General features: G+C 51.6%; 47 protein-coding genes and 3 pseudogenes. 20 read left to right on the top strand and 30 right to left on the bottom strand.

The genetic code is table 11. The features are described 5' to 3' along the window. The 10 genes from KQJ19_RS09740 to KQJ19_RS09695 all read left to right on the top strand — a co-directional run. On the top strand, positions 1-196 hold a 196-nt coding region (locus KQJ19_RS09740), incomplete at its 5' end, for a hypothetical protein (RefSeq protein ID WP_216403600.1). Positions 197-424: 228 nt separating this feature from the next. Beyond that, entirely contained in the window at positions 425-565 is a 141-nt protein-coding gene (gene rpmH, locus KQJ19_RS09735) for a 50S ribosomal protein L34 (protein ID WP_003023858.1), read from the top strand. 17 nt (positions 566-582) lie between these two features. Then, a complete protein-coding gene (gene rnpA / locus KQJ19_RS09730; RefSeq protein WP_003844432.1) occupies positions 583-942 on the top strand; it encodes a ribonuclease P protein component in 360 nt (119 codons plus the stop codon). Further along, on the top strand, positions 906-1163 hold the full coding sequence (yidD, locus tag KQJ19_RS09725; protein WP_003023846.1) for a membrane protein insertion efficiency factor YidD: 258 nt from the start codon (positions 906-908) through the stop codon (positions 1161-1163). The genes rnpA and yidD overlap by 37 nt, the downstream gene beginning before the upstream one ends. Before the next feature lie 2 nt (positions 1164-1165). Beyond that, positions 1166-2812 carry a membrane protein insertase YidC gene (gene yidC / locus KQJ19_RS09720; protein WP_216403599.1) on the top strand — a complete coding sequence of 549 codons (1647 nt, stop codon included), beginning with the start codon at positions 1166-1168 and terminating at the stop codon, positions 2810-2812. A gap of 135 nt (positions 2813-2947) precedes the next feature. Next, the gene (gene mnmE, locus KQJ19_RS09715) at positions 2948-4312 is read left to right on the top strand and encodes a tRNA uridine-5-carboxymethylaminomethyl(34) synthesis GTPase MnmE (protein WP_016155071.1); all 1365 of its coding nucleotides are present in this window, start codon (positions 2948-2950) and stop codon (positions 4310-4312) included. A gap of 180 nt (positions 4313-4492) precedes the next feature. Continuing rightward, complete coding sequence (locus KQJ19_RS09710; RefSeq protein WP_019078000.1) at positions 4493-5674, top strand: MFS transporter; 1182 nt, start codon at positions 4493-4495, stop codon at positions 5672-5674. After that, complete coding sequence (gene yidZ / locus KQJ19_RS09705) at positions 5643-6602, top strand: HTH-type transcriptional regulator YidZ (RefSeq protein WP_016155073.1); 960 nt, start codon at positions 5643-5645, stop codon at positions 6600-6602. The genes KQJ19_RS09710 and yidZ overlap by 32 nt, the downstream gene beginning before the upstream one ends. Before the next feature lie 166 nt (positions 6603-6768). Then, entirely contained in the window at positions 6769-7515 is a 747-nt protein-coding gene (locus KQJ19_RS09700; protein WP_016157819.1) for a 4'-phosphopantetheinyl transferase superfamily protein, read from the top strand. A gap of 30 nt (positions 7516-7545) precedes the next feature. Continuing rightward, a complete protein-coding gene (locus KQJ19_RS09695) occupies positions 7546-8112 on the top strand; it encodes an NADPH-dependent FMN reductase (protein ID WP_003827046.1) in 567 nt (188 codons plus the stop codon). A gap of 115 nt (positions 8113-8227) precedes the next feature. On the opposite strand, the gene adeP is transcribed toward KQJ19_RS09695, so the two are convergent. Then, positions 8228-9565: an adenine permease AdeP gene (adeP, locus tag KQJ19_RS09690; RefSeq protein ID WP_016155075.1), complete on the bottom strand. Its 1338-nt coding sequence runs from the start codon at positions 9563-9565 to the stop codon at positions 8228-8230. A gap of 167 nt (positions 9566-9732) precedes the next feature. Between adeP and yieH the strand changes: the two genes are divergently transcribed. Then, positions 9733-10398 (top strand): 6-phosphogluconate phosphatase, encoded by a 666-nt coding sequence (yieH, locus tag KQJ19_RS09685; protein ID WP_047358455.1) that lies wholly within the window; start codon positions 9733-9735, stop codon positions 10396-10398. 87 nt (positions 10399-10485) lie between these two features. Here the strand turns inward: yieH and KQJ19_RS09680 are convergent, their stop codons facing one another. After that, positions 10486-11394, bottom strand: coding sequence for a chitinase (locus KQJ19_RS09680; protein WP_216403598.1), 909 nt, complete (start codon positions 11392-11394; stop codon positions 10486-10488). Between the two features lie 221 nt (positions 11395-11615). Here KQJ19_RS09680 and KQJ19_RS24005 point away from each other — a divergent pair. After that, positions 11616-11924 (top strand): annotated as a pseudogene (locus KQJ19_RS24005) (hypothetical protein); the annotation flags it as partial. Here the strand turns inward: KQJ19_RS24005 and KQJ19_RS09670 are convergent. The 24 genes and pseudogenes from KQJ19_RS09670 to asnC all read right to left on the bottom strand — a co-directional run bounded on the left by KQJ19_RS09670 (position 11921) and on the right by asnC (position 35960). Beyond that, positions 11921-14005, bottom strand: coding sequence for a metallophosphoesterase (locus KQJ19_RS09670; RefSeq protein ID WP_200108507.1), 2085 nt, complete (start codon positions 14003-14005; stop codon positions 11921-11923). The pseudogene KQJ19_RS24005 and the gene KQJ19_RS09670 overlap by 4 nt on opposite strands. 113 nt (positions 14006-14118) lie before the next feature. Continuing rightward, the gene (locus KQJ19_RS24000) at positions 14119-14736 is read right to left on the bottom strand and encodes an oligogalacturonate-specific porin KdgM family protein (protein ID WP_249415043.1); all 618 of its coding nucleotides are present in this window, start codon (positions 14734-14736) and stop codon (positions 14119-14121) included. Positions 14737-14879: 143 nt separating this feature from the next. Beyond that, positions 14880-15102, bottom strand: a pseudogene (locus tag KQJ19_RS23995) (AraC family transcriptional regulator); the annotation flags it as partial. A 44-nt stretch (positions 15103-15146) separates the two neighbouring features. Beyond that, positions 15147-15280, bottom strand: a pseudogene (locus KQJ19_RS23990) (VRR-NUC domain-containing protein); the annotation flags it as partial. 63 nt (positions 15281-15343) lie between these two features. Next, positions 15344-16069: a phosphate signaling complex protein PhoU gene (phoU, locus tag KQJ19_RS09660; protein WP_047498806.1), complete on the bottom strand. Its 726-nt coding sequence runs from the start codon at positions 16067-16069 to the stop codon at positions 15344-15346. Positions 16070-16083: 14 nt separating this feature from the next. Further along, complete coding sequence (gene pstB, locus KQJ19_RS09655; RefSeq protein WP_003023821.1) at positions 16084-16857, bottom strand: phosphate ABC transporter ATP-binding protein PstB; 774 nt, start codon at positions 16855-16857, stop codon at positions 16084-16086. A 106-nt stretch (positions 16858-16963) separates the two neighbouring features. Beyond that, positions 16964-17854: a phosphate ABC transporter permease PstA gene (gene pstA, locus KQJ19_RS09650; RefSeq protein ID WP_016155077.1), complete on the bottom strand. Its 891-nt coding sequence runs from the start codon at positions 17852-17854 to the stop codon at positions 16964-16966. Continuing rightward, positions 17854-18813 (bottom strand): phosphate ABC transporter permease PstC, encoded by a 960-nt coding sequence (gene pstC, locus KQJ19_RS09645; RefSeq protein WP_016155078.1) that lies wholly within the window; start codon positions 18811-18813, stop codon positions 17854-17856. Before pstC ends, pstA begins: the two co-directional genes overlap by 1 nt. A 192-nt stretch (positions 18814-19005) precedes the next feature. Beyond that, a complete protein-coding gene (gene pstS, locus KQJ19_RS09640) occupies positions 19006-20046 on the bottom strand; it encodes a phosphate ABC transporter substrate-binding protein PstS (RefSeq protein WP_216403597.1) in 1041 nt (346 codons plus the stop codon). Between the two features lie 333 nt (positions 20047-20379). Next, on the bottom strand, positions 20380-22209 hold the full coding sequence (gene glmS / locus KQJ19_RS09635) for a glutamine--fructose-6-phosphate transaminase (isomerizing) (RefSeq protein WP_049282853.1): 1830 nt from the start codon (positions 22207-22209) through the stop codon (positions 20380-20382). 223 nt (positions 22210-22432) lie between these two features. After that, positions 22433-23803, bottom strand: a complete 1371-nt coding sequence (glmU, locus tag KQJ19_RS09630; protein WP_019077996.1) for a bifunctional UDP-N-acetylglucosamine diphosphorylase/glucosamine-1-phosphate N-acetyltransferase GlmU — start codon at positions 23801-23803, stop codon at positions 22433-22435. Between the two features lie 672 nt (positions 23804-24475). After that, the gene (locus tag KQJ19_RS09625; protein ID WP_003023809.1) at positions 24476-24895 is read right to left on the bottom strand and encodes a F0F1 ATP synthase subunit epsilon; all 420 of its coding nucleotides are present in this window, start codon (positions 24893-24895) and stop codon (positions 24476-24478) included. 20 nt (positions 24896-24915) lie between these two features. Beyond that, positions 24916-26298 (bottom strand): F0F1 ATP synthase subunit beta, encoded by a 1383-nt coding sequence (atpD, locus tag KQJ19_RS09620; RefSeq protein ID WP_003023806.1) that lies wholly within the window; start codon positions 26296-26298, stop codon positions 24916-24918. A gap of 26 nt (positions 26299-26324) precedes the next feature. After that, positions 26325-27188, bottom strand: a complete 864-nt coding sequence (gene atpG, locus KQJ19_RS09615; protein ID WP_016155083.1) for a F0F1 ATP synthase subunit gamma — start codon at positions 27186-27188, stop codon at positions 26325-26327. A 50-nt stretch (positions 27189-27238) separates the two neighbouring features. Further along, entirely contained in the window at positions 27239-28780 is a 1542-nt protein-coding gene (gene atpA / locus KQJ19_RS09610; RefSeq protein ID WP_003023802.1) for a F0F1 ATP synthase subunit alpha, read from the bottom strand. Between the two features lie 12 nt (positions 28781-28792). Further along, positions 28793-29326 (bottom strand): F0F1 ATP synthase subunit delta, encoded by a 534-nt coding sequence (gene atpH / locus KQJ19_RS09605; RefSeq protein ID WP_006687767.1) that lies wholly within the window; start codon positions 29324-29326, stop codon positions 28793-28795. Positions 29327-29340: 14 nt separating this feature from the next. Continuing rightward, positions 29341-29811: a F0F1 ATP synthase subunit B gene (gene atpF, locus KQJ19_RS09600; RefSeq protein ID WP_003827022.1), complete on the bottom strand. Its 471-nt coding sequence runs from the start codon at positions 29809-29811 to the stop codon at positions 29341-29343. Positions 29812-29870: 59 nt separating this feature from the next. Further along, positions 29871-30110 (bottom strand): F0F1 ATP synthase subunit C, encoded by a 240-nt coding sequence (gene atpE / locus KQJ19_RS09595; RefSeq protein ID WP_003023794.1) that lies wholly within the window; start codon positions 30108-30110, stop codon positions 29871-29873. 46 nt (positions 30111-30156) lie between these two features. Further along, entirely contained in the window at positions 30157-30972 is an 816-nt protein-coding gene (gene atpB, locus KQJ19_RS09590; RefSeq protein ID WP_003023792.1) for a F0F1 ATP synthase subunit A, read from the bottom strand. 7 nt (positions 30973-30979) lie between these two features. Next, positions 30980-31360 (bottom strand): F0F1 ATP synthase subunit I, encoded by a 381-nt coding sequence (gene atpI / locus KQJ19_RS09585; RefSeq protein ID WP_003023790.1) that lies wholly within the window; start codon positions 31358-31360, stop codon positions 30980-30982. A 614-nt stretch (positions 31361-31974) separates the two neighbouring features. After that, positions 31975-32598 (bottom strand): 16S rRNA (guanine(527)-N(7))-methyltransferase RsmG, encoded by a 624-nt coding sequence (gene rsmG / locus KQJ19_RS09580; protein WP_016155084.1) that lies wholly within the window; start codon positions 32596-32598, stop codon positions 31975-31977. A gap of 103 nt (positions 32599-32701) precedes the next feature. Next, positions 32702-34591 (bottom strand): tRNA uridine-5-carboxymethylaminomethyl(34) synthesis enzyme MnmG, encoded by a 1890-nt coding sequence (gene mnmG / locus KQJ19_RS09575; RefSeq protein ID WP_016155085.1) that lies wholly within the window; start codon positions 34589-34591, stop codon positions 32702-32704. 372 nt (positions 34592-34963) lie between these two features. Continuing rightward, positions 34964-35413, bottom strand: a complete 450-nt coding sequence (gene mioC, locus KQJ19_RS09570) for an FMN-binding protein MioC (protein WP_016155086.1) — start codon at positions 35411-35413, stop codon at positions 34964-34966. Between the two features lie 88 nt (positions 35414-35501). Continuing rightward, positions 35502-35960, bottom strand: coding sequence for a transcriptional regulator AsnC (gene asnC, locus KQJ19_RS09565; RefSeq protein ID WP_216403596.1), 459 nt, complete (start codon positions 35958-35960; stop codon positions 35502-35504). A 151-nt stretch (positions 35961-36111) separates the two neighbouring features. Here asnC and asnA point away from each other — a divergent pair, with 151 nt between their 5' ends. After that, complete coding sequence (gene asnA, locus KQJ19_RS09560) at positions 36112-37104, top strand: aspartate--ammonia ligase (protein WP_016155087.1); 993 nt, start codon at positions 36112-36114, stop codon at positions 37102-37104. A gap of 3 nt (positions 37105-37107) precedes the next feature. On the opposite strand, the gene viaA is transcribed toward asnA, so the two are convergent. Together viaA and ravA are read right to left on the bottom strand one after the other, a co-directional pair. Next, positions 37108-38559 carry an ATPase RavA stimulator ViaA gene (viaA, locus tag KQJ19_RS09555; RefSeq protein WP_016155088.1) on the bottom strand — a complete coding sequence of 484 codons (1452 nt, stop codon included), beginning with the start codon at positions 38557-38559 and terminating at the stop codon, positions 37108-37110. After that, positions 38553-40049, bottom strand: a complete 1497-nt coding sequence (ravA, locus tag KQJ19_RS09550) for an ATPase RavA (protein ID WP_047358450.1) — start codon at positions 40047-40049, stop codon at positions 38553-38555. Before ravA ends, viaA begins: the two co-directional genes overlap by 7 nt. 330 nt (positions 40050-40379) lie before the next feature. Here ravA and kup point away from each other — a divergent pair, with 330 nt between their 5' ends. The 7 genes from kup to rbsR all read left to right on the top strand — a co-directional run bounded on the left by kup (position 40380) and on the right by rbsR (position 48326). Further along, the gene (kup, locus tag KQJ19_RS09545; RefSeq protein ID WP_003023768.1) at positions 40380-42248 is read left to right on the top strand and encodes a low affinity potassium transporter Kup; all 1869 of its coding nucleotides are present in this window, start codon (positions 40380-40382) and stop codon (positions 42246-42248) included. 192 nt (positions 42249-42440) lie between these two features. After that, a complete protein-coding gene (gene rbsD, locus KQJ19_RS09540) occupies positions 42441-42860 on the top strand; it encodes a D-ribose pyranase (RefSeq protein ID WP_016155090.1) in 420 nt (139 codons plus the stop codon). A gap of 7 nt (positions 42861-42867) precedes the next feature. Continuing rightward, positions 42868-44373 (top strand): ribose ABC transporter ATP-binding protein RbsA, encoded by a 1506-nt coding sequence (gene rbsA, locus KQJ19_RS09535; RefSeq protein ID WP_216403595.1) that lies wholly within the window; start codon positions 42868-42870, stop codon positions 44371-44373. A 5-nt stretch (positions 44374-44378) separates the two neighbouring features. Then, positions 44379-45344, top strand: a complete 966-nt coding sequence (gene rbsC, locus KQJ19_RS09530) for a ribose ABC transporter permease (protein ID WP_003023762.1) — start codon at positions 44379-44381, stop codon at positions 45342-45344. Positions 45345-45368: 24 nt separating this feature from the next. After that, a complete protein-coding gene (gene rbsB, locus KQJ19_RS09525) occupies positions 45369-46259 on the top strand; it encodes a ribose ABC transporter substrate-binding protein RbsB (RefSeq protein WP_016155091.1) in 891 nt (296 codons plus the stop codon). Between the two features lie 141 nt (positions 46260-46400). Beyond that, entirely contained in the window at positions 46401-47330 is a 930-nt protein-coding gene (gene rbsK / locus KQJ19_RS09520; protein WP_047498819.1) for a ribokinase, read from the top strand. Between the two features lie 3 nt (positions 47331-47333). Then, on the top strand, positions 47334-48326 hold the full coding sequence (gene rbsR / locus KQJ19_RS09515) for a ribose operon transcriptional repressor RbsR (RefSeq protein ID WP_016155093.1): 993 nt from the start codon (positions 47334-47336) through the stop codon (positions 48324-48326). On the opposite strand, the gene mdtD is transcribed toward rbsR, so the two are convergent. Together mdtD and KQJ19_RS09505 are read right to left on the bottom strand one after the other, a co-directional pair. Next, on the bottom strand, positions 48292-49719 hold the full coding sequence (mdtD, locus tag KQJ19_RS09510; protein ID WP_046276279.1) for a multidrug transporter subunit MdtD: 1428 nt from the start codon (positions 49717-49719) through the stop codon (positions 48292-48294). The two genes, rbsR and mdtD, sit on opposite strands and share 35 nt — an antisense overlap. 1 nt (position 49720) lies before the next feature. After that, on the bottom strand, positions 49721-50425 hold the full coding sequence (locus KQJ19_RS09505; RefSeq protein ID WP_016157828.1) for a FadR/GntR family transcriptional regulator: 705 nt from the start codon (positions 50423-50425) through the stop codon (positions 49721-49723). Between the last annotated feature and the right edge of the window lie 212 nt (positions 50426-50637).

The following is a 50637-nucleotide window of genomic DNA, read 5'->3' as shown; positions in this document are numbered from 1 at the left end:
TCTTCTGTTTCTCACAGATTCTTCCCGATTTATCCACAGGATGATCCAGAATCGGCTAAGTGTAAACGATCCTGGAGAAGTGCTGCAGGTTTTAGCGCGCATATTGAAAAAATTAATGAGTAAAGATGCTTTACTGCTTAAACGATCTAATAAAGATCCCGAGCGATCCTTGCGCTTTATCCGCCAGCCCGTATAATTCTTACCCCCAGCGAGTAACGGTCGCCTTACGGCGTCAACGCTGCCTGTTTTATACGCGAAACCATGCGGAAAAAAGCGGGAAATAAGGAAAGAGAATTGACTCCGGAGTGTACAATTATTACAATCCGGCCTCTTTAATCACCCACACTGTGGCGTAAGTCGTTCGAAATTCGTTCGGGTATACGCAAAAGTCAGTGAATTTATTCAAGTTTAGGTAGAAATCGCCATGAAACGCACTTTTCAACCGTCTGTACTGAAGCGCAACCGTTCTCACGGCTTCCGTGCTCGTATGGCTAATAAAAATGGTCGTCAGGTTCTGGCACGTCGTCGTGCTAAAGGCCGTTCTCGTCTGACCGTTTCTAAGTAATAAAAGCTAGCCCCTGAGTGGTTAAGCTCGCATTTCCCAGGGAGTTACGTTTGTTAACTCCCACTCATTTCACATTCGTCTTCCAGCAGCCACAACGGGCTGGCACGCCGCAAATCACCATCCTCGGCCGCCTGAATTCGCTGGGGCATCCCCGTATCGGTCTTACCGTCGCCAAGAAAAACGTTAAACGCGCGCATGAACGCAATCGGATTAAACGTCTGACACGTGAAAGCTTTCGTTTACGTCAGCACGAACTTCCAGCAATGGATTTCGTGGTGGTGGCGAAAAAAGGGGTTGCTGACCTCGATAACCGTGCTCTCTCGGAAGCGTTGGAAAAATTATGGCGTCGCCATTGTCGCCTGGCTCGCGGGTCCTGATAGCCCTTATTCGGGTCTATCAACGCCTGATCAGTCCGCTGCTTGGGCCGCATTGCCGTTTCACTCCAACCTGTTCGAGCTACGGAATTGAGGCATTGCGCAGGTTTGGAGTGATAAAAGGCAGTTGGTTGACGGTGAAACGCGTATTAAAATGCCACCCTTTACACCCTGGTGGTGACGATCCCGTCCCGCCCGGACCATTTGATACCAGAGAACACTAACGATGGATTCGCAACGCAATCTTTTAGTCATCGCTTTGCTGTTCGTGTCTTTCATGATCTGGCAAGCCTGGGAGCAGGATAAAAACCCGCAACCTCAGGCCCAACAGACCACGCAGACAACGACCACCGCAGCGGGTAGCGCCGCAGACCAGGGCGTACCGGCCAGTGGCCAGGGGAAACTGATTACGGTTAAAACTGACGTGCTTGATCTGACCATCAACACCCGTGGTGGTGATGTGGAACAGGCTTCACTGCCAGCTTACCCGAAAGAACTCGGTTCTACCGAACCGTTCCAGTTACTGGAAACCACGCCACAGTTCATCTACCAGGCACAGAGTGGCCTGACAGGTCGTGACGGCCCGGATAACCCGGCTAACGGCCCGCGTCCGCTGTACAACGTCGAAAAAGACGCGTTTGTACTGGCTGACGGTCAGAACGAACTGCAGATCCCGATGACCTATACTGACGCAGCGGGTAACATATTCACTAAAACGTTTGTACTCAAGCGCGGTGAATATGCTGTCAACGTTAACTACAGCGTGCAGAACGCCGGCGAAAAACCGCTGGAAGTCTCCACCTTTGGTCAGCTGAAGCAATCCATCAATCTGCCATCTCATCGCGACACCGGTAGCAGCAACTTTGCGCTGCACACCTTCCGTGGCGCGGCGTACTCCACGCCGGATGAGAAGTATGAGAAATACAAATTCGACACCATTGCTGAAAACGAAAACCTGAACGTCAATGCTAAAGACGGCTGGGTCGCAATGCTGCAACAGTATTTCGCAACGGCATGGGTTCCGCGTAACGACGGCACCAACAACTTCTATACCGCTAATCTGGGTAACGGCATTGCCGCTATCGGCTATAAATCACAGCCGGTACTGGTTCAGCCTGGCCAGACTGGCGCGATGACCAGCACCCTGTGGGTCGGCCCGGAAATTCAGGATAAAATGGCGGCAGTTGCACCGCACCTGGATCTGACCGTGGATTACGGCTGGTTGTGGTTCATCTCTCAGCCGCTGTTCAAACTGCTGAAGTGGATCCATAGCTTCCTGGGTAACTGGGGCTTCTCCATCATCGTTATCACCTTTATCGTTCGTGGCATCATGTACCCGCTGACTAAAGCGCAGTACACCTCCATGGCGAAGATGCGTATGCTGCAGCCGAAGATTCAGGCTATGCGTGAGCGTCTGGGCGATGACAAACAGCGTCAGAGCCAGGAAATGATGGCCCTGTACAAAGCTGAGAAGGTTAACCCGCTGGGCGGCTGCTTCCCGCTGATCATCCAGATGCCAATCTTCCTGGCGTTGTACTATATGCTGATGGGCTCCATTGAACTGCGTCATGCGCCGTTCGCTCTGTGGATCCATGACCTGTCTGCACAGGACCCGTACTACATCCTGCCGATCCTGATGGGCGTGACGATGTTCTTCATTCAGAAGATGTCTCCGACCACCGTGACCGACCCGATGCAGCAGAAGATCATGACCTTCATGCCGGTCATCTTCACCGTGTTCTTCCTGTGGTTCCCATCAGGTCTGGTGCTGTACTATATCGTCAGCAACCTGGTAACCATTATTCAGCAGCAGCTGATTTACCGTGGTCTGGAGAAACGTGGCCTGCATAGCCGCGAGAAGAAAAACTCCTGATACTAGTCGTAGGGGCGTTGGCTGAATTTGCTTGCCGCCTTCCTGCACTTGAATTATTTCGAGTATTCACGGTAAAGTTAATGCCAGAGAAGGCGGTCATTAGACCGCCTTTTTTACATTTACAAGAGAGCTATCATGAACCATAACGACACCATCGTCGCTCAGGCCACCCCACCGGGACGTGGTGGCGTGGGTATCCTGCGCATCTCCGGCCTGAAGGCGCGCGAGGTTGCAGAAACCGTACTGGGGAAACTACCAAAACCGCGCTATGCCGACTATCTGCCGTTTAAAGACGCGGATGGCAGCACGCTGGATCAGGGAATTGCCCTGTGGTTCCCCGGCCCGAACTCCTTTACCGGTGAAGATGTTTTAGAGCTTCAGGGCCACGGCGGTCCGGTGATTCTCGATCTGCTGCTCAAACGTATTCTGACCATTCCCGGGCTGCGCATTGCCAGACCGGGTGAATTCTCCGAGCGTGCGTTTCTCAATGATAAGCTTGATCTGGCCCAGGCAGAGGCAATTGCCGACCTGATCGATGCCAGCTCAGAGCAAGCCGCTCGCTCGGCGCTGAACTCGTTGCAGGGCGCATTTTCTGCACGGGTAAATCATCTTGTGGAAGCGCTCACTCACCTGCGCATCTACGTGGAAGCGGCGATCGACTTTCCGGATGAAGAAATCGACTTCCTGTCTGATGGTAAGATTGAAGCGCAGCTCAACAACGTTATCAGCGATCTCGATGCTGTTCGTGCCGAAGCGCGTCAGGGCAGCCTGCTGCGCGAAGGGATGAAGGTGGTCATTGCCGGTCGCCCAAATGCCGGGAAATCAAGCCTACTGAACGCGCTGGCAGGTCGTGAGGCGGCCATTGTGACCGACATTGCGGGTACGACTCGCGACGTACTGCGTGAGCATATTCATATCGACGGTATGCCGCTGCACATCATCGACACTGCCGGTCTGCGCGATGCCAGCGATGAAGTTGAACGCATTGGTATCGAACGCGCGTGGCAGGAAATTGAACAGGCCGACCGCGTTCTGTTTATGGTTGATGGCACCACCACCGACGCCGTGGACCCGGCTGACATCTGGCCAGACTTTATTGCCCGTCTGCCAGCCAAACTGCCGATTACCGTGGTGCGTAACAAAGCGGATATTACCGGTGAGACGCTGGGCCTTAGCGAAGTAAATGGCCACTCACTAGTTCGCCTATCCGCGCGTACCGGTGAAGGCGTTGACGTGCTGCGTAACCATCTCAAACAGAGCATGGGCTTTGAAACCAATATGGAAGGCGGCTTCCTGGCGCGCCGTCGTCACCTGCAGGCGCTGGCAGAAGCGGCGGAGCATCTCGAGCAGGGTAAAGCCCAACTGCTCGGAGCATGGGCCGGAGAATTGCTGGCAGAGGAACTACGTCTGGCGCAGCAGAACCTCAGTGAGATCACCGGGGAATTTACCTCCGACGATCTGCTGGGAAGGATTTTCTCCAGCTTCTGTATTGGCAAATAACGTTGTGTTGCCCGGTGGCGCGATGCCTACCGGGCCTACAGTACCCGTAGGTCGGATAAAGCAAAGCGGCTATCCGGCTACAAGTGATTTCCCATGTGGAAATCACTGTTGTCCAAATGGCAACTCGTGCAGTTGACTCTCTGCCCGTATGCTTAGCGCCACATTCCTCATGAGGTCGCTATGACACGCTTTCTAATCTGCAGTTTCGCCCTGGTGTTACTCTATCCCGCGGGTATTGATATGTATCTGGTGGGGCTGCCCCGTATTGCTGCCGATTTACAGGCCAGCGAGGCGCAACTGCATATCGCGTTTTCGGTTTATCTGGCGGGAATGGCGACGGCGATGCTGTTTGCCGGGAAAATTGCCGACCAGTCAGGACGCAAACCCGTCGCTATTGTCGGCGCCCTCATCTTTATTTTCGCCTCTGCGCTGTGTTCATTCGCCGAAAGCGGTACGCCGTTTCTCACAGGCCGCTTTATTCAGGGTGTAGGCGCAGGCTGCTGCTATGTGGTGGCGTTCGCCATCCTGCGCGATACGCTCGACGATCGCCGCCGGGCGAAGGTACTGTCGCTGTTGAACGGTATCACCTGTATCGTGCCGGTACTGGCACCGGTGATGGGGCATCTGATTATGCTCAAATACCCGTGGCAGAGCCTGTTCTACACGATGATCGGTATGGGGGTGGCCGTTTGCTTGCTGTCAGTGTTTATCCTGCGAGAATCGCGCCCAGCGACGCTCCCGGCATCTGCAGAGAAGAACCACCTATCTGAATCGCTGGTGAACCGTTTTTTCTTAAGCCGCCTGGCCATCACCACTCTCAGCGTGTCGGTGATCCTGACCTTCGTGAATACTTCGCCGGTGCTGTTGATGGAAGTGATGGGCTTTGACCGTGGTGAGTACGCCACCACGATGGCCATGACCGCAGGCATCAGTATGGCGGTCTCGTTCTCTACGCCATTCGCCCTGAGCGTGTTTAAACCTCGCGTTCTGATGCTGACCTCACAAGTGCTGTTTCTGTCTGCTGGTGTGGTGTTAACCCTGGCCAGTACGCACATGGTGACGCTGTTTGGGCTGACCTTAATCTGTGCCGGGTTCTCGGTCGGCTTCGGTGTCGCGATGAGCCAGGCGTTGGGACCTTTCTCGCTGCGTGCGGGCGTTGCCAGCTCGGCGTTAGGTATTGCGCAGGTTTGCGGTTCCTCGCTGTGGATATGGCTGGCGGCGGTGCTCGGTCTTGATGCGCTGAATATGCTGATCGGGATTCTGATTGGCTGTAGCATAGTGAGTATCATGCTGATTATCACAGTAGCACCTAACCGGTCCACGCCAACTCATGAAGAAATCCCTCAGCAGTCTCGATCTTAATTTATTGCTCTGCCTACAGCTGTTGATGCAGGAACGCAGTGTTACCAAAACTGCCAAACGGATGAACGTCACACCGTCGGCGGTCAGCAAGTCGCTGTCTAAACTGCGGGCCTGGTTTGACGATCCACTGTTTGTAAACACCCCGCTGGGGCTAACGCCAACACCGCTGATGGTCAGCATGGAACAGAACCTGGCAGAGTGGATGCAGATGAGCAACCAGTTGCTGGATAAGCCGCACCATGAAGCGCCGCGCGGGCTGAAGTTTGATCTGGTGGCCGAAACGCCGCTGGTGATGATCATGTTTAACGCGCTCTCCCGACAGATCTATCAGCGTTATCCCCAGGCGACGATAAAAATACGCAACTGGGACTATGATTCGCTGGATGCAATTATTCGCGGCGAGGTGGATATCGGCTTTACTGGCCGGGAAAGCCATCCGCGTTCGCGTGAACTGTTGAGTTTGCTGCCGTTGTCGATCGACCATGAAGTGCTGTTTTCCGATCTCCCCTGCGTCTGGCTACGTGAAGATCATCCGGCATTGCAGGAAGAGTGGAATCTGGACACATTTCTGCGCTATCCGCACATCAGCATTAGCTGGGAGCAAAGCGATACCTGGGCACTGGATGAAGTCCTGCAAGAGATGGGGCGCGCACGCAATATTGCGTTATGTCTGCCCGGTTTTGAGCAGTCGCTGTTTATGGCCGCCCAGCCGGATCACGCGCTAATAGCCACAGCTCCGGTTTATTGCCAGCGTTATAACCAACTCCACCAGCTTCCGCTCGTGGCGCGTCCTATGCCTTTTGATGCCGCGCAGCTGGAAAAAATGCGCGTACCGTTCACCCTTCTTTGGCACAAACGTAACAGTCATAATCCTAAGATCGTCTGGTTGAAAGACACCATCAAGGCGCTTTATCGCGATATGTCCTGACGTTGCACCGCCACTTTGTTGCTAAATCGACTATTCTGGCAACAGAAATGTAAATATCGCGTAATGTATTCTATTTCAGCTTACTTTTTGGGCAGCAAAGCCTGCCTGGATGCCGCGTAAATGTTACTCTGGTAATTATCACGGACCATTAATCACGGAGCGAAAAATGGCGACACATTTTGCCAGAGGGATTCTTACGGAGGGACACCTGGTTTCAGCTCGCCTCCCTTCTCCATGTCATATCGAAGCAAGAGATCTCCCCGCACATCGCCGAACACGTTTCCTGGCTTCCCGAAGTTTACTCGCTGAACTGATGTTTATGCTTTACGGCACCAGTACGCTGCCCGAGATTGTTACTCAGGCCAAAGGTAAGCCCGTTTTTCGCGATAAGAACCTGCCGGGATTTTCGATTTCCTATGCCGGGAATATCGTTGGCGTTGCGCTAACAACTGAAGGAACGTGCGGGCTGGATATGGAACTGCAGCGAGCTACCCGCAGCTTTCACCATCCGCATTCAACGGAAACATGGCGCTTCTCCAGCAACGAAAATCTGTGGATCAATAACCAAAACGACCCCAACGAAGCACGCGCGCAGCTCATTACGTTGCGCCAGAGCGTACTCAAACTCACCGGCGATGTAAGCAATGATGATCCGCACGAACTCCAGCTTTTACCCGGCGCAGGACGTCTGAAATGTGCCCATGTTGCGCAGGTTGAAGCCATTTGCGATGCGGAAGATGTACTGGTGTGGTCGGTTGCGGTTACGCCAACCATTGAAAAACTCAAGGTTTGGGAGTTTGATGGTAAACAGGACTGGAAAAGTTTGCCTGATATCCAGACCCGCGCCAATGAGCCTACGGGTCGTCTGATCCGGTTCTCTCAATTATGCGCAGCGAAGAGCCATACGCTTTGATTTAACCTTTATGATGAAACAGGAGTCACCATGTCAGAAACATTGAATGTTGTTACGTTACTGGGAAGTCTACGCAAAGGTTCGTTTAATGGAATGGTTGCCCGTACGCTGCCCAAGATTGCTCCAGCAGGAATGGAAGTCAACGCGTTGCCATCAATTGGTGATATCCCACTGTACGATGCCGACCTCCAGCAGGAAGAAGGTTTTCCGGCAAGCGTAGAAGCGCTGGCAGAGCAAATCAGGAAGGCTGACGGTGTCGTCATCGTGACACCGGAATATAACTATTCCGTGCCTGGCGGACTGAAGAACGCCATCGACTGGCTGTCCCGCCTGCCGGATCAGCCATTATCGGGTAAGCCGGTGCTGATCCAGACCAGCTCCATGGGCGCCATTGGCGGCGCGCGCTGCCAGTATCATCTGCGTCAGATCCTGGTGTTCCTCGACGCCATGGTAATGAATAAGCCGGAATTTATGGGCGGCGTGATTCAGAACAAAGTGGACCCGCAAACAGGTGAAGTGATCGACCAAAGTACGCTGGACCATCTAACCGGCCAGTTGACCGCATTTGGCGACTACATCCAGCGTGTGAAAGCCTAAAAGAAAAAGCCCGCTGGCTGCAATGCCTGGCGGGCCGTATCCGGTTATCAAATTTGCCTGATGGCGCTGCGCTTATCAGGTCTACACGCCTCGCGCAGCACCGTCTCAGCGGCAATTAATGCGCGTCGATAAACACAATCTTCAACACAAACAGCAGTGCGACAACGATGACGCATGGGCTGAGATCGCGGAAACGTCCGGTACCGATTTTCATCACACAGTAGGAAATAAAGCCCAGCGCGATACCTTCGGTAATCGAGAAGCTAAACGGCATCATCACGGCGGTAATAAACGCCGGAACGGCTTCAGTCAGGTCATCCCACTTCACGCGTGACAGGCTTGATGTCATCAGGACGCCAACGTAAATCAGCGCACCCGCGGCCGCATATCCCGGTACCATTCCCGCCAGCGGCGACAGGAAGATAACCAACAGGAACAGCAGGCCGACAACTACCGCGGTCAGGCCAGTACGTCCACCGACAGAAACCCCGGAAGAAGACTCGATATACGCGGTAACGGAAGAAGTACCGATAAACGCACCAGCAACTGATGACACGCTATCCACATACAGCGCCTGCTTCATACGCGGAAACTTACCCTTCGCATCCGCCAGACCGGCTTTATCCGTGACGCCAATCAGCGTACCGGAGGAGTCGAACAGGTTGACCAGCATGAACGAGAAAATTACGCCCGCAAGACCAATGTTAAACGAACCAGCCAGATCAACATGCCCGATAACGGACATTACGCTCGGCGGCGCGGAGACGATCCCGTTGTAATGGACATCGCCCAGCATCCAACCCAGCAGCGTGGTCACAATGATAGAGATCAGTACCGCCGCATGGATGTTACGTGAAGCCAGAATCGCGATGATAAAGAAACCCAGAATACCGAGCAGTACGCTGTGGGACGTCAGGTTGCCAATAGACACCAGGGTGTCTTGGTTGGCGACGATAACACCAGCGTTTTTCAGCCCCATCATACCGATGAACAGACCAATACCGCTGGTGATCCCCACGCGCAAGCTAACCGGGATGTTGGCAATCATCCAGTAACGTACGCGGAAAATCGTCAGTAGCAGCAGACCTACCGCGCCCCAGAAGATTGCGCCCATACCGATCTGCCATGACAGGCCCATCGCGCCAACGACCACGAAGGCGAAGAACGCATTCAGACCCATAGCAGGCGCAAGTGCGACCGGCAGGTTGGCAAACAGGCCCATCAGGATGCTACCAAATGCAGCAATCAGGCAGGTGGTCACAAAGACGGCGCTGGTATCCATGCCAGCCACGCCAAGAATTTGCGGGTTAACAAAAACGATATACACCATCGTCAGGAAGGTGGTTAAACCGGCGATCACTTCGGTCCGTGCCGTCGTGCCATGTTCGCGCAGTTTGAACACGCGTTCCAGCATCCCCTGGCCAGAAGCCTGGGTTGTGTGTTGTTGACTCATTATCAATTTCCGAACAAGGAGGGAAAATTCGTCGCTATCCTATACCAAAATGCGACAATAGGGTTGGGTTATGAGCAACTTTTTTCATTGATTTTGCTTATACGGCAACGATTGCGTCGCCCAATAATGCATTACGAAAACGTTAAACTTGTTAAAACGGAAATGACATGTCCCAGATAGAAGCCGTATTTTTTGACTGTGACGGTACCCTTGTCGACAGTGAAGTGATTTGTTCTCGCGCGTATGTCAGCATGTTCCAGGCGTTCGGCATTACGCTCGATCTTGAAGAAACTTTTAAACGCTTCAAGGGGGTAAAGCTGTACGAGATCATCGACATTATCAACGAAGAGCACGGTGTCGAACTGGCAAAAGCCGAATTAGAACCGGTTTACCGCGCAGAGGTCGCACGTCTGTTCGATACGGAACTGGAGGTGATTGCCGGTGCCAATGCGCTGCTGGACAGCATGACCGTCCCTATGTGCGTGGTATCTAACGGTCCGGTCAGCAAGATGCAGCACTCGCTGGGTAAGCTGGGTATGTTGCACCATTTCCCTGATTTGCTGTTCAGCGGCTACGATATTCAACGCTGGAAACCCGATCCGGCCCTGATGTTCCATGCGGCGAAAGCGATGGACGTTAACGTTGAGAACTGCATTCTGGTTGATGACTCCAGCGCAGGTGCGCAGGCGGGGATTGCTGCAGGGATGGAAGTGTTTTACTTCTGCGCCGATCCGCATAACAAACCAATCGATCATCCAAAAGTGACGACGTTTACCGATCTGGCGCAGTTGCCAGCATTGTGGAAAGCGCGGGGTTGGAATATTACGCGTTAAATAAGCAACCATCACACAATCTGCGTTCGCGGGAAAAGATAACCCCACCGAAAACAGCGGGGTTATCGTTCTTTTTCAAGTCAGCGCTTATTTGGTGAGGCCATTAACAAAATGGCTGCAATATTCCCCGGCCACACGCTGTTCCGGGTTGCTGCTGGTTGTCAGGTCAACATAGGTGTAAGACGAAGGATTGTCGCGGTTAAAATCCCAGATACCGATAAAATTCATGCCATTCTGTTTGGCAAAGGTGGCCAGCGTATCGGCATCATGAAGTTTAAACATGCTACCATCGTCATTCATACCTATCATCGGTGTAACCGCCACCGCCGAGTAGCCGCCGCTCACTGACAGAGAGGCTAACTGACTGGCGATGCTGCGGGCTGCGTCAACCGCAGATTTACCCATATCAGCACGATACTGCGCGCTGTAATAATCCATTGCCATACCGTTTACCACAAACGTTAATCCGGTATTATGCGCTTGTTTTACAATATTCACCCCAGTACTAGTTAAACCGGTTGGCATGGTGGGCAAAGTAAAGGAAATAGCGACTTCTGGATTATTTTTAGTTACCACTTTCAGCGCTTCACAAATATTACTGATATTATACTGACCATTTTCCAGATCAAAATCCAGGCCATATGCAGAATAATCATCAATAAAAGACTGGTAAATTTCAACCAATTCGGAAGTGCTAAAATAGGTTGATATATCGCTATTCACCGCGCCGCCAAAAGAAATAATAACCTTTTTACCGGCCGCATTGAGATCGTTTGCTAACGGCAATGCCCAGTCCATCGGCATGGTGTCCTGGGCAGCCCAGCAGGCTTTTTTGTTCTCTGATAAAGTAATAAAACCAAATACCAGACCGTCTACCTCCCACGCTTTAGCTTCCTGAGAATAAAGCGGATTTGGACGGCCATTGGGATAATCTTGCCAGTCAGACCATTCTGCATTTACGGTGACATCTATAAACGGGGTATAAAGCGTCTTCATATTTCACCTCATTATTTTTTCATATTAATCAATAATGCCAGAAAACTATTTATCTGGTCTCTGGCTGAGGTGATGCTATATTTTCAGAAACGGATAATTTATGACGATAGTCACACCCAAATGGTTCATGATAAAAACAAATATTTAATGATAGATATTATCATAGCAATGATGATTATCTGATAAATCTGGTCAGAAGCAGATGCCGTATAAGGGGTTTGAGGGTCAATGGGCAATTCGTGGAAGTTGTCGATCTCCATACGCTGAGGATTGGCATCCGGGAGCAGCAGTTGCGCGACTGCCAGCGCAATGCGCCGTTTAGGTCGGGTTGGTGATCGGGTTGACATCAATATGCCTGGTGAGCAGTTAAAGATTACCTTTAGGTTTGATTTCAAGTCTGTATGCGTGGCCCGGTACATAAAATCGCCAGCCTTCGCCATGTGTGGTGCTTATCGCCGTGCCCATATCGTCGGTCTGGGAATGGCGTGCTAATTCTCGCCCCTGCCGATGTGGCAGGGGCGAGGTTTTAACGCGCGGAGATTTCCCCCGTTTCGCTATTCAGGTGGAAATTTCGTGAAGGGCCGCCCCGCAGGTATTTATCGATAACGCTAAAAATACTGCCAAAACGCAGGCGGAAAATAGTCTCGAAATCGCTATCCGCCATCACCGCAGAAGCCTCATCTGGTAAGGAATGCGCCAACGTGCGGGTTAGCAAATGATATTCGCGTAAGCGTTGCGCGGAAATATCGCGCAGCGCCAGCTCATCGGCATTGCGCAGACGATAAAAATCCACCGCCAAATCAAAGCCGTTCCAGGATGCAAACTGCTCCAGCGTCATTCCGGCATCCCGAGCTAAAGTTAGCGCTTTTTGCCGCGCCAACTGCCATGCTCCAGCATTTTTTTGCAGGTAAATTTGCCCGATAGACCTGACAGGAGGCACGTCTCCTTTAGCGCACACGGCACGATCGCTGCTCATAGGTACAGTCAGAACATCTTGCCAAGAGTTATGACTGCTCAACTGACTCAGCGTCAGCATTTCCGCACCATTCAGGCTAAAAAGCATCTGCCGAATTTCACACGGCCACTCTTCGGGAATAAAGCGCAGCCGGGTGAGCTCGGTAATATGCCAGTTAGTAAAGTCATAATAATCCTTCGCACTCAGCACCGCCTTGTTCCATAAATGCGCAGAGCCCGTCGCTTTCAGATGCTCCCACTCTTGCTGATAATGTTCAAAAAGCTCATTAAAGCGCGGGACGCTGTCCAGGGTAACGGTCTGAACATCGATTTCGCTACGGTTAGCGAAATTGAGGATTTTATACGCTGGGACGTAGGCCGCCATGGAAGGTGCCTGAATATTAAATAGCAGGCTGCCGTCAGGATATTTACGCACGCCGGTATCGTTAAAGTGCATATGTCCGCCAACGTGTACGCCAATACCTGTTTTCGCTAACGCATGGCTGGTATCCTCCTTCGGAGCCCGCTTCAACTGAAATTTACCTTTGCCAAAGATGGATTCCAGATCGCTGGCAGCGCCGTTATCAAACTCCACCATAGGGAAATGGCTAAAGGTAATCAGCGTCTTTTTCTGCTCTTTTGCTCGCATGGCAACGGACGTCATCCACGCCACGACCTGCTGCTTGTGAGTGAGCATTTTGTTGTAGCCTGCGTCACCTGAACCCGCGAAGTTTTTAGCAGACTGCGGATTCGTCAGGTCCGCATCCTCGCGCGGCACGTAAACATTCGCATCAACGGCCAGCAGCCATAGGCCTGGTATCGGCTCAACGAGATAGCTGCTGTCAGCGACGGTAAAACAGGGGCCATAATCTGGTTGTCGATATGAACCGCCTGTTCCCTGAGCACAGATTTCATACTGCCGCTGGCGGAAGTCGCTGGCTTGCTTTGCTTTGGCAAACGTATAATCCTGCTGCCCATAGGATGAATAAGGCGTTTCCCAGTAAATATCTTCAGGCTGCGGATCGATACCGAATGGGGACATCATTTTCATGATGTACTCATAACCACGGCTTACCATCTCTTCGCTACAGATGGTCGGCAGTTCCGCACCTGTTGAGATAAGCGCAGTTTTTCCCTGATAACCCGTACACTCTTTGGCGCCAAAACTAAAAATACGTTGAGTTTTCCCTCCCTGACCTAAGAAATCCTCTTCCCCATCGGGTAAATCAAAGGGTCGGTTTGGGTCATGATTACCCGGCGTTGCAAAGAATCGCATTGCATACTTTTGCTCATACTCCTTCAGCAGGGTTACTAACCCGCGAATATGCACAGACTGCCCGTCATCGCTAAAATCACCGGGAAGCGCGATCAGTTTGATCCCCTTTTTCCCGGCGTCATCCAGTGCTGCACGCAGGGCAAAGTAGTTTTCATTAAATAATCGCGTTGACGTGAGCTGAGCATACATGGTGCGAATCATCGCACGCTGCCCACTTTTGCGATTCTTTAGCCCGCTAAATGCGCCATCCTGAAATTCGCCGTACACATCATGAAAATGGATATCCGGCATAAATGCGACGCGATATTGATAATTTTCAGTAGCAGCAGCATGGCTACAGAGTAAAAACGCCGTTATTCCGGCTATGGAAATTACTCTCATTGAATATCCTTATTTTTATCAAAAAAAATAATTAGAGTTTGTAGGTAATACCTACGCGATAACGCATCTCCCAGGCATCACGATAAGTTTTGCCATCTTTCACATATGAACCATCATCCCAATTCGACGTAAGGCACCCAGGTTTTATTTCCTCTCCAGGCCACAGTCATATTATGCACACAATCTTTTTCTTTACCGCGCAATGCCGGGTAGTCAGGGCTAAGACCGTTGGGCAAGCAGCAACACAAACAATGTACATAGCGCATCCTTCTGGTCGATTCAGGCAATAAAAAAAGCACAATAGCGAGAGCGCGCATTGTGCTTTGAGAAAGGCAGATTTGGTTATTCACTACGCCGTCGCTATCGGCACCACTGGCGTGGCGACAAACCACGAGCTGATGCAGGCTGGAAATACGGAAGCTGAAAGTTAGCTCATCGCGCTTACGCGAGCACAGCAACACCTGCGGAAACTGACGATGAGCATATCTTTTCATTTCGCACGACTGTCTAAAACCAGAACAGAGAGCCTGACCTGCACAATCCCAAAGCAAGGACCATTTCTGGGTTATCAGGTTTTCGGCACAAGAGGTAGGAGTAATATCAATTTCAACCAAATCGTTGACGGAATTAAACCAGCATGAATCAGCAAGTATGACTTTAATTTTGCTGTCGATGGAGAGCAAAATTAAAGTCATGCTTTTTAATAATCGCAATATGAATGACATTAACATAAGCTCCCACGAAATAATAAAGCGAGTGTAGCGCAAAAAAAATGGCAATAACTGTGACTTATTGCACAGAGCATTAAATGTTTATTTTATTTTTCATCAAAAATCAGAACAAAAAATTCAGATATTAAATAAGAAAATATAATCTATTCTACTGCTATATGACCGCGCGACTGTCGCTGTTCCGGCGTCATGCCAATCTCACGGTTAGACATCAACGAAAAGTCGTAACTGCCTTCAAACCCATACTGCATCGCCAATCAGCCGTTCGGTATGTTGCAAGTATTGTGCGTGGCAGAGGTACAGCTGTCACAGGTAATTGTTGATGGTCATACCTATATGCTGATGAAACTGCTTGCGTAGCGCTCGCTAAACCGAGCCAGAAAAAAGGGACGATTACGACTGAACCGACCCCAGACCCCGCTTCCCTGCAGGTAAACCCATTCCTCTTCGTCGTTAAGCCAGCGGCTGAGTTCAGGATCTGTTGCGTCTCTTTTGACAGTGCGTTCCAGCCTTCGGCTACGCTACGCACCCCGCCCTCACTGAGGGCGGGGTGCGCCGGGTAACAAAGCCAACACACCCGCAACGTGACGGATGACGAGTATCTTTCTCACTCTTTCGGATCTTTGCCCGCCAGCAGCTTATCCAGCTCATCACCACCCACGTGACGGAAGTCTTGTCCCTTCACGAAGTAGAAGATGTATTCGCAGATATTCTGGCAACGGTCACCGATACGCTCGATGGAGCGCGCGCAGAGCAGCGCGGTCAGCACGCTTGGAATGGTACGCGGATCTTCCATCATGTAGGTCATCAGCTGACGCACGATACCTTCATACTCCTGGTCGACTTTCTTATCTTCGCGATAAATACGTACCGCTTCGTCAAGATCCATACGCGCAAACGCATCCAGCACGTCATGCAGCATTTGTACAGTGTGGCGCCCCAGTGATTCCAGGCTTACCAGCAGCGGCTGATGCTGTTGAGAAAATTTCTCCAGCGCGGTGCGGCAAATTTTATCCGCAACGTCGCCAATACGTTCCAGCTCAGCGATCGTTTTGATAATCGCCATCACCAGACGCAAGTCACTGGCGGTCGGCTGACGCTTGGCAATGATACGCACGCAGGCCTCGTCGATCGCCACTTCCATCATATTGACGTTCTTATCGCCCTCAATGACGCGCTTCGCCAGCTCACTGTCCTGATTGTGCATGGCGGTAATCGCATCAGAAAGCTGCTGCTCGACCATGCCGCCCATGGTCATCACCTGGGTACGGATGCTTTCCAGCTCTGCATTGAACTGGCCGGAAATATGTTTATTAAGGTTAAGATTATCCACAACAAGCTCCTGAATCAGCCGTAACGACCGGTGATGTAGTCTTCAGTTTGTTTCTTCGCGGGCTTGGTGAACAGATCGTCCGTGTTACTGAACTCAATCAACTCGCCCAGGTACATAAATGCCGTGTGATCGGAACAACGCGCAGCCTGCTGCATGTTGTGGGTAACGATAACGACGGTGTAATCCTCTTTCAGCTCAGTGATCAGCTCTTCGATACGCCCGGTAGAAATAGGGTCGAGCGCTGAACACGGCTCATCAAGCAGAAGCACTTCCGGGCGAATGGCGATCCCACGCGCAATACACAGACGCTGCTGCTGACCACCAGAGAGAGAGTACCCGCTCTGGTGTAATTTATCTTTGGTTTCGTTCCACAGTGCGGCCTTGGTCAATGCCCACTGCACACGCTCGTCCATATCCGCACGAGAGAGTTTCTCAAACAGACGCACGCCAAAAGCGATGTTGTCGTAGATGGACATCGGGAACGGCGTCGGCTTCTGGAATACCATGCCCACTTTGGCACGCAGCAGAGCGATATCCTGAGTGTTGGTGAGAATATTGTCGCCATCCAGCAGGATTTCGCCTTCCGCACGCTGTTCCGGGTACAGTTCAAACATTTTATTGAACGTACGCAGCAACGTCGATTTACCACAGCCTGACGGCCCGATAAACGCCGTTACCTGGTTTTTGGCAATATCCAGGTTGATGTTCTTCAGGGCATGGAACTTGCCATAGTAGAAGTTCAAATCACGAACCTGAATCTTACCCGGGGCAGTATCAACCATACTCATTTCTATCTTTTCCTCATCATGCCTGATGGCGCGCAGCTTTCAGGCCTACAAATGTCTTCAATCGTAGGCCGGATAAGGCGTTTACGCCGCCATCCGGCACTTCGTCTTAACCGTGTTTCTTCTTCGCGAAAATGACGCGCGCCAGAATGTTCAGCAGCAGTACGCACAGGGTAATAATCAGTACCCCGGCCCAGGCCAGTTGCTGCCACTCAGCAAACGGGCTCATCGCAAACTTAAAGATAGTGACCGGCAGGTTGGCGATAGGCTGCATCATGTCGGTGCTCCAGAACTGATTGGAGAGCGACGTAAACAGCAGCGGAGCCGTTTCACCTGCGATACGTGCAATAGCCAGTAAAACGCCTGTAATGATGCCTGAGACAGAGGCCTTCAGGGTGATCGCAGAAATCATCTTCCATTTCGGCGTACCCAGCGCATAGGCGGCTTCACGCAGGCTATCCGGTACCAGCTTGAGCATGTTCTCCGTGGTACGAATAACAATGGGCACCTGCAACAGCGCCAGCGCGATAACGCCCGCCCAGCCGGAGAAGTGCTCCATTTTTGCTACCACGATGGTGTAAACGAACAGACCGACCACGATTGATGGCGCAGAAAGCAGGATGTCGTTGATAAAGCGGATCACCTCAGCCAGCCAGGACTTACGTCCGTACTCTGCCAGGTAGATGCCCGCCATAATACCAAGCGGTGTACCAAACACGGTCGCCCACAGAATTAACAGTCCGCTACCGGCCAGGGCATTCGCCAGACCACCACCAGCCGTATTCGGCGGAGGTGTCATTTCGGTGAACAGCGCCAGTGACATACCGTCAATACCGCGGGTGATCGTGGACATCAGGATCCAGATAAGCCAGAACAGACCGAATGCCATGGTCGCCATAGAGAGCGTCAGCGCGATGCGGTTCTTCAGACGACGACGCGCCTGCATTTTACGGCGGGATTCCGCAAGCGCAGCGGTGTTTTGCATTTCAAGCGTAGCCATTAGCGTGCCCCCTCGTTCTTCGCAAGGCGCATGATCATGAACTTAGACGCCGCCAGCACGATGAAGGTAATCACAAACAGAATCAGGCCCAGTTCCATCAACGCGGCAACGTGCAGTCCTGATTCCGCTTCGGCAAATTCATTCGCCAGCGCAGAAGTAATACTGTTGCCCGGCATGTACAGCGAGGCACTATCGAGCTGGTAGGTGTTACCGATGATAAACGTCACCGCCATGGTTTCACCCAGCGCGCGGCCCAGACCGAGCATCACGCCGCCGATCACACCGTTTTTGGTGAACGGCAGGACGATGCGCCAGATAACTTCCCAGGTAGTACAACCGATGCCGTAGGCTGACTCTTTCATCAGCACCGGCGTTTGTTCGAACACATCGCGCATAACCGCCGCAATGTACGGGATGATCATGATGGCGAGGATCACGCCAGCGGCCAGAATACCGATACCAAACGCCGGACCCGCAAACAGCGCGCCAACAAACGGAATGTTGGAAAGGATGTTCCCGACCGGCTCCTGGAAGTAAGTCGCAAACAGCGGGGCAAAGATAAACAGGCCCCACATGCCGTACACGATACTCGGAATTGCCGCCAGCAATTCAATAGCGATACCCAGCGGGCGACGCAGCCAACCAGGAGCAAGTTCAGTCAGGAATAAGGCAATGCCAAAACTCACCGGAACGGCGATCAGCAGTGCGATAAGCGAGGTGACCAGCGTACCGTAAATCGGTACTAATGCACCGTAGATATCGTTTGGCGCATCCCATTCTTTAGTCCACAGAAAGGAGAAGCCAAATTTCTGAATGCTTGGCCAGGAGGAGATAACCAGAGAGACAATAATGCCACCCAACATCAATAGCACAATCAGCGCAGCCAGTTTTACCAGCGCGCTGAATATCATGTCACCTTTTTTACCCGGTGGGTTCAAAGCAGGCTTGGTTGCAGCCATAAATCACTCTTTAAGTTTGGGCCAGGAAGCACGCATTTTATCGTGCTTCCCGGCTAACGTAATGCCATACCCTAAATAATTCGAGTTGCAGCAAGGCGGCAAGCTTGTGAATACCCAGGAGCATAGATTCACTATGTGACTGGGGTGAACAAGCACAGCCAACACAGCTGCGGCTCGAAGTATGACGGGTATTTAGTACAGCGCTTTACCGCTGCTGTCCTTCACGTTGGTCTTCCATGCAGCACGAATCTGCTCAACCACGTTGTCCGGCAGGCTGGCGTAATCCAGGTCATTAGCCTGTTTGCCGCCATTTTTGTACGCCCAATCGAAGAACTTCAGCACTTCAGCGCCCTGCTCAGGTTTCTTCTGCTCTTTATGCACCAGGATGAAGGTGGTGGAAGTGATCGGCCACGCATCGTCACCTTTCTGGTTAGTCAGATCCTGAGCGAAGGTTTTGCTCCATTCAGCGCCTTTTGCAGCGTTGGCAAAGTTTTCTTCGGTCGGACTTACCGGTTTGCCATCAGCAGAGACCAGCTTGGTGTACGCCAGGTTGTTCTGCTTAGCATAAGCGTACTCAACGTAGCCGATAGAACCCGGCAGACGCTGTACGAACGCAGCGATACCGTCGTTACCTTTACCGCCCAGACCGGTCGGCCAGTTAACGGTAGAGCCGGAACCAATTTTAGATTTCCACTCTTCGTTCACTTTCGCCAGGTAGCTGGTGAAAACGAAGGAAGTACCGGAACCGTCAGCACGACGCACAACGGCGATATTCTGAGAAGGCAGCTTCAGACCCGGGTTCAGTTTGGTGATGGCTACATCATCCCACTTCTTAATTTTACCGAGGTAGATGTCGCCCAGCGTTTTACCATCCAGCACCAGTTCGCCGGATTTCAGGCCAGGGATGTTCACCGCCAGCACCACACCACCGATAACAGTCGGGAACTGGAACAGGCCTTCTTGCGCCAGTTTCTCGTCTGACAACGGTGCGTCAGAGGCGCCGAAATCAACGGTATTGGCCGTAATTTGTTTTACACCACCGGAGGAGCCGATACCCTGGTAGTTTACTTTGCTACCGGTCTCTTTCTGATAGGTATCTGCCCATTTGGCATACACTGGCGCAGGGAAGGTTGCACCTGCACCTGTCAGGCTCGCTGCTGCAAACGCAGAAAACGCGCTCATGGATAAGGTCGCGGCGACAACAGTTGCGACAGTGGTACGCATAACTTTCATAATGTCTCCTGCACGGTTTTCGTAAATCGTTGTTTGAGTTGCTACTGTGAGCAAAATAGGACAAACAGGTGACAGTTAAATGTACGAAATATGACAGTTTTATGACAATGAAAAACTTTGGAAGTTTTTTATCTAAAAATACATTTAAAACAGAATGTTAATCACCATCATGACAATAACATTTCGCTGAAATTTTCTTTTTATGACACTGAAAACAGTAGTTGAAGATGACGGTTTGTCACATAAAACAGGCGGGATAATTGATTAAAAACAGAACAAGCTAAAAAAATGCCCCGCTTGCAGCAGGGCATTTTCAGTTCAGTTAAGTGCGGATTACTCTACGGTAACCGACTTTGCCAGGTTACGCGGCTGGTCCACGTCGGTGCCTTTAATCAGCGCCACGTGATACGCCAGCAGTTGCAACGGAACGGTGTAGAAGATCGGTGCAATCACCTCTTCCACATGCGGCATCTCAATGATGTGCATGTTTTCGCTGCTGGTAAAGCCAGCATCCTGGTCCGCAAAGACGTACAACTGACCGCCACGGGCGCGAACTTCTTCAATGTTGGATTTCAGTTTTTCCAACAGTTCGTTGTTCGGTGCAACTACGATAACCGGCATATCGGCATCAATCAGCGCCAGCGGACCATGTTTCAGTTCGCCTGCAGCATATGCTTCAGCGTGAATATAAGAGATCTCTTTCAGCTTCAGCGCGCCTTCCAGCGCAATCGGGTACTGATCGCCACGCCCCAGGAACAGCGCATGGTGTTTGTCTGAGAAACCTTCCGCCAGAGCGGCAATGCGTTTGTCCTGAGACAGCATCTGCTCAATACGGCTCGGCAGCGCCTGCAGACCGTGAACGATCTCCTGCTCGATAGACGCATCCAGGCCTTTCAGACGAGACAGTTTCGCCACCAGCATCAACAGAACGGTCAGTTGGGTGGTAAATGCTTTCGTGGAGGCCACACCGATTTCGGTACCGGCATTGGTCATCATCGCCAGGTCGGATTCGCGCACCAGAGAAGATCCCGGTACGTTACAAATAGCCAGCGAGCCCAGATAGCCCAGCTCTTTAGATAAGCGCAGACCCGCCAGGGTATCCGCCGTTTCACCGGACTGGGAAAGGGTAATCATCAGACTGTTACGACGCACGGCGGATTTGCGATAGCGGAACTCGGAAGCGATTTCGACATCACAAGGAATACCAGCCAGCGATTCAAACCAGTAGCGGGACACCATGCCGGAGTTGTAGGACGTACCGCAGGCGATAATCTGGATATGCTCAACCTGAGACAGCAACTCGTTGGCACGTGAACCCAGCTCGCTTAAATCCACTTCACCGTGACTAATGCGCCCGGTCAGCGTATTTTTAATTGCGTTCGGCTGTTCGTAGATCTCTTTCTGCATGTAGTGGCGATAAATACCTTTTTCGCCCGCGTCATACTGCAGATTCGATTCGATATCCTGACGCTTCACTTGTGCGCCAGACTTGTCAAAAATAGAGACTGAACGACGGGTCACCTCCGCGATGTCACCTTCTTCCAGGAAGATAAAGCGACGGGTTACCGGCAACAGCGCCAGCTGATCGGAAGCGATAAAGTTTTCCCCCATCCCCAGACCAATCACCAGCGGGCTACCTGAACGGGCCGCCAGCAGCGTTTCCGGGTTACGGGTATCCATGATCACCGTGCCATAGGCACCGCGCAACTGTGGAATAGTACGCAGTACGGCTTCACGCAGCGTACCACCCTGTTCCAGTTCCCAATGCACCAGGTGAGCAATCACTTCGGTGTCGGTTTCAGAAACAAAGGTGTAACCACGGGTTTTCAGTAGTTCACGCAGAGGTTCATGGTTTTCAATGATGCCGTTATGCACCACAATAATGTGTTCAGAAACATGGGGATGCGCGTTCGCTTCTGAAGGTTCACCGTGTGTCGCCCAACGGGTATGAGCGATACCTGTACCACCATGCAGCGGATGTTCTTCCGCAGCAGCAGTCAGCATCTGCACTTTACCCAGACGACGCAGACGGGTCATATTGCCTTCAGCATCGACAACGGCCAGACCAGCAGAGTCATAACCACGATATTCCAGACGACGTAAACCTTCGAGAAGGATTTCAGCTACATCACGCTGCGCGATAGCGCCAACAATTCCACACATATTTTTTGATTCCGAATTTAGGCATTTGCCTGTCGTTGTCGCTGACCTGTATTTGCCCTTTCCGGGCGCCCCGAGCCTTGTAGAGAGTGGGGTTATTTTTATGGTACTGCTTGTTGAGCGGAGGATTATGTTATCCCCTCATCTCTTGTCTGCCTGATGGCGCTTACGCTTATCAGGCCTACAGAACGTCACCGCACGTAGGCCGCCATCCGGCAAAAATCACTTACTTCTTCTTCACCGGACGCTGCCAGCCCTGTTTATGGACCTGAGGTACACGGCTTAATACCAGTTCGTTATCGGCGACATTACGCGTTACGGTAGTGCCAGCAGCGATGGTGGCACCTTTACCCACGGTGACAGGCGCCACCAACTGGGTATCAGAACCCACAAACACATCATCACCAATAATGGTTTTAAACTTATTGGCACCATCGTAGTTGCAGGTAATCGTACCCGCGCCGATATTCACGTTATCGCCAATTTCCGCATCGCCCAGATAGGTCAGATGACCAGCTTTAGAACCTTTACCCAAACGCGCTTTTTTCATTTCGACGAAGTTACCCACGTGCGCGCCTTCCTGCAGCTCAGCACCCGGGCGCAGACGCGCGAATGGGCCGATGGTGCAAGCGGCTTCCAGATGGGCATCTTCCACCACACTGTATGGGCTAAGCTCACAACCTTCACCAATCACGCTGTTTTTGATGATACAGCCAGCACCAATCTTGACGCGATCACCAACGGTTACGTTACCTTCAATGATAACGTTAGTATCAATTTCAACATCGCGCCCGTGAATAAGCGTACCGCGAAGATCAAAACGTGCAGGATCGCGCAGCATCACGCCCGCCAGCAACAGTTTCTCTGCTTGCTCAGACTGATAAACACGCTCCAGACGGGATAACTGAAGACGGTTATTCACCCCTTCCGTTTCGCTAATACGTGCCGGATGTACCGCAGCAATTTCGCGTCCTTCCTGATACGCCATCGCAATGATATCGGTGATGTAGTATTCACCCTGCGCATTGTTATTGGTGAGTTTGGACAGCCAGCGCTTCATATCCGCGCCATTGGCAATCAGAATACCGGTGTTGATTTCCTGGATTTGGCGCTGCTCGTCAGTTGCATCTTTATGCTCGACGATACCGGTGACGTTACCGTTCTCACGCGTAATACGCCCATAGCCGGATGGATCATCCAGTTTTACCGTTAACAGGCCGATGCCGCCCTGCGGTTTAGCATCACGCAGGCTACGTAAGGTATCGGTAGAGATCAGCGGCACATCGCCATAGAGCATTAAAATGTCTTCGTCATCACCAAAGAATGGCGCTGCCTGCTGCATTGCATGGCCGGTCCCCAACTGCTCTGCCTGCAGAATCCAGTTTAGATTGCCATCTTTCAGCGTCTGCTTAAGCAAATCACCACCGTGCCCGTAGACCAGATGTACGTGAGTCGCACCTAATTCATTAGCGGCATCAATGACATGCTGAACCATCGGCTTTCCTGCGAGGGTATGCAGCACTTTAGGGAGATCGGAATACATACGCGTGCCTTTGCCTGCGGCAAGGATCACGACGCTCATAGCATTATTCAACATACACGTCCTGACTGTAATTTGAGAACGAATTTATACCGTTTCACATTGAAAATACTACATTTTTTTCATCGTGAAATGGACCGAAGATAAAACGTTCAATCGGGGAAATTTCCCCTCTGATAACTCTCTATTTTCGTCTATTTCGGCGTCTTTTGTCTCCCAAAAACCAGGAGGCTGCTCTTATTAAAGCCTTAGGTTAATGTTTTTGCTATTTTTTTACTGCATGAATAAAGAGTTACAAAAGAAAAGTATAATTTTATTAATGTGATTCAGCGAGAAGCAGAAAAAACAGACAGGGAAAATAGAGTTTTAAAAGGGAAGAGGACAAACGATCAAGCGGAGGAGTGGGATTTAATAACAGCTGGCGCGTGCTGATAACCGTATGAAGCATCGCGCCACAGAGCAGGTAGGGAAGACTAAACTTCCATACTGCTGAAAAGGGCGATGATTTTGTTAATCAGTTTCATGTTGGTATCCTGTTTTTATCTGAGTTAATTATGTGACACACATCACACAAAAAGAGTCTACGCCTCATTTTTTAACCGATCAATATTTTTGTGACACAAATCACAAAAATATAAAACAGCTTTTTAGTTCCACTTTCACTGAAACAAAACCATAAAAAAAGCCAGCCTGGCAACCAGACTGGCTTTTGTGCTTTTCAAGCCGGTGTTACATCGCTTTTTTGGTCAACTCGATAACGCGCAGTTTCGCGATCGCTTTGGCCAGTTCCGCAGATGCCTGAGCGTAATCCACGTCACCATGAGAGCTCTTAATGTGCTCTTCAGCCTTACGCTTCGCTTCCAGGGCTCTCGCTTCATCGAGATCCTGTCCGCGAATCGCGGTATCAGCCAGAACGGTCACGCTGCCAGGCTGCACTTCGAGAATGCCGCCAGACAGATAGATAAACTCTTCATGACCGAACTGTTTAACGATGCGGATCATACCAGGCTTAATGGCGGTGAGCAGCGGTGCGTGACCCGGGAAAATACCCAGTTCACCTTCACTACCCGTTACCTGGATTTTTTCGACCAGACCAGAGAACATTTGCTGCTCTGCGCTGACGACGTCCAGGTGGTAAGTCATTGCCATATCACCCTCCGATTAAGGCGTTAAAGTTTTTTGGCTTTTTCCACGGCTTCGTCGATAGAACCAACCATGTAGAACGCCTGCTCTGGCAGGTGGTCGTATTCGCCTTCCATGATGCCTTTAAAGCCACGGATGGTGTCTTTCAGGGATACGTATTTACCCGGAGAACCGGTGAATACTTCCGCAACGAAGAACGGCTGGGACAGGAAGCGCTGAATTTTACGTGCGCGTGCTACCACCAGTTTGTCTTCTTCAGACAGTTCATCCATACCCAGGATGGCGATGATGTCTTTCAGTTCCTGATAACGCTGCAGCAGAGACTGTACGCCACGCGCGGTGTCGTAGTGTTCCTGACCAACAACCAGCGGATCCAGCTGACGGCTGGTGGAGTCCAGCGGGTCAACTGCCGGGTAGATACCCAGAGAGGCGATCTGACGGCTCAGTACCACGGTTGCATCTAAGTGAGCAAAGGTGGTTGCTGGGGATGGGTCAGTCAAGTCATCCGCAGGTACGTATACCGCCTGAACGGAGGTGATAGAACCGGTTTTGGTAGAGGTGATACGTTCCTGAAGAACACCCATCTCTTCCGCCAGGGTCGGCTGGTAGCCTACCGCTGATGGCATACGACCCAGCAGTGCGGATACTTCTGTACCGGCCAGGGTGTAACGATAGATGTTATCAACGAACAGCAGAACGTCACGACCTTCGTCACGGAACTTCTCTGCCATGGTCAGACCGGTCAGAGCAACGCGCAGACGGTTTCCCGGCGGCTCGTTCATCTGGCCATATACCAGGGATACTTTGTCCAGAACGTTGGAGTCGGTCATTTCGTGGTAGAAGTCGTTACCCTCACGAGTACGTTCACCCACGCCCGCAAACACGGAGTAACCGGAGTGTTCGATCGCGATGTTACGGATCAGCTCCATCATGTTTACGGTTTTACCTACACCCGCACCACCGAACAGACCAACTTTACCGCCCTTAGCGAACGGACACATCAGGTCGATAACTTTAATGCCGGTTTCCAGCAGTTCCTGAGAGCTGGACAGCTCTTCATAGGAAGGTGCCGCGCGGTGGATAGCCCAACGCTCTTCTTCACCGATATCGCCTTTCATGTCGATCGGGTGACCCAAGACGTTCATGATACGACCCAGAGTTGCTTTACCTACCGGGACTTCGATCGGGTGCTCGAGATCTTTAACTTCCAGACCACGACGCAGACCGTCGGAAGAACCCATGGCGATGGTACGTACGATACCGCCGCCGAGCTGCTGCTGAACTTCCAGCACCAGGCTCTCTTTACCATTCATAACCTCAAGAGCATCGTACACGCGCGGTACGGCATCCTGAGGGAATTCGACGTCAACCACGGCGCCGATTACCTGGACAATTTTTCCAGTAGCCATCTTGAATCCTCTACGAATTAACCTGGTTATACCGCGGATGCACCACCGACGATTTCGGTGAGTTCCTGAGTAATGCTGGCCTGACGAGCTTTGTTGTATACCAACTGCAGCTCTTTAATCAGGCTGCCGCCATTGTCGGTCGCGGCTTTCATCGCCACCATACGTGCGGCCTGCTCGCTGGCCAGGTTTTCTACCACGCCCTGATAAACCTGAGACTCGACATAACGACGCAGCAGGGTATCCAGCAGCGCTTTCGGGTCTGGCTCATACAGGTAATCCCAGGATTTACGCTTCAATTCATCATCATCTGATGCCGGCAGAGGCAGCAGTTGGGTGATGGTTGGCGTCTGAGACATGGTGTTAATAAATTTGTTGCTGACAACGTACAGTCTGTCCAGACGACCTTCATCGTAGGCCTGCAGCATCACTTTAACCGGACCGATCAGTTCGGACAGGGAAGGGTTATCCCCCATGCCGGTTACCTGAGCAATCACATTACCGCCAACGGAGTTAAAGAAAGACACGCCCTTAGAGCCGATCATTGCGATATCGCACTGAACGCCTTTATCGGACCATGCTTTCATATCCGCCAGCAGCTTTTTGAACAGGTTAATGTTCAAGCCACCGCACAGACCACGGTCGGTCGACACCACCAGGTAGCCCACGCGCTTAACGTCGCGTTCTTCCAGGTAAGGGTGCTTATATTCCAGATTACCATTCGCAAGGTGACCAATCACTTTGCGCATGGTCTCTGCATAAGGACGGCTGGCCGCCATGCGATCCTGCGATTTACGCATTTTGGAAGCGGCGACCATCTCCATCGCTTTAGTGATCTTCTGCGTGTTCTGGACGCTTGCGATCTTACTACGTATCTCTTTTGCGCCGGCCATGAGCTTCTCCTCAATGCCTTGCGGTCCGCCCTAAAGCAGACCGCCAGACGTTACCAGGACTGGGTTGCCTTGAAGGAATCGAGGATAGCTTTCAGCTTGCCTTCGATTTCATCGTTATAGCCACCGGACTGGTTGATCTCTTGCATCAGCGGAGCGTGGTCACGGTCAACGTAAGCCAGCAGAGCGGCTTCAAAGCTACCGATTTTCGCCAGTTCCACATCTTCGAGGTAACCGCGTTCAGCCGCAAACAGCACCACACCCTGCTGTGCTACAGACATTGGGGCATACTGTTTCTGCTTCAGCAGTTCAGTTACTTTCTGACCGTGGCTCAGCTGCTTACGAGTAGCTTCATCCAGGTCGGAAGCGAACTGAGAAAACGCTGCCAGTTCACGATACTGCGCCAGTGCGGTACGAATACCACCGGACAGTTTCTTGATGATCTTGGTCTGCGCTGCGCCACCTACACGAGATACGGAGATACCCGGGTTAACTGCCGGACGAATACCGGAGTTGAACAGGTTGGTTTCCAGGAAGATCTGACCATCTGTAATGGAAATTACGTTGGTCGGAACAAACGCAGAAACGTCACCCGCCTGGGTTTCGATAATCGGCAGAGCGGTCAGGGAGCCGGTTTTACCTTTAACTTCACCATTGGTGAACTTCTCAACGTATTCCGCGTTTACGCGGGATGCGCGCTCCAGCAGACGGGAGTGGAGGTAAAATACGTCGCCCGGGAATGCTTCACGTCCTGGTGGACGACGGAGCAGCAGGGAAACCTGACGGTAAGCAACAGCCTGTTTAGACAGGTCATCGTAAACGATCAGCGCGTCTTCACCGCGGTCACGGAAGTATTCGCCCATTGCGCAACCAGCATATGGTGCCAGGTATTGCAGAGCAGCAGATTCAGACGCGGTCGCCACAACAACGATGGTGTTGGACAGTGCGCCGTGTTCTTCCAGTTTACGAACCACGTTAGAAATGGTGGACGCTTTCTGGCCGATAGCCACGTACACACATTTGATACCGGAATCACGCTGGTTGATGATGGCATCGATTGCCATCGCAGTTTTACCTGTCTGACGGTCACCGATGATCAGCTCACGCTGGCCACGACCGATTGGGATCATGGCATCAACAGATTTATAACCTGTCTGTACTGGCTGGTCGACGGACTGACGTTCGATTACGCCTGGTGCGATAACTTCGATTGGCGAGAAGCCATCGTTATCAACCGGACCTTTACCGTCAATTGGGGAACCCAGAGTGTTCACCACACGACCCAGCAGGCCACGGCCAACCGGAACTTCCAGAATACGACCCGTACACTTAACCTTCATGCCTTCGGCGAGGTCAGCGTATGGACCCATCACAACGGCACCTACGGAGTCGCGCTCCAGGTTCAGTGCGATAGCGTAACGGTTACCCGGCAGGGAAATCATCTCACCCTGCATACAATCGGCCAGGCCGTGAATGCGGATAACACCGTCACTTACAGAAACAATAGTACCTTCGTTGTGAGCTTCGCTCACAACATTGAACTGAGCAATGCGCTGCTTGATCAGTTCGCTGATTTCGGTGGAATTCAGTTGCATGCTCCAGTCCCCTTAAGACTGCAAGACGTCTGCAAGGCGCTCAAGACGGCCGCGTACGCTGCCATCAATGACCATATCACCCGCTCGGATGATTACGCCTGCCATTACAGACTTATCGATTTTGCAATTCAGCTTAACTTTGCGTGACAGACGTTTTTCCATCGCTGCACTAATCTTCGTAAGCTGTTCATCACTCAGTGCATTGGCAGAAGTGACTTCTACCTCAGAGATAGCCTCACTGGCTGCACGCAGATGAATAAACTGCTCAAGAACATCCGGGAGCGCATTCAGACGGTTATTTTCAGCCATTACCCTAATCAGGTTTTGGCCGCTTTCGTCCAGCTGCTCACCGCACACGGCGATAAACGACTCAGCGAGCGTTTCCGGCGCCAGCGCGCCAGAGAGAAGCTCTGCCATTTGTTCGTTTTTCGTCACCTCAGCGGCAAACGTCAGCATATCCTGCCAACGGTCAACGCTTTGGTGCTCAACGGCAAAGTCAAAAGCTGCTTTGGCGTAGGGGCGAGCTACCGTAATAAATTCAGACATCAGCCCCTCCCTCCTTACAGTTCAGCGACAAGTTTGTCCACGATGTCGCTATTAGCAGCTTCATCCACGGAACGTTCGATGATCTTCTCGGCGCCAGCAACAGCCAGGATAGCAACTTGCTTACGCAGCTCTTCGCGAGCACGTTTACGCTCGGCGTCAATTTCCGCCTGCGCCTGTGCCACGATTTTAGTACGTTCCTGCTCTGCTTCAGTTTTAGCTTCGTCCAGGATCTGAGCACGGCGTTTGTTCGCCTGCTCGATGATTACCTGAGCTTCCGCCTTCGCTTTTTTCAGCTGGTCGGTCGCGCTGGCCTTTGCAAGGTCAAGATCCTTATGTGCTCGTTCTGCAGAAGCAAGGCCGTCAGCAATTTCTTTTTGACGTTTTTCGATGGCAGCCATTAAAGGCGGCCATACGTACTTCATGCAGAACAGAACGAACAGGACAAACGCGATGGCCTGGCCGAGGATTGTTGCGTTAAGATTCACAGCACAATGCCTCTATCTAGTTAACGTTCTGATATTGCTCTTAATTCAAGCAACGCTTACTACGCGACAGCAAACATCACGTACAGACCCAGACCTACAGCGATCATTGGGATTGCATCCACCAGACCCATAACGATAAAGAACTGAGTACGCAGCAGAGGAATCAGATCCGGTTGACGCGCTGCGCCTTCCAGGAATTTACCCCCGAGGATGCCGATACCGATCGCAGCACCGATTGCCGCCAGACCCATCATCACAGCGGCAGCAATGTACAGCAGATCCATATTCAGGTTTTCCATGACAGTCTCCAGTTTGTTTCAGTTAAAACGTAGTAGTGTTGGTAAATTAATGCTCTTCAGATGCCATCGACAGATAGACAATCGTCAGAACCATAAATATGAAGGCTTGCAGCGTGATAATCAGTATGTGGAAAATGGCCCATGGCACATTCAGGATCCACTGTGACCACCACGGCAACAGACCAGCAATCAGAATGAAAATCAGCTCACCGGCATACATGTTGCCGAACAGTCGCAGACCAAGAGAAATTGGTTTGGACAGCAGGCTTACCCCTTCAAGGATTAAGTTGACAGGGATGAACGCCCAGTGATTGAACGGCTGCAGCGTCAACTCTTTCGCGAAGCCGCCGATGCCTTTCATTTTGATGCTGTAGAACAGAATGAGGATAAATACGCCCAGCGCCATCGACAGGGTGATGTTCACGTCAGCAGACGGAACTACACGCAGAGCCGGCAGGCCAAAGATATGCTCACCGATGTACGGCAGCAGGTCGATAGGCAGCAAATCCATCAAGTTCATCAGGAATACCCAGACGAAAATCGTCAGGGCCAGCGGAGCAATCAGCTTGCTTTTGCCATGGTACATGTCTTTCACGCTACCATGCACAAAGCCGATTACCAGCTCAATCGCGGTCTGAAATTTACCTGGTACGCCGCTGGTCGCCTTTTTAGCTACGCTACGGAACATAAGCAGGAACAACAGACCCAGAACCACCGAGAAGAAAATGGAGTCAATATTGAGCGTCCAGAAGGTGGCTGGGGGGTTGTGCGGATCCACCAGCGAGAATGTACGTAGGTCCAACTGAAGGTTATTCAGATGGTGTCCTATGTAATCCTGCGGCGTCATATTTTCTGAAGCCATGATGCCTTTACCCTTTGTTGTTAATTACAGCCGGCGCCAGTATCTGAACCACCAGCACCAAAACCCACGTAACGATCAGCGGCATGAATACCGCTTTCAAAACAGCCAACGCCACCACCAGCAAAACCAGCATAGCTAACACCTTGAAGGCTTCGCCGAAGGCGAACGTCCAGGCTACTCGGCCTTTAGCTGGTGTATGCGCCTGGTGACGCCAGGCAAATATCATAAACAACACATTAGGCAGTAACACTGCCAATCCACCGCACAATGCGGAGATGCCCCAGAAAGGGTCTTTGAGGCTAAACAGCAATCCACTTGCTATTACCGCCAGAAACTGTGTGAGCAAAAGCTTACGAGCAACGTTTCGACTCAAGAGCGACATAGACATCACGTTTTTACTCCTGCTCCCTTCGAGGTATGCCGCGTGTCGTATAAAACGTTCTTTATGGCTTAGAGTCAAGCATCAAAAAGCGGTCAAATTATACGGTGCGCCTTCGTGATTTCAAACAATAAGTAGCTAAAAAGTGAATAAATGTTTAAATATTTTTCGCTACCCCACATTTATCACTTTTAAGCAAACTGTGAACGATCATGCAAAACTGCAAATGCCGCGTAAATACTGGCGGCAAAGCGTGCACCAGATCACATATTGAACATATTCACCTTCGCATAATTTATTTACGTGGCAAATGATGCCTTTTCATCTTTTTGATATTTAAGCGTAAAAATAGCCACTATTTCAAAAACAACAGCTAACAACAAAAAAACCACGCATTGACATTTATAATAAAAAATTAACATAACGGGTGGTTCTTACGTTCTATTTTTAGCAGACTGATATTTTCACAGTTGACTTGTTTCGCTTTTAACAAAAAACGGTACGTTATAGTTATGATGCAAAACCGTAAGGCGCTAGTGAATTGTAACGACATTTAACCACACTATTCCCTATGACTTTTAACACCTGAATAGCCGTTTTTTTTCTATTTTTTTTGATAAAAATTAAATTTTGTTTGGCTTAATAACCACCAGATGACGTTCACCATCCAGTTGCGGAACGCGTAATTTTTCGACCGACTCGACGCTGAATTCTGCAGGCAACGAGGCAATTTCGTCTTCTGGCAACTGCCCTTTTAGCGCATAAAAACGCCCATCCAGGCCAGGCAAATGATGGCACCAACTCACCATATCAGTAAGTGACGCGAACGCACGGCTAATGACCCCATCGAACGGCGGCTCTGAAGGGAATTCTTCAACGCGACTTTGCACAGGAGTGATGTTAGTAAGCGCAAGCTCATGCTGCACCTGACGCAAGAAACGGACGCGTTTTCCCAGACTATCCAGCAGTGTGAAATGCGCTTCTGGGCGCACGATAGAGAGAGGAATACCCGGCAGGCCCGGTCCCGTACCCACGTCGATAAAACGCTCCCCCTTCAGATACGGCGCGACGACAATACTGTCCAGAATATGGCGCACCAGCATTTCGTTGGGATCCCGTACCGACGTCAAGTTGTACGCTTTGTTCCATTTGTGCAGCATATCGACATACGCAATCAGCTGATTTTTCTGGTGATCGGTAAGAGAAATACCAGCATCAGCCAGCAGACGAGAGAGTTTGTTGAGCACGGTCGTTACCTGTTCATAATCAATTTCCCGATGCGCTATAGCTTATCGGGACTACAAATTTGTAGGGCGGGCAGGCGAAGCGCCCGCCGCCAAAATAGTGTTATCAAGCGCTGCGGCGCAGCATACCTTGTTTCTTCAGCCATACCAGCAGAATGGAAATGGCGGCAGGCGTTACGCCAGAAATACGCGATGCCTGGCCGATTGATACCGGTTTGTGATCGTTCAGCTTGGCGATAACTTCATTCGACAAGCCTGAGACCTGACGATAATCCAGCGTTGCAGGCAACAGGGTGTTCTCATTACGCTGTTGTCTTTCGATTTCTTCCTGCTGACGGGCGATATACCCTTCGTATTTCACCTGAATCTCAACCTGTTCCGCGGCCTGAGCATCGTCGAGCGCTGGTGCGAACGCAGATAAAGAGGTCAACTGAGCATAGGTCATATCCGGGCGGCGCAGGAGATCTTCACCGCTGGCTTCACGAGACAAAGGCGTAGCCAGGTGAGCATTCACTTCTGCTGCAGATTCCGCTAACGGATTTACCCAGGTTGATTTAAGACGCTGACGTTCCTGTTCGATACGCTCCAGCTTCTCGTTGAAACGAGCCCAGCGCTCGTCGTCCACCAGACCCAGTTCACGACCAATTTCGGTCAGACGCAGGTCGGCGTTATCTTCGCGCAGCATCAAACGGTATTCTGCGCGTGAGGTGAACATACGGTACGGTTCTTTGGTGCCAAGCGTACACAGATCGTCCACCAGTACACCAAGATAAGCCTGATCGCGACGCGGTGCCCAGCCGTCTTTCTCAGCAGACAAGCGTGCGGCGTTCAGACCCGCCAACATCCCTTGCGCGGCAGCTTCTTCGTAACCGGTAGTACCGTTAATCTGGCCCGCAAAGAACAGACCCTGGATGAATTTGCTTTCCAGAGTGGGTTTCAGGTCGCGCGGATCGAAGAAGTCATACTCAATCGCGTAGCCAGGACGGACGATTCTGGCATTTTCCATTCCCTGCATGGAGCGGACAATTTGCATCTGCACATCGAACGGCAAGCTGGTGGAGATACCATTCGGATAAATTTCGTTAGACGTGAGTCCTTCCGGTTCGAGGAAGATCTGATGCTGATTACGATCGGCAAAGCGCATTACTTTGTCTTCGATCGACGGGCAGTAGCGCGGACCGATACCTTCGATCACGCCAGCGTACATCGGGCTACGATCGAGGTTATTGCGGATCACGTCATGGGTTCTCTCATTGGTATGCGTGATGTAACACGGCATCTGACGCGGATGTTGAGAAGCATCGCCCAGGAATGAGAAGACCGGCATCGGGTTATCGCTGTTTTGCTGGCCGAGCACGCTGAAATCAATAGTGCGTGCATCGATACGCGGCGGCGTACCGGTTTTCAGGCGGCTGACGCGTAACGGCAGTTCACGCAGACGGCGTGACAGCGGGATAGACGGCGGATCGCCAGCACGGCCGCCGCTGTAGTTGTCCAGACCAATATGAATTTTGCCGTCAAGAAAAGTCCCTACGGTTAACACAACCGCTTTGGCACGGAACTTCAGTCCCATTTGGGTCACTGCACCCACAACACGATCGTTTTCAACAATCAGATCTTCAACTGCCTGTTGGAAGATCATCAGATTGGGTTGATTCTCGAGTGCGGTGCGTACTGCCTGGCGATAGAGCACACGGTCGGCCTGAGCTCGGGTAGCACGAACGGCTGGCCCTTTGCTGGCGTTTAGTATCCTAAACTGGATACCTGCATGGTCGATCGCTTTTGCCATCAACCCACCAAGCGCATCCACTTCTTTTACCAGGTGTCCCTTCCCAATACCGCCGATCGCCGGGTTGCAGCTCATCTGTCCCAGAGTGTCGATATTGTGTGTCAAAAGCAGAGTCTGTTGACCCATTCGCGCCGCGGCCATTGCGGCCTCGGTGCCTGCATGACCCCCGCCAATGATGATGACGTCAAAAGGATCCTGATAAAACATGGTAATTGCCTCGCATAACGCGGTGTGAAAGTGGATTGAAGCCCGGGCCGTGGATTCTACTCAACTTTAGTCGATCGAGAAAGCCCTGGGATCCTGGGTATTAAAAAGAAGATCTTTTTATTTAGAGATCTGTTTTATTGTGATCTCTTATTAGGATCGCAACTTTCTGTGGATAAGGGCGATCCTTTGAATAAGATCAACAGGTTGTTGAGGATCATTAGCTGTGAATGATCGGTGATCCTGGCCCGTATAAGCTGGGAGCAGAATGAAGGGTTATACACAACTCAAAAACTGAACAACGGTTGTTCTTGGGATAACTACCGGTTGATCCAAGCTTTTAACCAGAGTTATCCACATAAAAAAGTACGATCTTTACAAATCTCTGAGCAATGGATGCCAGGATCCCAGCCAAATTTCAGCCGGATCTTCCGGAATTTCATGTTCCAGTACGTTGATCCTGAGCGTTTCGCCGATCTGTTTTGCCCCGCAGGCTTTCAGTTCGGCTTCCAGCTTGTCGATTGCGCCGCAAAAGGTGTCATATTCACGACTGCCGATCCCGATTGCACCAAAGTGCACTTGTGAAAGGTCCGGTTTTTGCTCGCATAAGGCATCATATAAAGGCTGCAGGTTGTCAGGGATGTCTCCCGCACCGTGCGTGGAGCTAATAATCAGCCAGATCCCATCAGTCGGGACCTCTTCAAGCATTGGCCCATGCAGTATTTCGCTGGAAAAACCCGCGTCGTCCAGTTTTTCAGCCAGATGCTCTGCTACATATTCCGCACTGCCAAGCGTGCTGCCGCTGATAAGAGTGATTTCTGCCATGATCGCCCACCTTTATAAAGAGGGCGTATTGTACGCTGTGAGCGAGCTGGGATCTACCTGTGGAAAAATAGGGGATTAAAAAAAGCGATCATGGCTTGATGGTACGCATGATCGGGTTTTGCAGGACGATCAGGGTCTCCGTGGACTGAATTTCATCAATTGTTTGGATCTTGTTGATAAGTACCTGCTGTAACGCATCGATCGACTTGCACATCACCTTTATAAAGATGCTGTAGTGCCCGGTGGTGTAATACGCTTCGGTCACCTCATCGAGGCTTTCCAGTCTGGCCAACGCTGACGGATAGTCTTTCGCACTTTTCAGGATGATGCCGATAAAGCAACCGACGTCATAGCCTAACTGTTTGGGACTAACATCAATCCGCGCGCCGGTAATAATCCCGGCCTGCTTCATCTTCTCTACGCGAACGTGAATTGTCCCCGGGCTAACGCCGAACTGTTTGGCCAATTCGGCATAGGCCGTTCGGGCATTTTCCATCAGGGCGTTAAGAATGCCGCGGTCCAGATTGTCGATCTGATAATTTTCCATAGTTTTTTCTTATGTAGATTAATGATTCCCTCTATTTTAGACGTTAATTTTAACGAATCAAAATCGAAGGCGGCTTTTTGTTTGTTGATTATTGAATATTACCTACATTCTGTTGCTTAATCATAGGCAACAGGACACAGGAGTACACATAATGAAAACCGCTTACATTGCCAAACAACGTCAAATTAGCTTCGTAAAATCTCATTTTTCTCGTCAGCTGGAAGAGCGTTTAGGTCTGATCGAAGTTCAGGCTCCGATCCTCAGCCGCGTAGGAGATGGCACGCAAGATAACTTGTCGGGCTGTGAAAAAGCGGTGCAGGTGAAGGTTAAAGCATTGCCAGACGCTCAATTCGAAGTGGTTCATTCACTGGCGAAGTGGAAGCGTCAAACATTAGGACAACACGACTTTAGCGCAGGCGAAGGGCTGTACACGCATATGAAGGCCCTGCGTCCCGATGAAGATCGCCTTTCCCCACTGCACTCAGTGTATGTTGACCAGTGGGACTGGGAGCGCGTGATGGGCGATGGCGAGCGTCAATTCTCCACTCTGAAAAGCACGGTAGAGGCTATCTGGGCGGGAATTAAGGCTACCGAAGCTGCGGTGAGCAAAGAGTTTGGTCTGGCACCGTTCCTGCCAGAGCAGATCCACTTTGTTCATAGCCAGGAACTGTTATCTCGTTATCCGGGTCTTGACGCAAAAGGTCGTGAACGTGCGATCGCTAAAGAGCTGGGCGCGGTATTCCTGGTGGGGATCGGCGGCAAGCTCAGCGACGGTCACCGCCATGATGTACGTGCGCCGGATTATGATGACTGGAGTTCAGCATCCGAGCTGGGTCACGCCGGTCTGAACGGTGATATTTTGGTCTGGAACCCGGTACTGGAGGATGCGTTTGAGCTGTCTTCTATGGGGATCCGTGTGGATGCTGACGCTCTGAAACATCAGCTGTCTCTGACCGGAGATGAAGATCGTCTGAGTCTGGAATGGCATCAGGCGCTGCTGCGCGGTGAAATGCCACAGACGATTGGTGGAGGAATTGGGCAGTCGCGTCTGACCATGCTGTTGCTGCAATTACCACACATTGGTCAGGTTCAGTGTGGCGTATGGCCGGCACAGGTACGTGAAAGCGTCGCCTCTCTGTTGTAAGAATTAACGCCGCCAGCGTCTGAGCAGGCGGCTTCGCATCCCGGTATCAAAGCGCCAGATATGATCGAAAATGCGCATGATGCCGGGTTTACCATGTGCTGACATCGCCACCGCGTGAAAACGGTGCTGGTGCACCCGCTGTAATTCCCCCACTTTGCTGACAACCTCATCGGGCAATCGCTGAGCGATAAAATCTGAGATCACCACCGCATCAGCATCAAACCATTCCCGACCCTGCATGCGCTCAGTAATGGCGCGAAAACAGCTGGCAATATCGGTACCGCCGCGAAAGCGCTGACTTAAAAAACGGATCGCCTGTTCAATGCCCTCAGGGCCGGATAGCTCATAGCGCACTACTTCTGTTGAAAACAGCATGATGAAACAGCGTCGGTTATCGGCAAGGGCGACGCGCATTAGCGCCAGGCAAAAGGCTTTCGCACACTGCTCATTAAACCCGCCCATCGATCCCGAAGTATCAACGCAGACGATAAACGGTCCGCGCGGTTGCTCGTCAAAATCCTGATGCACCACGGGGCGTTCCGTGACTTTCTCACGCCATGCTTCGCCGTGCAGGCGATAGGTCAACAGCTGCTTTTCCACCAGTCGTCGGTAGAACTCGTATTCCAGTTCGGTAATGCCCAGCGTGGCCAGTTCCGGCGGCAGCAGGCGCAGGATATCGTCGCTTTGCTGGATGCCATCTACTTGCTCCGGGACGGTTGCCGGTTCGCGCACCAGGGTGCGGAAGGTTTCCATTGGCGCATCTTTTCGCGGTACGGATTTCGCTTCTCTGGAACGTCCTAACTGCTCAGCCAGACGCTGGAGTTCAGGTTGTTGCGTCAGGAATTCGCCATATTTCACCATCAACTGATAATCACCGCGCTTGATTTGACCTGCGCTCATATCCCACAACCGGCCTGCGGCATTGTCATTTTCTGCCAGTACGGGTTCCAGTTGCCCGCTGAGGGTCATCCGTTCCTGTACTTCACTGAGCAAATGCTCGCGCTCTTCTTCCAGCAGTTGCTGATTCAGCGTTGTGGTTTGCACCACCAGGCTCAGGCGCCAGCGCTGGAGAAAAAGCGTATGTAGGGCAGGCGTAAACGCGCTGTTGTCATTGACCAACTGCTGCGCTTGTCCGGCCCATGGCGAATGGAGGTGGTGCAATAGCGACAATATTTGCGGTAGCTGGACGATAAACTGCGCATGAGAAAGGAGCTGGCTTTGTTGATAGCATATAACCTCTTCCGCTAACTCCGGCGGTACATGGGTATCTTTGAGGCGGCTACGCAAAGATTCACGCCAGCGGGGAATATCGTCAGTGATCGCTTTTTTAAGACGAGGGAATTTGTTAAAAAATACCACCATCTTCGGAGAAGCCAGTAGGGCGACGATCATCTCTTCGATCATCGCTTCTTCACTGACTGCCAGCATGATGTTGAGCGTATCAAGGGTCAGCATTGTTGCGCCTGGCGGATTTGTGCCCCGACATCCTGCAGGCTGGCCTCAATGCGGCCTAACCAGTCGCTATGAATAAACAGACATTTTTGCTGCTCGCTAAATGCGCTGTGCTGCTGATGCCACTCGTTATCGAGCGCTTCAAGCTCCTGTTTTATTTCTGCGGGCATACTCTCTTGTGATGTACCGGGCAATGCCAGGCGAGAGCCTTGTAAGCTGACGTCGCGTACAACCAGGTGCTGCGCGCTATCCACTTCCATGTTCAGCGTCTGGGCAAAACCAATGCCGTTTAATTTTCCGCGGATCTCACCGCCTTTGGTTAACCACAGTTCCAGCGCGCTACGTTCGAAAGCAATATGGATAACTTCCATATCATGCAGCTTTAAGGGCTTTTGCAGTAATAATGTCACGACGGAAGACGTGGCCTCCGGCGGTAAATCATAATGAGGACGACGGCTGAACATGCCGCCCTGACGGATCACGGTGAATGCTGTTTTATCGCTTTGCTGCTGCTGGAGCTGAATGCGGCGCTGCACAATACTGCCCAGACGGGTCAGCATGGCTTGCTGTTGCCATGCGTGTCCGGTCATCAATATTTCCAGCTGCTGCTGCATCAGATTCAGACTTTGTGCGTCGTACCACAGGCAATCTTTCAGCAGGATCAGATCGATGGGAACTACCGCATCACGTCCGCTAAAGAAGGCGCTGGCCTGGAGCAAGCGAATGGCTTTTTTCCAGCGACGATCGGACACGTAGGGGGCATTCGGTAGCGTGTCCAGCTGCTGGCGCAGCATGAAAATAAGCTCAAACACGCGATCGGGAAGCGTGATGGCGCCAATGTCCTTTTGCCACTGGTAATACTCTTCATCCGTTACCTGTAACGATGCCGGGACCGGATTGTCGCTTTCATCCTGCTGACTTAACAGCATCGAGCGGAAGTTGGCCTTGTCCTGGACTTTATCCAGCCACAGACGAATCAGCATACGGTCGTACAGCGCTTCCAGGCTGCTGTCTGCCTCAGGCAGTTCGTTGGAGGCTGCCACCAGCAGGCGCATCGGGATTTTCTCTTCATGCGCGCCGTTGCGGAAGTGGCGTTCGTTGATGGCGGTCAGCAGGGTGTTAAGAATCGCCGGTCCCGCCTTCCAGATTTCATCGAGAAAGACGATTTCAGCTTCAGGGAGATAGCCTGCCGTTAAGCGTTCATAGCGACCTTCGTCTTTTAACGCCTGAATGGACAGCGGGCCGAAAACCTCTTCCGGCGTAGAGAAGCGCGTCATCAGATATTCGAAGGCGCGAGCATTTTGAAAGGCAAATTTCAGTCTGCGGGCAATTAAGCTTTTCGCGATCCCGGGAGGACCTAATAAGAAAACGCTCTCGCCGCTAAGTGCAGCCAGCAGACACAGACGAATGGCGTGGCTACGTTCATAAAGTCCCTTTTCCAGCGCATTGCTCAGACGGGAAATTCTTTCCGCTAATAAATGTGGGTGAGCCATAATGAAGTGGCGTCCTTTCGCCAAATGTACTGCATAAACAGCGAGTATAGATGCTTCACACCAGTGCAGTAATAGACTGAAGGTGCGCTTATTTTTCTTTGAGCCAGATTAATCTGGTCTCATTTAGGGGTACGATTTTGCGATTAATCGTGCATACTGTGCGCCTTTTTGTGGGCCAAGGGACGACGCACACATTTCTTATATATACACCAAATCAATCAAGCTGCACCAAGGCGGCAATGGAGTTTTCTTCTGGGATGGGGGGAATAACGAATGCAGCCCACGCGGAGGTGGCTTGAAAGATGATGTGTATAAACGAAAGACGAGTCTATGAGCACTGATAATAAACAATCATTGTCTGCGATTACCCTTGCGGCCATTGGGGTTGTCTACGGTGATATTGGTACCAGCCCACTTTATACGCTTCGTGAATGTTTGTCCGGCCAGTTTGGTTTTGGCGTTGAACGTGATGCTGTATTTGGCTTTCTCTCGCTGATTTTCTGGCTGCTGATCTTTGTTGTCTCCATTAAATACCTGACGTTTGTCATGCGCGCGGATAACGCCGGAGAAGGCGGGATCCTGACGCTGATGTCATTGGCCGGGCGTAATACTTCAGCACGAACAACCTCCATGCTGGTGATTATGGGGTTGATTGGCGGCAGCTTCTTCTATGGAGAAGTGGTGATAACGCCTGCTATCTCGGTGATGTCGGCGATTGAAGGTCTGGAGATCATTGCCCCGCAACTGGATACCTGGATTGTTCCGCTCTCGATAATCGTACTGACCCTGCTGTTTTTGATTCAAAAACACGGTACCGGCATGGTCGGTAAGCTGTTTGCGCCGATTATGCTGTTGTGGTTCCTGACGCTGGCAGTGTTAGGCGTGCGCAGTATTATTGGCAATCCGGAAGTGCTGCAGGCGCTCAATCCATATTGGGCGGTGCATTTCTTCCTCGAATTCAAAACGTTGTCCTTTATTGCGCTGGGTGCGGTGGTGTTGTCGATTACCGGTGTTGAAGCGCTGTATGCGGATATGGGCCACTTTGGTAAGTTGCCGATTCGCCTGGCATGGTTCTCCGTGGTATTGCCTTCGCTGGTACTGAACTATTTTGGTCAGGGGGCGTTGCTGTTAAAGCATCCTGAAGCGATTAAAAACCCGTTCTTCCTGCTGGCGCCGGACTGGGCGTTGATACCGCTCCTGATCCTCGCCGCGCTGGCAACGGTTATCGCTTCACAGGCGGTTATCTCCGGCGTCTTCTCACTGACGCGTCAGGCCGTGCGTCTGGGGTATTTATCGCCGATGCGTATCATCCATACCTCGGAAATGGAATCGGGCCAGATCTACATTCCTTTCGTTAACTGGATGCTCTATTTTGCAGTGGTTATTGTGATTGTGAGCTTTGAACACTCCAGCAATCTGGCTGCGGCGTACGGGATTGCGGTGACGGGGACGATGGTGCTGACCTCAATTCTGTCGACCACCGTGGCGCGCAAAAATTGGCACTGGAATAAATACTTCGTCTTCCTGATCCTGGTGGCGTTCTTGTGCGTCGATGTTCCGCTGTTCTCCGCGAACCTCGATAAACTGATTTCCGGCGGTTGGCTGCCTCTGACGCTGGGTCTGGTGATGTTCACCATCATGACTACCTGGAAAAGCGAGCGTTTCCGTCTGCTGCGTCGCATGCATGAGCACGGCAATTCTCTGGAGGCGATGATTGCCTCTCTGGAGAAATCACCACCGGTACGCGTGCCGGGAACGGCGGTGTACATGTCTCGTGCATTGAACGTCATCCCGTTTGCGCTACTGCATAACCTCAAACATAACAAGGTTCTGCATGAACGCGTTATTCTGCTGACGCTGCGCACGGAAGATGCGCCATATGTTCACAATGTGCGTAGGGTGCAGATTGAGCAGTTATCGCCCACCTTCTGGCGCGTGGTGGCCAGCTACGGTTGGCGCGAAACGCCGAACGTTGAAGAAGTGTTCCATCGCTGCGGTCTGGAAGGCTTAAGCTGTCGGATGATGGAAACCTCGTTCTTCATGTCGCACGAGTCGTTGATTGTTGGAAAACGACCATGGTATCTGCGTCTGCGCGGCAAGCTGTATCTGCTACTACAACGCAATGCGCTGCGCGCCCCGGACCAGTTTGAAATCCCACCTAACCGGGTTATTGAGCTCGGTACTCAGGTCGAGATTTAATCTCATCGACGCCCTCTTTCATCGCGAAAGGGGGCGTTTTGTTTTGTCCCTCCCAGTTTTCATTTCATCGAATGATAATCCTTGCGAAACGTTTCGATGGCGATCACATTTTCGTAACTTCGCGGTGGTTTTATCTCCACTCTTCGCTCTACACTTATCTTCAGCGAAACGTTTCGCTAGTGGGGAAAGAAAATGAAGAAAGGCACGGTACTCAACTCTGAAATTTCATCGGTGATCTCCCGTCTGGGGCATACCGATACGCTGGTGGTGTGTGATGCAGGTTTACCCATCCCGAATAGCACAACGCGTATCGATATGGCATTAACCCAGGGCGTACCTTCTTTTATGCAGGTACTGGATGTGGTGACACGTGAAATGCAGGTCGAGGCGGCCATTCTCGCGACGGAAATTAAACAACATAATCCGCAACTCCACGAAACGTTGCTCAGCCACATTGAGCAACTGCAACAACACCAGGGAAACACCATAGAAATTCGTTACACCACGCATGAACAATTCAAAAAACAAACCGCAGACAGTCAGGCGGTAATTCGCAGCGGAGAGTGTTCTCCGTATGCGAATATCATTCTCTGTGCTGGCGTCACGTTCTGAGGCCATCATGAACGCATTACTGCAACTCAAAGGGATCGATAAAGCGTTCCCGGGCGTAAAAGCGCTATCCGGCGCCGCGCTGAATGTCTACCCAGGCCGCGTAATGGCGCTGGTGGGCGAAAACGGCGCGGGCAAATCCACCATGATGAAAGTGTTGACCGGGATCTATACCCGTGATGCCGGTTCTTTATTGTGGTTGGGAAAAGAGACCACTTTTAACGGCCCTAAATCCTCCCAGGAAGCCGGAATCGGTATCATCCACCAGGAGCTGAATTTGATCCCGCAACTCACTATCGCCGAGAACATTTTTCTTGGCCGTGAGTTCGTTAATCGCTTTGGCAAAATTGACTGGAAGAAGATGTACGCCGAAGCCGATCTGCTGCTTGCCAAACTGAATCTGCGCTTTAAAAGCGACAGACTGGTCGGTGAACTGTCGATTGGCGATCAGCAGATGGTTGAAATTGCCAAAGTGCTGAGCTTTGAATCGAAGGTCATCATTATGGATGAACCGACGGATGCGCTCACCGATACCGAAACCGAATCCCTGTTCCGCGTCATTCGCGAACTGAAATCCCAGGGACGCGGCATTGTCTATATTTCTCACCGCATGAAAGAGATCTTCGAGATTTGTGACGACGTGACCGTTTTTCGCGACGGGCAGTTTATTGCCGAGCGTGAAGTCGCCTCGCTGACCGAAGACTCGCTGATTGAAATGATGGTGGGACGTAAGCTGGAAGATCAATACCCGCGCCTGGAAAAAGCGCCGGGTGATATTCGCCTTAAGGTCGATAACCTGTGCGGCCCTGGCGTAAACGATGTTTCATTCACGCTGCGTAAAGGCGAGATCCTTGGCGTATCGGGGCTGATGGGGGCCGGACGTACCGAGCTGATGAAAGTGTTGTACGGCGCATTGCCGCGCACCAGCGGTTACGTCACGCTTGATGGCCATGAAGTGGTCACCCGTTCGCCGCAGGATGGGTTGGCTAACGGCATCGTCTATATTTCTGAAGACCGTAAACGCGATGGTTTAGTGCTGGGCATGTCGGTGAAAGAGAACATGTCACTAACCGCGCTGCGTTATTTCAGTCGCGCTGGTGGAAGCCTTAAACATAAAGACGAGCAGCAGGCGGTAGGTGATTTTATTCGTCTGTTCAATGTTAAAACGCCATCGATGGAACAGGCTATCGGTCTGCTTTCTGGCGGTAATCAGCAGAAAGTGGCGATTGCGCGCGGTCTGATGACCCGACCAAAAGTCCTGATCCTCGATGAACCAACGCGCGGCGTTGACGTTGGGGCTAAGAAAGAAATCTATCAGCTTATCAACCAGTTTAAGGCCGATGGGCTGAGCATCATTCTGGTCTCCTCTGAGATGCCAGAAGTATTGGGCATGAGCGATCGAATTATCGTTATGCATGAAGAGCATCTCGGCGGTGAGTTCACTCGCGAGCAGGCCACTCAGGAAGTATTAATGGCTGCCGCTGTGGGCAAGCTTAATCGCGTGAATCAGGAGTAAAAAAGATGACTACCCAGGCTGTTTCTGGTCGCCGTTATTTCACTAAAGCATGGCTTCTGGAGCAAAAGTCGCTCATCGCTCTGTTAGTGCTGATCGCGATTGTTTCCACCATGAGCCCTAACTTTTTTACCGTTAATAACCTGTTCAACATCCTCCAGCAAACGTCGGTGAACGCCATCATGGCCGTTGGCATGACGCTGGTTATCCTGACGTCGGGGATCGATCTGTCTGTCGGTTCTTTGCTGGCGCTTACCGGTGCGGTTGCGGCTTCCATTGTAGGGATTGAAGTCAATGCGCTGGTGGCTGTCGCTGCGGCTCTGGCGCTCGGTGCTGCTATTGGCGCGGTGACCGGGGTGATTGTCGCGAAAGGCCGGGTACAGGCGTTTATCGCGACCCTGGTGATGATGCTGCTGCTGCGTGGTGTGACCATGGTATACACCAACGGCAGTCCGGTTAATACCGGGTTTACTGACAATGCCGATCTGTTTGGCTGGTTTGGTATTGGTCGTCCGTTAGGCGTCCCTACGCCTGTGTGGATTATGGGGATTGTCTTCCTCGCGGCGTGGTACATGCTGCACCACACTCGTCTGGGTCGTTATATCTATGCGCTGGGCGGTAACGAAGCGGCAACGCGCCTGTCCGGTATCAGCGTAAGTAAAATCAAAATTATCGTTTACTCCCTGTGTGGTCTGCTGGCATCGCTGGCGGGCATCATTGAAGTAGCGCGCCTCTCCTCTGCGCAACCGACGGCAGGTACTGGCTATGAGCTGGATGCTATCGCCGCGGTGGTGTTAGGTGGTACCAGCCTGGCGGGCGGTAAAGGACGTATTGTTGGGACGCTGATCGGCGCATTGATTCTTGGTTTCCTCAATAATGGTTTGAATTTGTTAGGTGTATCCTCCTATTACCAGATGATCGTCAAAGCGGTGGTGATTTTGCTGGCGGTACTGGTAGACAACAAAAAGCAGTAACAACGATTACAGGACATCTTAAATATGAACATGAAAAAACTGGCTACCCTGATTTCTGCTGTTGCGCTGAGCGCCACCGTGAGCGCGAATGCGATGGCGAAAGATACCATTGCGCTGGTGGTCTCCACCCTCAACAACCCGTTCTTTGTTTCTTTGAAGGATGGGGCGCAAAAAGAGGCCGATAAGCTGGGCTACAACCTGGTGATTCTGGATTCACAGAACAACCCGGCGAAAGAGCTGGCTAACGTTCAGGATTTAACAGTTCGTGGAACTAAAATTCTGCTGATTAACCCGACGGACTCCGATGCTGTTGGTAACGCTGTGAAGATGGCTAACCAGGCGAAAATTCCGGTTATCACCCTTGACCGCGTTGCGTCCAAAGGCGAAGTAGTAAGCCATATTGCATCTGATAACGTGCTGGGCGGTAAGATTGCGGGCGATTACATCGCGAAGAAAGCGGGTGAAGGCGCGAAAGTTATCGAACTGCAGGGTATTGCCGGTACTTCAGCGGCGCGTGAGCGTGGCGAAGGTTTCCAGCAGGCTGTTGCGGCACACAAATTTAACGTACTGGCCAGCCAGCCGGCCGACTTCGACCGCACCAAAGGTCTGAACGTCATGCAGAACCTGCTTACCGCGCATCCTGACGTGCAGGCCGTATTTGCCCAGAACGATGAAATGGCGTTGGGTGCGCTGCGCGCACTGCAAACCGCGGGTAAATCTGATGTGATGGTGGTTGGATTTGACGGTACTCCAGATGGCGAAAAAGCAGTAAATGATGGCAAACTGGCTGCGACCATTGCTCAGCTGCCGGATCAGATCGGCGCGAAAGGCGTTGAGACTGCGGATAAAGTCCTGAAAGGCGAGAAGGTTCAGGCTAAATATCCGGTTGATCTGAAGCTGGTCATCAAGCAGTAATACCGATTCAGGTCGCTCGCGGCCTGATGGAGACATAAAGACGCCATCCCCGTATCGGGTTTTGGGGATGAAAGCGTAAAAAGAAAAGCAGGGCACGCGCCACCCTAATCCGGTGGCGCACTTTGACTTGGAACACCAAATATGAAAACCGCAGGCAACCTCGTTGTTCTTGGCAGTATCAATGCCGATCACATCCTCAACCTTAACTCTTTCCCGACACCTGGTGAAACCGTAACCGGTAACCATTATCAGGTCGCATTTGGTGGTAAAGGCGCGAATCAGGCTGTTGCTGCGGGGCGTAGTGGCGCGAATATCGCATTTATTGCCTGTACGGGTGATGATGATATTGGCGAAAGTGTTCGTAAACAGTTAGCTAAAGATAATATCGATATTGCGCCGATTAGCGTAATTTCGGGGGAATCGACCGGTGTGGCGTTGATTTTTGTGAATGGTGAAGGTGAGAACGTCATCGGCATTCATGCTGGTGCGAACGCGGCACTTTCGCCTGCGCTGGTGGAAGCTCAGCATGAGCGTATTGCCCAGGCGTCCGCCTTACTGATGCAGTTAGAGTCGCCGATCGAAAGCGTACTGGCTGCGGCAAAGATTGCACATCAAAATAAGACCACGGTAGCCCTTAACCCGGCCCCGGCACGTGAACTTTCTGACGAACTGCTGGCGCTGGTGGATATTATTACCCCGAATGAAACCGAGGCTGAAAAGCTCACGGGGATCCGGGTTGAAAACGATGAAGACGCGGCCAAAGCTGCGCATGCATTGCACGCGAAGGGGATCCATACTGTACTGATTACCTTAGGCAGTCGCGGTGTGTGGGCCAGCGTAAATGGTGAAGGTCAGCGTGTGCCTGGGTTTAAAGTGGACGCCGTTGATACCATCGCCGCTGGGGATACCTTTAACGGCGCGTTAATTACAGCGTTACTGGAAGAGACTCCGCTGCCTGAAGCGATCCGATTTGCACATGCTGCTGCGGCGATTGCGGTCACCCGTAAGGGCGCACAGCCTTCCGTTCCATGGCGCGAAGAAATAGAAGCGTTTTTAAGTCAACAGAGGTAACGCTTGGCTACAATGAAGGACGTCGCCCGCCTGGCGGGGGTTTCCACGTCGACGGTTTCTCACGTCATTAATAAAGATCGCTTTGTCAGTGAGTCTGTCACTGACAAAGTTGAAGCGGCGATTAAAGAGCTTAACTACGCGCCCTCAGCGCTGGCGCGTAGTCTCAAGTTAAACCAGACCCACACTATTGGCATGTTAATCACTGCCAGTACTAATCCCTTTTATTCCGAGCTGGTGCGCGGCGTTGAACGTAGTTGTTTTGAACGCGGTTACAGCCTGGTGCTGTGCAATACCGAAGGTGATGAACAGCGCATGAACCGTAATCTGGAAACGTTAATGCAAAAACGGGTGGACGGCTTGCTGCTGCTCTGCACGGAAACACATCAACCTTCCAGGGAGATCATGCAACGCTATCCTTCTATACCGACCGTCATGATGGACTGGTCGCCTTTTGATGGTGAAAGCGATCTGATCCAGGATAACTCCCTGTTGGGCGGGGATTTAGCCACTCAACATCTTATCGAAAAAGGTTTTACGCGCATTGCCTGCATCACCGGGCCGCTGGATAAAACTCCGGCGCGTTTACGTCTGGAAGGATATCGGGCGGCAATGAAGCGGGCGGGGTTGCCGGTCCCGGAAGGTTACGAGATTACCGGTGACTTTGAGTTCGGCGGCGGCTTTGAAGCTATGCAAACGTTGCTGTCGCATAAACAGCGACCGCAGGCCGTTTTTACCGGCAATGATGCCATGGCGGTTGGCGCGTATCAGGCTCTGTACCAATCGGGATTGCGCATTCCGCAGGATATGGCGGTGGTGGGTTATGATGATATCGAGCTGGCGCGCTATATGACGCCGCCGCTGACGACCATCCATCAACCAAAAGATGAACTGGGCGAACTGGCCATCGATGTATTAATCCACCGGATGGCGCAGCCCGCATTACAGCAACAGCGCCTGCAACTTACTCCTGTTTTGATGGAGCGGGGGTCGGTTTAGGATTATGTCGCTCTTTAATCAGGTTACGTCCATCTTTTGCTTTTAGCAGCATGAACATCAGCGCAGACACTACCGTGATAGCGCCCATCGTCATAAAGGTGTAGTGGAACTGCTCGACCGTATTGGTTCCTTCCATACCTTCATAGATACGCAGAACGGCAGCGCTGATGGCGACCCCTAAACTGATTGATAACTGCTGAGTAACGGCCAGCACACTGTTGCCGCTGCTGGCGTTTTCATCGGTCAGGTCCGCCAGAGTGATGGTATTCATGGAGGTAAACTGGGTGGACATCGCCATACCCAAAATGAACAACGGCAGGATCAACATCCAGACCGGCATGGCGGGAGATTGCAATGCGAACTGCGCAATCATCAGGCCGATAAATACCGTAACACCCACCAGTGTGGTTCTGTAGCCGAGCCGGCGCAGCACCTGCGTCACCATTGATTTTGCCAGTATTGATCCCAGCGCCGTTGGCGCCATCATGCAACCGGCTATCAGCGCCGGGTATCCAAAGCCTACCTGCAACATCAGCGGCATTAAGAAGGGCACGCACCCTGTACCCAGACGAGTGGCAAGGTTTCCGGCGATCCCGACGGAAAAAGTTCGGGTCTTAAATATAGGAAGCGATATTAGCGGCGTTGGGTGACGACGCGCGTGGCGAATGTAGGCGAGCAGTAACAGAATACTGGCAAGAATAATGCTGAGCGCTATCCAGGTCTCGACAAGCTTCTCACCGAACAGCTCTACCCCGCTGGAAAACAACACCAGGCTCAAACCAAACAGAAAGAAACCGGTCATATCAAAACCGCGGCGCGGCGTGGTGAAGTTCGGCATATATTTGCGGGCATAGAAGATACCGGCAACCCCAATTGGAATATTAATCAGGAAGATCCAGTGCCAACTGGCCCACGTGACCAGTACACCGCCCAATACTGGACCTAAAATCGGCCCCACAAGTCCAGGCATGGTTACGAAGTTAAGCACGGGAAGCAGTTCGCTGCGGGGGTAAGCACGTAATAATGCCAGACGGGCAACGGGCATCATCATAGCGCCGCCAATGCCCTGAATGACGCGGAAAATCACCAGTTCGCTTAGGGAGCTGGACAGCGCACAGGCCAGCGAACCCAGCGTAAACAGGCTAACAGCTATCATAAAGACGCGCCGGGTACCGAACCTGTCTGCCAGCCATCCACTCACCGGGATCAGCATCGCGACCGTCAGGGTGTAACTGATAATGGCCGACTGCATGGCGAGCGGAGAGCGGTTAAGGCTGTGTGCTATTGCGGGTAAGGCGGTATTGAGGATCGTGGCGTCTAGTGCCTGCATAAAAAAGGCCATGGCTGCTATCCACGGTAGCCCGGCCATACTGCGTGATTTCTTTTCTGACATATTATTTATCCGGTAGCACGTTTGGTGCTATCAGCAATGCCTGACAGGCAGCGAAGGCGCGATCGCCATCGCTCTCATCTATCGCGTCGACAATGGCCTGGTGTAAATCCAGCTTGACCACGTCGTTATAGGTAATAGAGGTAAAGTAGGTCTGGTAAACGGAATGGAAGAGTGATGCGAAGGAGATAAGGAACGGGTTCGCACTCATTTCATAGATGTGTTCATGCCAGGCGATATCAACCTCAATCCAACGCTCGCGTCTGAAGTTTCTTTTCAGCTCGACCATTTCTTCCATCAGCGTGTTGAGATGCGCTTTCTGTTCTGCCGTACCTATAGTCGCCGCCAGTAAACACGCCTGAGGCTCCAGGCTGATACGCATCACCAGAAAATGTTTAATGACCTGAGAGAAATTATCTTCTGTCATCCACCAGGTGAGCAGCTCCTGGTCGAGGAAGTTCCAGTTTGCCTGCGGCATGACGCGTGTACCAATACGCGGGCGCGGTAATACCATACCTTTTGCCGTTAACGTCTTTACCGCTTCTCTTACCGCGGTACGACTCACGCCAAACTGATCGCCCAGCTCTATTTCGCCAGGCAATATAGCGCCCGGTGCGTATTCACCTTTTAATATTCGCTGAGCCAGCTTTTCGGCCAGAACGTAGGACAGGTTTTTCTGTGCGGCTAGCTGTTGGGCATTTAACGGCATGAATGGTTTTCCTTACTTTATTTCTTATTCATTAGTATGCCACCTGGAAGTGTTATTGCGGCTGCAAAAACGGCAATTTGCTTATTTTATGGCATGTTAATGGTGGTTTTGCTGAAAAAACACGCACTCGGAAAGTTATTTTAAATTTCCCCTTGTCAGCCTGAAATAACTCCCTATAATGCGCCTCCACTGACACGGAACAACGGATTACA

Source organism: Citrobacter sp. S46_ASV_140 (assembly GCF_018919545.1).
GTDB lineage: Bacteria > Pseudomonadota > Gammaproteobacteria > Enterobacterales > Enterobacteriaceae > Citrobacter > Citrobacter braakii.
The sequence above is the reverse complement of the archived record's forward strand: the minus strand, read 5'-3'. Positions and strand labels throughout refer to the sequence as shown.

Bases quoted from the DNA above. Each gene is read 5' to 3' on its own strand.
- rpmH (WP_003023858.1), top strand. From the start codon at position 425: ATGAAACGCACTTTTCAACCGTCTGTACTGAAGCGCAACCGTTCTCAC.
- yidD (WP_003023846.1), top strand. From the start codon at position 906: ATGGCGTCGCCATTGTCGCCTGGCTCGCGGGTCCTGATAGCCCTTATT.
- yidC (WP_216403599.1), top strand. From the start codon at position 1,166: ATGGATTCGCAACGCAATCTTTTAGTCATCGCTTTGCTGTTCGTGTCT.
- mnmE (WP_016155071.1), top strand. From the start codon at position 2,948: ATGAACCATAACGACACCATCGTCGCTCAGGCCACCCCACCGGGACGT.
- KQJ19_RS09710 (WP_019078000.1), top strand. From the start codon at position 4,493: ATGACACGCTTTCTAATCTGCAGTTTCGCCCTGGTGTTACTCTATCCC.
- yidZ (WP_016155073.1), top strand. From the start codon at position 5,643: ATGAAGAAATCCCTCAGCAGTCTCGATCTTAATTTATTGCTCTGCCTA.
- KQJ19_RS09700 (WP_016157819.1), top strand. From the start codon at position 6,769: ATGGCGACACATTTTGCCAGAGGGATTCTTACGGAGGGACACCTGGTT.
- KQJ19_RS09695 (WP_003827046.1), top strand. From the start codon at position 7,546: ATGTCAGAAACATTGAATGTTGTTACGTTACTGGGAAGTCTACGCAAA.
- adeP (WP_016155075.1), bottom strand. From the start codon at position 9,565: ATGAGTCAACAACACACAACCCAGGCTTCTGGCCAGGGGATGCTGGAA.
- yieH (WP_047358455.1), top strand. From the start codon at position 9,733: ATGTCCCAGATAGAAGCCGTATTTTTTGACTGTGACGGTACCCTTGTC.
- KQJ19_RS09680 (WP_216403598.1), bottom strand. From the start codon at position 11,394: ATGAAGACGCTTTATACCCCGTTTATAGATGTCACCGTAAATGCAGAA.
- KQJ19_RS09670 (WP_200108507.1), bottom strand. From the start codon at position 14,005: ATGAGAGTAATTTCCATAGCCGGAATAACGGCGTTTTTACTCTGTAGC.
- KQJ19_RS24000 (WP_249415043.1), bottom strand. From the start codon at position 14,736: ATGTTAATGTCATTCATATTGCGATTATTAAAAAGCATGACTTTAATT.
- pstB (WP_003023821.1), bottom strand. From the start codon at position 16,857: ATGAGTATGGTTGATACTGCCCCGGGTAAGATTCAGGTTCGTGATTTG.
- pstA (WP_016155077.1), bottom strand. From the start codon at position 17,854: ATGGCTACGCTTGAAATGCAAAACACCGCTGCGCTTGCGGAATCCCGC.
- pstC (WP_016155078.1), bottom strand. From the start codon at position 18,813: ATGGCTGCAACCAAGCCTGCTTTGAACCCACCGGGTAAAAAAGGTGAC.
- pstS (WP_216403597.1), bottom strand. From the start codon at position 20,046: ATGAAAGTTATGCGTACCACTGTCGCAACTGTTGTCGCCGCGACCTTA.
- glmS (WP_049282853.1), bottom strand. From the start codon at position 22,209: ATGTGTGGAATTGTTGGCGCTATCGCGCAGCGTGATGTAGCTGAAATC.
- glmU (WP_019077996.1), bottom strand. From the start codon at position 23,803: ATGTTGAATAATGCTATGAGCGTCGTGATCCTTGCCGCAGGCAAAGGC.
- KQJ19_RS09625 (WP_003023809.1), bottom strand. From the start codon at position 24,895: ATGGCAATGACTTACCACCTGGACGTCGTCAGCGCAGAGCAGCAAATG.
- atpD (WP_003023806.1), bottom strand. From the start codon at position 26,298: ATGGCTACTGGAAAAATTGTCCAGGTAATCGGCGCCGTGGTTGACGTC.
- atpG (WP_016155083.1), bottom strand. From the start codon at position 27,188: ATGGCCGGCGCAAAAGAGATACGTAGTAAGATCGCAAGCGTCCAGAAC.
- atpA (WP_003023802.1), bottom strand. From the start codon at position 28,780: ATGCAACTGAATTCCACCGAAATCAGCGAACTGATCAAGCAGCGCATT.
- atpH (WP_006687767.1), bottom strand. From the start codon at position 29,326: ATGTCTGAATTTATTACGGTAGCTCGCCCCTACGCCAAAGCAGCTTTT.
- atpE (WP_003023794.1), bottom strand. From the start codon at position 30,110: ATGGAAAACCTGAATATGGATCTGCTGTACATTGCTGCCGCTGTGATG.
- atpB (WP_003023792.1), bottom strand. From the start codon at position 30,972: ATGGCTTCAGAAAATATGACGCCGCAGGATTACATAGGACACCATCTG.
- atpI (WP_003023790.1), bottom strand. From the start codon at position 31,360: ATGTCTATGTCGCTCTTGAGTCGAAACGTTGCTCGTAAGCTTTTGCTC.
- mnmG (WP_016155085.1), bottom strand. From the start codon at position 34,591: ATGTTTTATCAGGATCCTTTTGACGTCATCATCATTGGCGGGGGTCAT.
- mioC (WP_016155086.1), bottom strand. From the start codon at position 35,413: ATGGCAGAAATCACTCTTATCAGCGGCAGCACGCTTGGCAGTGCGGAA.
- asnC (WP_216403596.1), bottom strand. From the start codon at position 35,960: ATGGAAAATTATCAGATCGACAATCTGGACCGCGGCATTCTTAACGCC.
- asnA (WP_016155087.1), top strand. From the start codon at position 36,112: ATGAAAACCGCTTACATTGCCAAACAACGTCAAATTAGCTTCGTAAAA.
- viaA (WP_016155088.1), bottom strand. From the start codon at position 38,559: ATGCTGACCCTTGATACGCTCAACATCATGCTGGCAGTCAGTGAAGAA.
- ravA (WP_047358450.1), bottom strand. From the start codon at position 40,049: ATGGCTCACCCACATTTATTAGCGGAAAGAATTTCCCGTCTGAGCAAT.
- kup (WP_003023768.1), top strand. From the start codon at position 40,380: ATGAGCACTGATAATAAACAATCATTGTCTGCGATTACCCTTGCGGCC.
- rbsD (WP_016155090.1), top strand. From the start codon at position 42,441: ATGAAGAAAGGCACGGTACTCAACTCTGAAATTTCATCGGTGATCTCC.
- rbsA (WP_216403595.1), top strand. From the start codon at position 42,868: ATGAACGCATTACTGCAACTCAAAGGGATCGATAAAGCGTTCCCGGGC.
- rbsC (WP_003023762.1), top strand. From the start codon at position 44,379: ATGACTACCCAGGCTGTTTCTGGTCGCCGTTATTTCACTAAAGCATGG.
- rbsB (WP_016155091.1), top strand. From the start codon at position 45,369: ATGAACATGAAAAAACTGGCTACCCTGATTTCTGCTGTTGCGCTGAGC.
- rbsK (WP_047498819.1), top strand. From the start codon at position 46,401: ATGAAAACCGCAGGCAACCTCGTTGTTCTTGGCAGTATCAATGCCGAT.
- mdtD (WP_046276279.1), bottom strand. From the start codon at position 49,719: ATGTCAGAAAAGAAATCACGCAGTATGGCCGGGCTACCGTGGATAGCA.
- KQJ19_RS09505 (WP_016157828.1), bottom strand. From the start codon at position 50,425: ATGCCGTTAAATGCCCAACAGCTAGCCGCACAGAAAAACCTGTCCTAC.